53 protein-coding genes and 2 pseudogenes (2 of these 55 running past the window's edge) are annotated in these 57671 nt (G+C 40.0%); 33 read left to right on the forward strand and 22 right to left on the reverse strand.

The window, feature by feature from the left end:
• Positions 1-456, forward strand: partial view of an NAD(P)H-dependent flavin oxidoreductase gene (locus PR809_RS07395; protein ID WP_206276280.1) — the final stretch only. The gene continues 612 nt to the left of window position 1, outside the view; the window shows 456 of its 1068 coding nt (coding positions 613-1068); its start codon lies beyond the left edge, outside the window; it ends in the stop codon at positions 454-456.
• Between the two features lie 40 nt (positions 457-496).
• Here PR809_RS07395 and yhjD read toward each other — a convergent pair whose 3' ends face one another.
• A complete protein-coding gene (yhjD, locus tag PR809_RS07400; RefSeq protein ID WP_195698072.1) occupies positions 497-1489 on the reverse strand; it encodes an inner membrane protein YhjD in 993 nt (330 codons plus the stop codon).
• Between the two features lie 204 nt (positions 1490-1693).
• Entirely contained in the window at positions 1694-2098 is a 405-nt protein-coding gene (locus PR809_RS07405) for a DUF1090 domain-containing protein (protein WP_166266209.1), read from the reverse strand.
• A gap of 233 nt (positions 2099-2331) precedes the next feature.
• Between PR809_RS07405 and PR809_RS07410 the strand changes: the two genes are divergently transcribed.
• Together PR809_RS07410 and gorA are read left to right on the forward strand one after the other, a co-directional pair.
• Positions 2332-3174 carry a 23S rRNA (adenine(2030)-N(6))-methyltransferase RlmJ gene (locus PR809_RS07410; RefSeq protein WP_102138875.1) on the forward strand — a complete coding sequence of 281 codons (843 nt, stop codon included), beginning with the start codon at positions 2332-2334 and terminating at the stop codon, positions 3172-3174.
• 138 nt (positions 3175-3312) lie between these two features.
• Positions 3313-4665: a glutathione-disulfide reductase gene (gene gorA, locus PR809_RS07415; protein WP_102138925.1), complete on the forward strand. Its 1353-nt coding sequence runs from the start codon at positions 3313-3315 to the stop codon at positions 4663-4665.
• A gap of 55 nt (positions 4666-4720) precedes the next feature.
• Here gorA and PR809_RS07420 read toward each other — a convergent pair whose 3' ends face one another.
• From PR809_RS07420 to mobA, 8 genes are all read right to left on the reverse strand, one after another.
• A complete protein-coding gene (locus PR809_RS07420) occupies positions 4721-5320 on the reverse strand; it encodes a glutathione S-transferase family protein (RefSeq protein WP_206276281.1) in 600 nt (199 codons plus the stop codon).
• Positions 5321-5369: 49 nt separating this feature from the next.
• Positions 5370-6068: a helix-turn-helix transcriptional regulator gene (locus tag PR809_RS07425; protein ID WP_206276282.1), complete on the reverse strand. Its 699-nt coding sequence runs from the start codon at positions 6066-6068 to the stop codon at positions 5370-5372.
• A 155-nt stretch (positions 6069-6223) separates the two neighbouring features.
• A complete protein-coding gene (locus tag PR809_RS07430) occupies positions 6224-7528 on the reverse strand; it encodes a carbohydrate porin (protein WP_206276283.1) in 1305 nt (434 codons plus the stop codon).
• Between the two features lie 142 nt (positions 7529-7670).
• A complete protein-coding gene (gene ascB / locus PR809_RS07435; protein WP_206276284.1) occupies positions 7671-9062 on the reverse strand; it encodes a 6-phospho-beta-glucosidase in 1392 nt (463 codons plus the stop codon).
• 10 nt (positions 9063-9072) lie between these two features.
• The gene (gene bglF, locus PR809_RS07440; RefSeq protein ID WP_166265919.1) at positions 9073-10977 is read right to left on the reverse strand and encodes a PTS beta-glucoside transporter subunit IIABC; all 1905 of its coding nucleotides are present in this window, start codon (positions 10975-10977) and stop codon (positions 9073-9075) included.
• Positions 10978-11167: 190 nt separating this feature from the next.
• Positions 11168-12010 carry a BglG family transcription antiterminator LicT gene (gene licT / locus PR809_RS07445; RefSeq protein ID WP_102138881.1) on the reverse strand — a complete coding sequence of 281 codons (843 nt, stop codon included), beginning with the start codon at positions 12008-12010 and terminating at the stop codon, positions 11168-11170.
• A gap of 224 nt (positions 12011-12234) precedes the next feature.
• The gene (gene mobB, locus PR809_RS07450; RefSeq protein ID WP_206276285.1) at positions 12235-12771 is read right to left on the reverse strand and encodes a molybdopterin-guanine dinucleotide biosynthesis protein MobB; all 537 of its coding nucleotides are present in this window, start codon (positions 12769-12771) and stop codon (positions 12235-12237) included.
• The gene (gene mobA, locus PR809_RS07455; RefSeq protein ID WP_206276286.1) at positions 12768-13361 is read right to left on the reverse strand and encodes a molybdenum cofactor guanylyltransferase MobA; all 594 of its coding nucleotides are present in this window, start codon (positions 13359-13361) and stop codon (positions 12768-12770) included. The genes mobB and mobA overlap by 4 nt, the downstream gene beginning before the upstream one ends.
• Before the next feature lie 216 nt (positions 13362-13577).
• Between mobA and PR809_RS07460 the strand changes: the two genes are divergently transcribed.
• The 5 genes from PR809_RS07460 (at position 13578) to PR809_RS20120 (ending at position 19078) form a co-directional block, all read left to right on the forward strand.
• Positions 13578-13847: a YihD family protein gene (locus PR809_RS07460; RefSeq protein ID WP_004262581.1), complete on the forward strand. Its 270-nt coding sequence runs from the start codon at positions 13578-13580 to the stop codon at positions 13845-13847.
• A 6-nt stretch (positions 13848-13853) separates the two neighbouring features.
• On the forward strand, positions 13854-14849 hold the full coding sequence (locus PR809_RS07465; RefSeq protein ID WP_102138884.1) for a serine/threonine protein kinase: 996 nt from the start codon (positions 13854-13856) through the stop codon (positions 14847-14849).
• Positions 14850-14882: 33 nt separating this feature from the next.
• Positions 14883-15503, forward strand: coding sequence for a thiol:disulfide interchange protein DsbA (gene dsbA / locus PR809_RS07470; protein WP_102138885.1), 621 nt, complete (start codon positions 14883-14885; stop codon positions 15501-15503).
• A gap of 397 nt (positions 15504-15900) precedes the next feature.
• Complete coding sequence (gene polA / locus PR809_RS07475) at positions 15901-18693, forward strand: DNA polymerase I (RefSeq protein ID WP_206276287.1); 2793 nt, start codon at positions 15901-15903, stop codon at positions 18691-18693.
• 337 nt (positions 18694-19030) lie between these two features.
• On the forward strand, positions 19031-19078 hold the full coding sequence (locus PR809_RS20120) for a hypothetical protein (RefSeq protein WP_438361642.1): 48 nt from the start codon (positions 19031-19033) through the stop codon (positions 19076-19078).
• A gap of 114 nt (positions 19079-19192) precedes the next feature.
• Here the strand turns inward: PR809_RS20120 and yihA are convergent, their stop codons facing one another.
• Positions 19193-19804 carry a ribosome biogenesis GTP-binding protein YihA/YsxC gene (yihA, locus tag PR809_RS07480; RefSeq protein WP_102138887.1) on the reverse strand — a complete coding sequence of 204 codons (612 nt, stop codon included), beginning with the start codon at positions 19802-19804 and terminating at the stop codon, positions 19193-19195.
• A gap of 322 nt (positions 19805-20126) precedes the next feature.
• On the opposite strand from yihA, the gene ppiA reads away from it, so the two are divergent.
• The 3 genes from ppiA (at position 20127) to PR809_RS07495 (ending at position 23067) form a co-directional block, all read left to right on the forward strand.
• A complete protein-coding gene (ppiA, locus tag PR809_RS07485; RefSeq protein WP_102138888.1) occupies positions 20127-20699 on the forward strand; it encodes a peptidylprolyl isomerase A in 573 nt (190 codons plus the stop codon).
• Between the two features lie 448 nt (positions 20700-21147).
• Positions 21148-21723 (forward strand): aminodeoxychorismate synthase component II, encoded by a 576-nt coding sequence (locus PR809_RS07490; protein WP_102138889.1) that lies wholly within the window; start codon positions 21148-21150, stop codon positions 21721-21723.
• Positions 21724-21852: 129 nt separating this feature from the next.
• The gene (locus PR809_RS07495) at positions 21853-23067 is read left to right on the forward strand and encodes an aspartate aminotransferase family protein (RefSeq protein ID WP_206276288.1); all 1215 of its coding nucleotides are present in this window, start codon (positions 21853-21855) and stop codon (positions 23065-23067) included.
• Positions 23068-23116: 49 nt separating this feature from the next.
• Here PR809_RS07495 and PR809_RS07500 read toward each other — a convergent pair whose 3' ends face one another.
• Together PR809_RS07500 and crp are read right to left on the reverse strand one after the other, a co-directional pair.
• Complete coding sequence (locus PR809_RS07500; protein WP_272524499.1) at positions 23117-24883, reverse strand: hypothetical protein; 1767 nt, start codon at positions 24881-24883, stop codon at positions 23117-23119.
• Between the two features lie 191 nt (positions 24884-25074).
• The gene (gene crp / locus PR809_RS07505) at positions 25075-25707 is read right to left on the reverse strand and encodes a cAMP-activated global transcriptional regulator CRP (RefSeq protein WP_006813718.1); all 633 of its coding nucleotides are present in this window, start codon (positions 25705-25707) and stop codon (positions 25075-25077) included.
• A gap of 355 nt (positions 25708-26062) precedes the next feature.
• Here crp and PR809_RS07510 point away from each other — a divergent pair, with 355 nt between their 5' ends.
• On the forward strand, positions 26063-26464 hold the full coding sequence (locus PR809_RS07510) for an OsmC family protein (RefSeq protein WP_166265904.1): 402 nt from the start codon (positions 26063-26065) through the stop codon (positions 26462-26464).
• A gap of 90 nt (positions 26465-26554) precedes the next feature.
• Here the strand turns inward: PR809_RS07510 and PR809_RS07515 are convergent, their stop codons facing one another.
• From PR809_RS07515 to PR809_RS07525, 3 genes are all read right to left on the reverse strand, one after another.
• Complete coding sequence (locus tag PR809_RS07515; protein WP_004265947.1) at positions 26555-27424, reverse strand: phosphoribulokinase; 870 nt, start codon at positions 27422-27424, stop codon at positions 26555-26557.
• Between the two features lie 178 nt (positions 27425-27602).
• Positions 27603-27821, reverse strand: coding sequence for a YheU family protein (locus PR809_RS07520; RefSeq protein WP_102138893.1), 219 nt, complete (start codon positions 27819-27821; stop codon positions 27603-27605).
• Positions 27818-28801, reverse strand: coding sequence for a hydrolase (locus PR809_RS07525; RefSeq protein ID WP_102138894.1), 984 nt, complete (start codon positions 28799-28801; stop codon positions 27818-27820). The genes PR809_RS07520 and PR809_RS07525 overlap by 4 nt, the downstream gene beginning before the upstream one ends.
• 101 nt (positions 28802-28902) lie before the next feature.
• Between PR809_RS07525 and PR809_RS07530 the strand changes: the two genes are divergently transcribed.
• Positions 28903-29508 carry a LysE family translocator gene (locus PR809_RS07530; RefSeq protein ID WP_102138895.1) on the forward strand — a complete coding sequence of 202 codons (606 nt, stop codon included), beginning with the start codon at positions 28903-28905 and terminating at the stop codon, positions 29506-29508.
• A gap of 44 nt (positions 29509-29552) precedes the next feature.
• Here PR809_RS07530 and PR809_RS07535 read toward each other — a convergent pair whose 3' ends face one another.
• From PR809_RS07535 to murQ, 4 genes and pseudogenes are all read right to left on the reverse strand, one after another.
• Positions 29553-29852, reverse strand: a complete 300-nt coding sequence (locus PR809_RS07535; RefSeq protein ID WP_102138896.1) for a helix-turn-helix domain-containing protein — start codon at positions 29850-29852, stop codon at positions 29553-29555.
• A pseudogene (locus PR809_RS07540) lies at positions 29836-30191 on the reverse strand (type II toxin-antitoxin system RelE/ParE family toxin). The gene PR809_RS07535 and the pseudogene PR809_RS07540 overlap by 17 nt, the downstream one beginning before the upstream one ends.
• A 114-nt stretch (positions 30192-30305) precedes the next feature.
• On the reverse strand, positions 30306-31769 hold the full coding sequence (gene murP, locus PR809_RS07545; RefSeq protein WP_206276974.1) for a PTS N-acetylmuramic acid transporter subunit IIBC: 1464 nt from the start codon (positions 31767-31769) through the stop codon (positions 30306-30308).
• Positions 31770-31795: 26 nt separating this feature from the next.
• On the reverse strand, positions 31796-32707 hold the full coding sequence (murQ, locus tag PR809_RS07550; protein WP_206276975.1) for an N-acetylmuramic acid 6-phosphate etherase: 912 nt from the start codon (positions 32705-32707) through the stop codon (positions 31796-31798).
• A 255-nt stretch (positions 32708-32962) separates the two neighbouring features.
• On the opposite strand from murQ, the gene PR809_RS07555 reads away from it, so the two are divergent.
• From PR809_RS07555 to PR809_RS07590, 8 genes are all read left to right on the forward strand, one after another.
• Positions 32963-33823 carry a MurR/RpiR family transcriptional regulator gene (locus tag PR809_RS07555; RefSeq protein WP_206276976.1) on the forward strand — a complete coding sequence of 287 codons (861 nt, stop codon included), beginning with the start codon at positions 32963-32965 and terminating at the stop codon, positions 33821-33823.
• A 104-nt stretch (positions 33824-33927) separates the two neighbouring features.
• Positions 33928-36201: an arginine decarboxylase gene (gene adiA, locus PR809_RS07560; RefSeq protein ID WP_206276977.1), complete on the forward strand. Its 2274-nt coding sequence runs from the start codon at positions 33928-33930 to the stop codon at positions 36199-36201.
• A gap of 945 nt (positions 36202-37146) precedes the next feature.
• Positions 37147-37656, forward strand: coding sequence for a cell envelope biogenesis protein OmpA (locus tag PR809_RS07565; RefSeq protein WP_206277111.1), 510 nt, complete (start codon positions 37147-37149; stop codon positions 37654-37656).
• Between the two features lie 63 nt (positions 37657-37719).
• Positions 37720-38112: a hypothetical protein gene (locus PR809_RS07570; protein WP_241098823.1), complete on the forward strand. Its 393-nt coding sequence runs from the start codon at positions 37720-37722 to the stop codon at positions 38110-38112.
• Between the two features lie 50 nt (positions 38113-38162).
• A complete protein-coding gene (locus PR809_RS07575) occupies positions 38163-40640 on the forward strand; it encodes an Ig-like domain-containing protein (protein ID WP_272524500.1) in 2478 nt (825 codons plus the stop codon).
• Positions 40641-40830: 190 nt separating this feature from the next.
• The gene (locus tag PR809_RS07580) at positions 40831-42075 is read left to right on the forward strand and encodes a TolC family protein (protein WP_206276872.1); all 1245 of its coding nucleotides are present in this window, start codon (positions 40831-40833) and stop codon (positions 42073-42075) included.
• A 14-nt stretch (positions 42076-42089) separates the two neighbouring features.
• Entirely contained in the window at positions 42090-44327 is a 2238-nt protein-coding gene (locus PR809_RS07585) for a type I secretion system permease/ATPase (RefSeq protein ID WP_206276873.1), read from the forward strand.
• Positions 44314-45555: an HlyD family efflux transporter periplasmic adaptor subunit gene (locus tag PR809_RS07590; RefSeq protein ID WP_166265877.1), complete on the forward strand. Its 1242-nt coding sequence runs from the start codon at positions 44314-44316 to the stop codon at positions 45553-45555. Before PR809_RS07585 ends, PR809_RS07590 begins: the two co-directional genes overlap by 14 nt.
• Before the next feature lie 176 nt (positions 45556-45731).
• On the opposite strand, the gene PR809_RS07595 is transcribed toward PR809_RS07590, so the two are convergent.
• On the reverse strand, positions 45732-47657 hold the full coding sequence (locus PR809_RS07595) for an ABC transporter ATP-binding protein (RefSeq protein WP_206276871.1): 1926 nt from the start codon (positions 47655-47657) through the stop codon (positions 45732-45734).
• 222 nt (positions 47658-47879) lie between these two features.
• Between PR809_RS07595 and kefG the strand changes: the two genes are divergently transcribed.
• The 4 genes and pseudogenes from kefG to slyD all read left to right on the forward strand — a co-directional run bounded on the left by kefG (position 47880) and on the right by slyD (position 51146).
• Positions 47880-48434 (forward strand): glutathione-regulated potassium-efflux system ancillary protein KefG, encoded by a 555-nt coding sequence (gene kefG, locus PR809_RS07600; protein ID WP_102138904.1) that lies wholly within the window; start codon positions 47880-47882, stop codon positions 48432-48434.
• Positions 48434-50241 (forward strand): annotated as a pseudogene (gene kefB, locus PR809_RS07605) (glutathione-regulated potassium-efflux system protein KefB). Before kefG ends, kefB begins: the two are co-directional and overlap by 1 nt.
• A 9-nt stretch (positions 50242-50250) precedes the next feature.
• A complete protein-coding gene (locus tag PR809_RS07610; protein ID WP_102138906.1) occupies positions 50251-50454 on the forward strand; it encodes a YheV family putative zinc ribbon protein in 204 nt (67 codons plus the stop codon).
• 86 nt (positions 50455-50540) lie between these two features.
• A complete protein-coding gene (gene slyD, locus PR809_RS07615; protein WP_004262508.1) occupies positions 50541-51146 on the forward strand; it encodes a peptidylprolyl isomerase in 606 nt (201 codons plus the stop codon).
• A gap of 80 nt (positions 51147-51226) precedes the next feature.
• On the opposite strand, the gene PR809_RS07620 is transcribed toward slyD, so the two are convergent.
• Entirely contained in the window at positions 51227-51448 is a 222-nt protein-coding gene (locus tag PR809_RS07620; protein WP_004262507.1) for a SlyX family protein, read from the reverse strand.
• A 244-nt stretch (positions 51449-51692) separates the two neighbouring features.
• Here PR809_RS07620 and fkpA point away from each other — a divergent pair, with 244 nt between their 5' ends.
• The 8 genes from fkpA to fusA form a co-directional block, all read left to right on the forward strand.
• Entirely contained in the window at positions 51693-52436 is a 744-nt protein-coding gene (gene fkpA, locus PR809_RS07625; protein WP_102138909.1) for an FKBP-type peptidyl-prolyl cis-trans isomerase, read from the forward strand.
• Positions 52437-52733: 297 nt separating this feature from the next.
• Positions 52734-53438: a helix-turn-helix transcriptional regulator gene (locus tag PR809_RS07630; RefSeq protein WP_102138910.1), complete on the forward strand. Its 705-nt coding sequence runs from the start codon at positions 52734-52736 to the stop codon at positions 53436-53438.
• A complete protein-coding gene (gene tusD, locus PR809_RS07635; RefSeq protein WP_166265865.1) occupies positions 53435-53839 on the forward strand; it encodes a sulfurtransferase complex subunit TusD in 405 nt (134 codons plus the stop codon). The genes PR809_RS07630 and tusD overlap by 4 nt, the downstream gene beginning before the upstream one ends.
• 54 nt (positions 53840-53893) lie before the next feature.
• A complete protein-coding gene (tusC, locus tag PR809_RS07640) occupies positions 53894-54223 on the forward strand; it encodes a sulfurtransferase complex subunit TusC (RefSeq protein WP_241098780.1) in 330 nt (109 codons plus the stop codon).
• A 57-nt stretch (positions 54224-54280) separates the two neighbouring features.
• Positions 54281-54568: a sulfurtransferase complex subunit TusB gene (gene tusB, locus PR809_RS07645; protein WP_102138913.1), complete on the forward strand. Its 288-nt coding sequence runs from the start codon at positions 54281-54283 to the stop codon at positions 54566-54568.
• Between the two features lie 136 nt (positions 54569-54704).
• Positions 54705-55079, forward strand: a complete 375-nt coding sequence (gene rpsL, locus PR809_RS07650; protein ID WP_004265905.1) for a 30S ribosomal protein S12 — start codon at positions 54705-54707, stop codon at positions 55077-55079.
• Positions 55080-55176: 97 nt separating this feature from the next.
• The gene (gene rpsG, locus PR809_RS07655) at positions 55177-55647 is read left to right on the forward strand and encodes a 30S ribosomal protein S7 (protein WP_004262486.1); all 471 of its coding nucleotides are present in this window, start codon (positions 55177-55179) and stop codon (positions 55645-55647) included.
• An 89-nt stretch (positions 55648-55736) separates the two neighbouring features.
• Positions 55737-57671, forward strand: the 5' portion of a protein-coding gene (gene fusA / locus PR809_RS07660; protein WP_102138914.1) for an elongation factor G. Its footprint extends 192 nt past the window's final position; only the first 1935 of its 2127 coding nucleotides appear in the window; it begins with the start codon at positions 55737-55739; the stop codon falls past the right edge of the window.

Here is a 57671-nt window from a genome sequence, read left to right on the forward strand (position 1 = left end):
ACGTTAATATCTCAACATATTGATTTACCAGTGATTGCAGCTGGTGGCATGATGGATGGGCAAGGTATTAATATGGCTTTAGACTGCGGTGCTGCTGCCGCTCAATTGGGCACTGCATTTTTGCTTTGCCCTGAATCTGCCGCGAATACAGGCTATCGGGCTAAGGTCAAGCAGCAAACAGCGGATCACACTCAACTAACGTCTGCAATTTCAGGGCGCCCAGCGAGAGGGATTATTAATCAATTTATTCGAGCAGGTAACGGCTATGAGACAAGTCAATTACCTGATTATCCATTGGTTTATGATATTGGTAAGCAGCTCAATGCAGCGGCAATAAAGTCAGGTAGCGATGAGTTTGCGGCGTATTGGGCGGGGCAGAATGTGGCGAAAGCTCGCGAGATGTCAGCGTCTTTATTGGTTAGAACGTTGGCCGAAGAAATGAAACGCTCGCTTTAAACGGTGGTAGGGCGGTTTGTCTTACCGCCCCAACAAGTTGTTATTTAATCATTTCGTTATCCAATGAACCTTTTGGTTCATCAGTCGCTATCCAAGCTGCACAAAATAAGGTTAAACGCGCAAAGAAGTAGAAGAATGCCATTAGCCCAAGCACTGAACCAAATGCGGCTCCAGAAGGCGATGAAGCAAGGTTAGGCAAAATCCAGGTCATGATGGATTTAATGATTTCAAACCCAATGGCAGCCAGCAATGTTCCTTTAAAGAGTGACCTACGGCGATGTTGCATGCGCGGTAGGATCCAAAAAATCCATAAAAATAACAGGAAATTAGCTGTAATTGATATTGTTAAGCCAATCAGTGTCCAAGCAGGTTTAAGCCATTCTATACCATCTAACCCAAGTGTACTGACAATCGTCGCTTGTGCAGAGCCAGCAACAGAGGTAAGCGTAATTGTCACAATTAAGGCAATAAGTAGGCCAATTAAAGCAAAGAAGTCGCGAATATAGCGGAAGATAATATTTTCATGTTCATCTTCATTGCGCTCCCACACAGGGCGTGATTGCGCCAAAATAGCCAAACGTAAGTTATTAACCCAATTAACCCCTGAGTATACCGCTAAAGCTAACCCTGTCAGCCCCACTGTCGTACGTTGACGTATTGCTGTATCTATTGTTCTTTCTAATGTATTTGCGAGCGTAGGGTCAGTAATATTTGCAGAAATTCCACGAACTAATTTTTCAAGTAATTCAGGATTACTGGCTAATACAAAACCGGCAGCGGCGAATGAAAACATTAAAACAGGAATTAAAGAGAGAAAGGAGAAATAGGTAATTGCAGCCCCAAACTGGTTCCCCATTCGGTCGTTAAAGCGTTGCACGGTACGAATGATATGAGCAATAAAAGGAATTGCACAAATAAAGTCCACAACTCGCATTGAGAAGGTCACTGCTTTTTTACTGCCATCAATGCTTCTATTCAGTGTCGCTTTCAGTTTATTGGTATCTTTTTGTTCTTCTTCCTGCGTATTCGACATTTAATCCCCTTTTCCCGCAACTAAAAATTGTCTGACTTTTCGACCTATTTAATGCCTATAAATGAATGATATGCATAATACTATAGCTTAAATTGGCCAGTAACTTCATCCCAATGACTATTTTAAGAGATGAATAGTCATTGGAACGTTTGTTTAAAGTCAAAGCAACTGGTTAATTAATCAGAGAAAAAGGGACGTTAGAAATTAAAGCGCATCTTTATAAACTTGCAGTTCAGCTTGGGCTTCTTTTAATTCAGCTTGAGCTTCTGCGAGTTTTCTTTCACGTTTTTTAATTTTGTCGCTGTCATCACCTTTTAATTTTTCTTCCTGTAGCTCAGCCTCTCGCTCTTGCACTTTTTCTGTCTTTTCATCCACCGCTTTTTGGCTATCACGGTATAAAGATTCTGGTGTGCAATAACGATTCACATTATCTAGTGCTTCTTCTAATCCTCTAACTCGATGTTGATTTCCATGTTGTTTAGCGTAATTAATTTGCTCTTCAATGCGTTGTTTTTTTATTTCGCAGCCATTTTGTGTTTTTGCTGCCATTACTGATGCACTAGTAAAAAAAGCAATACAAATACTAGTTGTAAGGAGTAGTTTATTCATCATTTACCTCTGTTTGTTTTGGTATTTGTGTTTAGGATAGCGTTTTGTTTCTTTTCAGTCATGTGAATTTTAGCGTGACTATGGTTATGACATTTGTAGCCAAATTTAGCTATAATGGGGCGGAAGAATAAATCCGGTCTATTTTTTGTTCAAAAAGGCTATCTTTAAAGAATCTATTTAATAATAGTCATCCTAGTGGCTAATATTGAATTTCCTCAGGAAATAAACGTTACATGTTAAGTTATCGTCACAGCTTTCACGCAGGCAACCATGCTGATGTGTTAAAACACACAGTACAGAGCTTGATCATTGAATCTCTGAAAGAGAAAGAAAAACCGTTTCTGTATATAGATACGCACTCAGGTGCTGGCCGTTATCAATTAACGGGGGAGCATGCAGAAAAAACAGGTGAATATCTTGAAGGGATTGCGCGTATTTGGGAGCAACCTGATTTGCCTGAGGAATTATTGCCGTACATGAATATTGTGCGCCAATTGAATGATAATGGGCGTTTACGCTATTACCCAGGTTCACCATTATTAGCAAAATATCTATTACGTGAACACGATAAACTGGTATTAACTGAATTACATTCGAGCGATTATCCATTATTGCGCACCGAATTTTCACGGGATAACCGCGCACAAGTTTTCAAGGAAGATGGATATCAACAACTGAAATCGAAATTACCCCCACAGAGCCGACGTGGCTTTGCACTGATGGATCCTCCTTATGAAATGAAGACGGATTATGAAGCGGTCGTGAAAGGGGTGGTAGAAGGCTATAAACGCTTCGCAACAGGAACTTATGCAATTTGGTATCCTGTTGTATTACGTCAACAAATTAAGCGTATGGTCAATCAATTAGAAGCAACGGGTATTCGTAGAATACTGCAAATTGAATTGGCGGTACGCCCTGATAGCGACCAACGTGGAATGACAGCGTCTGGTATGATAGTGATCAACCCACCTTGGAAACTTGAGCAGCAAATGAAGAATGTGCTGCCGTGGTTACATAAAACACTCGTCCCAGAAGGCACTGGACATACGTTAGTTGACTGGATTGTGCCAGAGTAACCTATATTTTTGATAGATAACGCCAATTAAATTAACAGGTGTTATCTATCGTAAAGCGCTATTTATGCCATGACAATCAATAGCATGATGCGAGAAAATGCATTCATAAATCATTCAATCAATGGGAATAACCAAATTATGAGCAAACATTACGACTATATCGCAATTGGTGGCGGAAGCGGTGGTATTGCGTCGATGAACCGTGCAGCAATGTATGGGCAAAAATGTGCCTTAATTGAGGCGAAAGCATTAGGTGGGACTTGTGTTAACGTGGGTTGCGTACCGAAAAAGGTGATGTGGCATGCGGCACAAATTTCTGAAGCTATTCGCAATTATGGCCCTGATTATGGTTTTGATGCGACAATTAATCGTTTTGACTGGAAAACATTGATTGATAGCCGTACTGCTTACATTGACCGCATTCACCAATCTTATGACCGTGTCTTAGGTAATAATAAAGTTGATGTTATCAATGGGTTTGCGCGTTTTATTGATGCGCATACTGTTGAAGTGAATGGTGAAACCTATACGGCCGACCATATTTTGATTGCGACAGGTGGTCGCCCGGTGATCCCTGCTATCCCAGGGGCGGAATACGGGATGACTTCTGACGGTTTCTTTGAACTTGAAGCCTTGCCAAAACGTGTTGCGGTTGTGGGAGCCGGTTATATTGCCGTTGAACTCGCTGGTGTATTAAATGGTTTAGGTGCAGAGGCGCATTTATTCGTGCGTAAACATGCCCCGTTACGTTCATTTGACCCACTTATTGTTGAAACATTAGTGGAAGTCATGAATACGGAAGGTCCAAAACTGCACACAGAATCAATTCCAAAAGAAGTCGTGAAAAATTCAGATGGTTCACTGACATTAAAATTGGAAAATGGCCAAGAACAAACAGTAGATGCATTAATTTGGGCAATTGGCCGTGAACCAATGACTGATAACCTGAATATTGAAGCCACAGGTGTCGCACTGAATGAAAAAGGCTATATCAAGGTTGATAAATACCAGAACACCAATGTACCGGGTGTCTACGCGGTGGGTGATAACACTGGAGCGGTTGAATTAACCCCAGTTGCGGTTGCGGCTGGTCGTCGTTTATCTGAGCGTTTATTTAATAATAAACCGGATGAGCACTTAGATTACAGTAATATTCCAACGGTGGTGTTCTCACACCCACCAATTGGCACTGTTGGTTTAACTGAACCAGAAGCGATTGAAAAATATGGTGCTGATAAAGTTAAATGCTATAAGTCATCTTTTACAGCCATGTACACCGCGGTTACTTCGCATCGTCAGCCTTGCCGCATGAAGCTAGTTTGTGTTGGTGACGATGAAAAAATCGTCGGTATCCATGGTATTGGTTTTGGTATGGATGAAATGTTACAAGGCTTCGCGGTTGCATTAAAAATGGGCGCAACCAAAAAAGACTTTGATAATACTGTTGCTATTCACCCAACAGCGGCAGAAGAATTTGTGACCATGCGCTAAGCCTTTGTTATTTAAATTAAAAGCTAAGTTCATTTGAACTTAGCTTTTTTTTGCATTATTTCGCCAACAGTTCTGTGATCGCGGGGATGGTCGCTAGGCTATCAAGGTATTTTTGCATCGCAGGCGTTGTTTCTACGGGGGTATATTTTACTAAAAACATCACAAATGCGCCAACATACACATCGACAGCAGTAAATTGTTCACCACAAATAAACGGTTTCGCGCTGTTTAAACCCACTTCTAAGCAAGCCATTGTGCGTTCGATAGAACCAAAACCAGAAGACTTTTGTTGTTCTTCGTCTAATTGAATGCCTAAATTATTGATGGTAAAGGCAGATTCAATTGGGCCAGCAGTAAATAAGAACCAACGGTAGTAATCTGCACGTTTAGGGTCATTCAAAGCTGGTGCTAAACCTTTTTCAATAAACTTATCTGCTAAATACAAACAAATTGCAGCGGTTTCAGTGACGACGGCATCACCATCAACAAGCGCAGGGACTTTTGCCATGGGATTAATTGCAAGATATTCAGCTGTGTGCATATCTGCGCCATAACCTAATTCAATACGTTTGTATGGAACGTCTAAAATTTTTAAAAGTAGGTCGACAGTATTGCCACGTGACATTGAATTAGTAAACAGAACCAGTTCGCTCATGGTGATTTCCTTATATGAAGTTGAGTGCTTACTATAAGGGAGCAGAGTGTCAGAAATTGTCAGGAGAGACGCACAGTACTTCTTTTTGCCAGCGCTCTAGTAGGTAATTTTTGGGATAAGGTAGTTTATCTGAAAGAGCATGATAAGACTGAATGCGGTCTAAACGAAAATGGCGGTAACTTTCACGTAATTCACACCAAGCGGCCAACACTTGTGAATCTTTCATATAACCAATCGCAATTGGCCAAATAATACGTTCGCTAGGTTGGTTTTGGCCATCTAGGTAAGTCATTTGAGCTTTGCATTCTTCGCGCAAGCTTAAACGCAAATCTTTAGCTATTGTGTCATTAATTTCATAGAAATGAGTGGTTGGGGCAAATAAGGTATTTTGATTTAAGATTTTTTGTGAATGACCTGCCACCACCGCATTAATCTTACTTATCGCTCGTATTGCCGAGTTTTTAAGTTCTGTATCTGTGTTACTTTTTACCCAACGCAAGCCTAATATTAAGGCTTCGAGCTCATTTTCATCAAAAGTTAAAGGTGGTAACAACAGACCTGTTTTTAATTGGTAGCCAATACCGGCTTCACCAATAATTTCCGCACCTTGGTCACGTAATGACTCTATATCCCGATAGATCGAACGCACGCTGACCTGCAGTTGTGATGAAAGTGCTTCTGCCGTAATAGGATAGCGATTCTCTTTGAGTATCTGCAATAATGTGAGTAGGCGCTGCGTGCGGGTCATGAAGTTGTCTGCTTAATATTATAGAGTGAGAAAAACAGCAAAGATAATTTGTCTATCTATAGTAAAAAAATAATAAGCGGAATGCTAATTTATTGGTGATAAAGGGAGTGGGGAGCTCCCTTTATCGATAGAGATAAAATAAACGGTAATATCATTTAAAACGTTAAAACAGTTTTCAGCCCCAAGACCCATGCATCTGATGTTCTTTTGACACCGCCCGGTTGATGCCAATATTGCATACTTGGTTGGAGTTCTAACCAATGAACAGGCTTAAAGCGATAATAGAGTTCTGCATTTAATGCGTTTGAAGTAATAGGATGATATAACGGGTCATTATAATCGGTGATCCCTAGCTGCTCATTTTGTATTTTTTGGTTTTTTGCAAAGTGGTCACTGAGCTCAATATAGGAAACTCCGAGGCCAATCCAATCTTCAGGTCTGGCATCAAAAGCCCCGCGGTAGCGAAGGGAGCTTGAGACAACATAATTCATGAAATTACTGCGCTCATCATGGTAACTACCACTAACAGATAGACTTAAACCTCGATTTTCATCGTCTTGGTGGCGAGTTAATTGTTGGTTCATTCCGCCATAGGCAAACCATGTGTTGTTGTAGCTTTTATCTTTATACAGATCATGCTGTTTGGCATTGGTATATAATAATCCCAGGTTATAAGCACCAGGCAACCCATTGACGAAAGTACGGTTTTCAATTTCTAAAGGTAATAAAATGCCTTTACTGCCTTTGGTTGACCAACTCCATGCATGGCTTCTATCTGTCGCTTGAGGATTTTGCTCCATAACCCCTGTTTTGATGGTGATTCCGGGGGTGATTTTATAGCTAACAGTTGTTCCCCAAGTATGAATATTCCAGTTACTCCATGTCAGGGCGTTAGCTGATTTTCCACCACATTGGCTGAGTAATTGGAAATCACAAGGAATAATTTGGTCGAACTCTTGTACTTTGTTCATCATACCAATACGCCAGGTTAATCGTCGGTCATCAAAGCTACGAGCGAAAGTAAGCCATCCTAATCGTGTTATGGAACCGCCCCCATAGCTTTCTTGTGCAAGGTCGTTATTCGGTACCCGAGGGTCTTGCAGGCGTTTAACGGTCAGGTTGTCTTCATGGTTTCGATTGACAATATTTCCTTCAATACGGGCATCAGGAATACCTGTCCAACGTTCAAGGTCTTGTGTGAATGTAAAAGCAAATTGGTCGATATAAGCAGTATGTTTATCATTATTGTAGCCACCCCCTGCATTATAGGCGATTTGGCTCAAATAATTGCTGTGAAATGAAAAACCGTGGTCGGATAATATAGGACGTATTCCTAACATATCGCCAAATATTCCTTTAGGGGCGGGTTCAAAGCCTAAAACAGTTCCATTCCATTGTTGCTCATTCGCGATAGCTGGTAACGTTAAAAATAACAAAGAGAATAATAATTTTTTATTCATGTCGGAAATAACCTATTAGCAATAGTTTGCCTTAACCCAATAGTAAATAATGGGTTTATGCAGTTGTTTTTTTAATCTAAGGGCTCTCGAGATAAATAAATTATCCCGAGATGGTTTTTATTATATTGAGGTGTTTATTTTATTAGCGTAATAACTCTCCTTGGCTCTTAATAATACTTTGATACCAATAAAAGCTTTTTTTACGTTTTCTTTCGAGAGAGCCATTGCCTTGGTTGTCACGGTCAACATAAATAAAACCATAGCGTTTTGACATTTCAGCTTTGGATGCGCTAACAATATCGATTGGCCCCCAGCTGGTATAGCCCATAATGTCTACACCATCTTGGATGGCTTCGTGTATCTGAACTAAATGGTTGTTTATATATTGAATACGATAATCATCAATAATTTCTCCCTCAGGCGTTATTTCATCAATAGCGCCTAATCCATTTTCAACAATAAATAATGGTTTTTGGTATCTATCCCATAATAAATTTAAAAGTGTTCTAATCCCTTTGGGATCTATTTGCCATCCCCACTCTGAACTTTCTAAATGAGGATTTGGAACCATGCTGAGAATATTTCCGCGTTTTTTCTCATGTTCATCTTTATCTGCAGTCACACAGCCCGTCATATAATAACTGAATGAGATAAAATCCACGGTATGCTGTAAATCACGCTTATCTTCTTCTGTTATCGTAATATTAATTTGCTGGTCTTTAAAATAACGCAGCATATAGCCTGGGTATTGCCCTCTACACTGTACATCACCAAAAAACAGCCATTTACGATTTTCCGTCAGGGTTTCCCACACATCATCAGGTTTACAGGTTAATGGATAAACAAGCCCCCCTAATAACATATTACCGATTTTGGCATCAGGAATAATGTCATGGCAGGCTTTCGTGACTCTTGCACTGGCAACGAGCTGGTGGTGAATTGCTTGGTAAACCGCTGAAGGAGAACTATTTTCAGGCAGGCCTACGCCAGTCATTGGTGCATGTAAAGACATATTGATTTCATTGAATGTCAGCCACAGTTTGACTTTATCTTTATAGCGCTCAAAGACTGTACGCGCATAACGTTCGAAAAATTCAATTGTTTTACGGTTTCCCCAACCGCCATATTGTGTCACTAGGTGGTAGGGCATTTCATAGTGGGATAAAGTAATAACAGGTTGAATGTTATATTTCGCCATTTCATCAAATAAACTATCATAAAAAGCGAGGCCTTCTTCATTAGCTGTTAATTCGTCACCAAGTGGAAATATACGGCTCCATGCAATAGAGGTGCGTAAGCAGGTAAAACCCATTTCAGCGAAAAGTGCGATGTCGGTTTTATATTGATGATAAAAATCGATGGCAATATCTTTAATAAAACTCTCATTTGGCGTTCTTTCAATTAATGAGCCAAATATGCCATGAGGCAGAACATCAGATGTGCTGAGTCCTTTACCCGCAGTTAAATAAGCACCTTCAGCTTGATTGGCTGCAATTGCGCCACCCCATAAAAATGAATTTGGAAATTTAACCATGCCTAGCTCCTTATTTGTGGTTGACGGTGATAAATTTTTGACCGCGTTGAATTGATTTATTGAGTTCAACAAACTCGATTGACGCATAATCATCACTGTTGCTAACAATGACAGGGGTTGTTAAGTCATATCCTGCCTCGAGAATTTTTTCTCGGTCAAATGTCAGCAATAAATCACCTGCTTTGAATACATCACCTTGTTTAATTTGAGGTGAAAAATGAAGCCCATCTAGTTTTACGGTATCGATCCCCACATGAATGAGCAGTTCAATGCCGCTTTGACTTAACAGCCCTAATGCATGGCCAGTTTTAAATAATGAGCTCACTTCACCATCGAATGGCGCATAGACTTCCCCTGTACTTGGAATAATGGCGGCACCTTGCCCAAGTAAACCACTTGCAAAAGTTTCATCTGGGGTATCTTTTAATGGGATAGCTGCACCGCTCAGGGGGGCAAGAACTTCATTAGGTGCTTCATGAGGTGTAGAGGCAATATCCGCTTTAATGGGTGTTTCAGGAGATATTGCTTCTTTTTTAATACCAAAAAAACGGGTTGCGGTAGCAGCAAATAAGAAAGAGAGTGCTGTACCAATAATGGCTCCCCAAACGGTATTATCAATACCGTGTTCAGGGATGATCTGTGCAAAAGTGAAAATATTAACCAAGCCAAATGAGAATGTCAGTGTTTGGCTATAGCCGACAATTGCACCGCCAACACCACCGCCAATACAGCCAAAAATAAAAGGTCGGCGAAGAGGAAGGGTAACACCATAAACGGCAGGTTCCGTGATACCAAATAAGCCAGCCGTGACTGAAGAGCCCGCCATGATTTTCATTTTTGCATTTTTTGTGGCTAACAAAACACCTAAAGTGGCGCCAATTTGCCCTGCTACAGCGGGAAGTAGTAGAGGGAACAGCGCATCGTGGCCTAGGGCGCTTAAGTTATTAATACCAATTGGGACAATTCCCCAATGTAAGCCGAAAATAACGCATATTTGCCAAACTGCACCCATGAAGGCACCAGCGATAACAGGGGCAAAGTTATAAATAGCTTGGAAGCTTTCCGCAATTAACATGCTTACCCATGTTGCTAAAGGCCCAACAACAAGGAAAGTAAGCGGGACAATAATGAGTAAGCACAGGAAAGGCGTAATGAAATTCTTCATTGTTGAAGGTAAAACTTGGTTTAGTCGCTTCTCAAGCAGGCAGCTTAACCAAGCAGCGAAAATGATCGGAATAACAGAAGCCGCATAATTAATAAAAGTGACTGGGATACCTAAAAAATATTCAGGTGGAGTGCCAGCAATGAGGCTTTGTTGAAAAGCACTCATCATCATTGGGTGAATGAGTGCCCCACCAATCGTCATCGTAACAAATGGGCTTCCACCAAATTTTTTTCCTGCGGTATAGCCGAGCACGAGTGGGAAAAAATAGAATAAAGCGTCACTTGCCGCAAACCAGATTTGATAAGTACCACTGCTTGAGGATAACCAACCTAATGCTTCTGATAATGATAGCAACCCTTTTAAAATACCCGAAGCGGCCATAATGCCTAAAATAGGGGTAAAGATGCTAGAAACGATATCGATAAAGTAACTAAATAGGTTTTCTTTATCTTTTTTTACTGCGTTTTCATCTGTTTTTGGGCGCTGATTGATTGAATTTGGCGTTGTATCGAGTAATTGGTTAACGGCTTGGAAAACTTCGTTAACGTGATTGCCTATTACAACTTGAAACTGACCACCACTTTCGACCACGGTAATAATCTCAGGGCTTTGCTTTAATTGCTCTGCATTGGATTTTTGGCTTTCTTTTAGTTTAAAGCGTAGGCGTGTTGCACAATGTATTAAATCAACAACGTTGTCTTTTCCTCCAACGTTTTCGATAATTTGTTCCGCTAAGGCTTGGTATTTCATAATTAATTCCTTTATTACCTCAATAATGAAAGCCACATTACTATTGATAAATAAGCAAAAAAAAACCTGACTTACCACCAATACGAATAAGATTAGTGGTATAAATCAGGTTTTGCCTGCCGGAAGGCAGTAACAATCCATCTGGTTTTTATTAGTTTGTATTAATAAATAGTTTTAGGCTTACTTCCTGTCATTTATGTGACGACTTTTCTTTCCTAATACGCTCTATATGAATGGTGAGATACATTCGTTCTTCATCTGTTAAGTCGCGTTGATATTTCTTGGCTAAAAAAGTACTGACTTTTTCGGCACATTTCCAAGAAATTGAATAATTTTCTTTGATGACAAGATGCATTGCAATATCGTCATTAGGAACAGGTTCATTGCTCATCATTCGATGGGTGAAAAATTTCAAATGAGTCACAAACCGCTGGTAACTTAGCGTGTCCTCGTGATATTCAATTTGTAGGTGATATTTTACGATATTCATGATTTCATTCATGATTTCCATCGTTTCCATGACAATTGGCATTTCACCCGTCAATTGTGCATTAACGAAATGTAACGCGATAAACCCAGCTTCATCGATGGGTAATTCAATCTCTAAATCTTGCTTAATTAAGGCCAGTGACGCTAATCCCAACTGGTACTCTTTGGGATAAAGTCGCTGAATTTCCCATAACATGGTATTAGTGATAGCGAGGCCTTTTTGTTGCCTTTCAATTGCATAATTACAGTGATCAGTTAAAACGATATATAAGCTTTCATGTAGGCTGCCAAGTTTACTTTTCGCATTTTCAATTATCTTGTCACAGACTTTCATGACAGAAATCGGTATTTGGCTCAACAATTCACTTAATCGGTTTGTTAATTCATGGCTACGTAACTCAAAGATTTTTTCTATTTTTTTAGGATCGATAAAGTCATTAACCTTCATTTGAAAGGCGAGTCCACGCCCCATGATGACAATTTCTTGCTGTTGTTCATTTAGGGCAACGACCACATTGTTGTTTAAAATTTTTGCGATCTGCATTTTGTTTCCCCTGAAACGAAAAAAACCTGATAGCACAATGACAATTCATTGACTAATCAGGTTTTGCCTGCGTGATAAGTGCAGTAACAATCCAATAACTTAATTTTTAAATACTGTAATTAAACTTTTTGGGTTATTCAAACAGCAAAGTATGAAAATGTGAACTCACACGCTCAATTCAGCCAATCTCTTTTTTGCATGGCTAATGACGGTATCGTGCTTATTTAATTGTTTTTTGCTGCCAAGACACTTTTTTGCCACCAAGACACAATGTAATCAGCAATTTGTTCTGGGCTATTGATATCTAACTGCGGCACGTGAGTATCAATGATTTCATTACTGGCAACAGCAACCACATAGTCATCTATTAAGCTGTTTAACGGTTTACCCACCTCAGAACGGAATAAGGCAATTTTGTCGATCGTCTCATGTTTGAATCCTTCAACGAGGATCAGATCTAATGAAGCGGGATCGAAACGGCTGGCTAAATAGCGTAGATCCATGTCATTCGCGTCGGGGGTTTCAGTCATCAGTGCCCAGCGTTTTTCACTGGCAACAAGCGTTTGGTCAGCGCCAGCTTTGCGTAATTCAAAGCTGTCTTTGCCTGGTTTATCCACTTCCATGTCATGGTGAGTGTGTTTAATTAAACCAACGCGTACGTTACGCTGCTTGAGCAGAGGAATAACTTTTTTTAATAGGGTTGTTTTTCCTGTGCCGCTGTAAGCGGTAATTCCAAGTAGGGGTAGAGTATTTTGCTTCATGATTCTTTTTGTTGTAGCTCCCAGTTACGGCTATCTTCCAGTGTATTAAGATTCGCAAATGAACCAGACTCAGGTGAGAAAATAACGCCTTTTGCATTAACTTCATGCATAAATAGCATTAATTTACGGTCACCTCTTGCAAGGTAATCATCGAGTTGAGTTTTTAGTGAACGGTGTAATAAAGCAAATGTAGGGTGTTCTCGTTCTGCATCACAAGCGTAGCAGGCTAAATGTTTTTCTTTCTCATTAAACATTTTCTCCACTAAATTGAGAGGAAAAGTGGGAACATCGCAAGGCACAAACAGTAACCAGTCAGTTGTCGCGTGGTGCAAAGCAGATTGCATTCCTGCTAATGGGCCAGAAAAATGGTTATTTAAGTCAGAAATGACGGTCAATAGGCTTTCGCTGTAACGTGCCTGATTACGGTTTGCATTGATGAGTACTTCGCCAACTTGGGGTTGTAAGCGTGCTAAAATATGTTGATAGAGCGGTTTTCCCGATAAAAGTACCAACCCTTTATCTTGCCCCCCCATTCGAGTGCCTCGGCCACCAGCGAGTATCACACCGGTTATTGACTGACGAAATGACATGTTCAATATCCCTGAATATCTTCAAGAAAATGTTTCAACATTCCTATAAAACACTTTCGAGTATAGTAATTACTAAAATTTATTCTATTTTGCTATAAAATCAATGAATATTCGTGCGTATTGCCGTTAAACTTTACGTAGATTGACAACAGTTCGCTTTTTCTCTTGTATGATTATTGGTAACTTGTATCAAATATTCGTGATAAAGGAATAAACATGAAATGCCATCGCTTAAATGAAGTTATTGAGCTTCTGCATCCTGTCTGGAAAGATAATTCAGATTTAAACTTGGTAGAATTATTGCAAAAATTAGCTGATGAAGCTGGCTTTAAAGGTAGTTTATCTGAGTTAACAGACGATGTGCTGATTTATCATTTAAAAATGCGTGGCTCGGACAGCAATGAAGCGATCCCGGGTTTAAAAAAAGATTATGAAGATGACTTTAAAACCGCTATTTTGCGTGCCCGTGGCATCATTAAAGACTAAAGCGCGATGGATGAAATAGAACATTCGAATTTCCATTTTAGTGGAATTTCCCCTGACTTAATTTTAGATGCCTTAATGGAAGTTGGGGTTTACCCCGAATCAGGGCTACTTGAATTAAATAGCTACGAAAATCGTGTTTATCAGTTCCAAGACGAAAATCGGCAACGTTATGTGGTTAAATTTTACCGTCCTGAACGTTGGAACCGCTCACAAATTCAAGAAGAGCACGATTTTACTTTAGAACTGCGAGACGAAGGGTTATCTGTAGCCGCACCTCTTGAGTTTGCAGGGCAAACGGTATTGGAATTTGGTGGGTTTATATTTGCAATTTTTCCGAGTATTGGTGGCCGGCAATATGAAACCGACAATTTGTTTCAATTAGAAAGTGTAGGCCACTTACTAGGGCGTATACACCAAATTGGTCAGCGTAAAAACTTTGCATTTCGTCCGACAATAGGTCTCGATGAATATTTGGCACAACCCCGCCAAGTGATGGCATCAAGCCCTTTGATTGCAGAACGGTATAAAGCCCAATTTATGGCGTCTTTAGATGCATTGATTGCACAAGTAAAATTACAATGGCCTGATTCACATTCATCTATTCGCCTACAAGGTGATTGCCATCCAGGCAATATTCTATGGCGTGATGAAGCTTGGATGGTGGATTTTGATGATGCCCGAAACGGGCCTGCAATCCAAGACCTCTGGATGCTGCTTAATGGTTCTCGTCAAGATCAAGTCATTCAATTGGATACGTTATTAGAAACGTATAATGAGTTTTGTGATTTTGATGTAAAACAGCTGAAGCTTATTGAACCTCTTAGAGCAATGCGCATGGTACATTACCTCGGGTGGGTTATCCGCCGTTGGCAAGACCCTGCGTTCCCTCGAGCATTTTCATGGCTACAAGCTGATGATTTTTGGCAAAAACAATCGCTCGAATTTAATCAACAAATTGAACGGTTGCAAGACGCCCCTTTGCAGTTAACCCCTCAGTTTTAACTTTTAAGTTTTTGTTTTTGGAGAATGTAGTCTATGAAAAAAATTATGTTGGCTTTGCTTGGTATTGCCATGTCTTTTAGTGCTGCAGCGGCAAACTACACGGAAGGTAAAGAGTATACTGATGTTAAAGCTGTACCAAATTTACCTCAAGTTCTGGAGTTCTTCTCATTTTATTGCCCACACTGTTATCAATTTGAGAGTGTGTATAAAGTGCCTCAAACAGTAGAGAAAAACTTGCCAGAAGGCGTGAAAATGGAACGCTATCACGTTGACTTTCTTGGTCCTTTAGGCGCTGATTTAACTCAAGCTTGGGCGGTTGCGATTGTCCTGAAAGCAGAAGACAAAGTCACACCTATCCTGTTTGAAGGTATCCAAAAAACGCAAACTATTAACAGTAAAGCCGATATCCGTAATGCCTTTATCAAAGCAGGTATTTCTGGTGAAGAGTATGATGCAGCGTTAAATAGCTTCGTTGTGAAATCTATCGTTGCGAAACAGCAAAATGCAGCGCAAGACTTAAAACTGCGTGGTGTTCCTGCACTATTTGTTGATGGTAAATACCAAATTCGCAATAACGGTATCTCAGTTGATAACGCAGCTGACTACGGTAAAGAGTTCTCTAATGTTGTGAACTTCTTAGTAAATAAAAAATAATCGTAAATAGACGGTGGTATACTCGCCATCGTCTCTTTTTTCTATTAATATCCACAATTCAAAGACTTTCTCTCACCTGTATTAAACCCATTCAATTTTGCGCTAACCCTTTGATTTTACTTTTCTGTTTATATTGTCAATAGTCATATTACTTATTGAATTTACTGAGTAACACAAATTTACACACAAGCTTATCCACAGGATGTTAGTCAGATACTTAGTTAATCGGCGTGATTAATTTTAATTAACTGTAATCAATGGGGTACTTATAATAGTGGATGATTTGGTGTGTTTTTAATTATCTAACTAAGCAGAATATAAAACTTGGGATGTATCTGAGGCCACATTATGGCATCCTATTAGTATTCGTTCCTGACTAAAAAGATGATGACAGATTATGGCTCAGATTGCAGAAAACCCCCTTATTTTGGTTGATGGTTCTTCTTACCTATACCGTGCTTATCATGCATTCCCTCCACTGACCAATAGTGCTGGTGAGCCTACTGGGGCAATGTATGGCGTGCTTAATATGCTACGCAGTTTAGTTATGCAGTATAAACCTAGCCATGTAGCGGTTGTCTTTGATGCGAAGGGAAAAACATTTCGTGATGAATTGTTTGAAAGCTATAAGTCTCATCGCCCACCCATGCCTGATGATTTACGCGCTCAAATCGCCCCATTACATGAGATGGTTGAAGCGATGGGGTTGCCTTTACTTGTAGTTTCAGGCGTAGAGGCTGATGACGTTATCGGGACATTAGCCTGTGAAGCAAGCCGAAAAGGTATGCCTGTGTTAATCAGTACGGGCGATAAAGATATGGCGCAATTAGTTGAGCCTAATATTACGCTAATCAATACCATGAATAACACTATTCTAGGGCCTGATGAAGTTAAAGAAAAATACGGAGTTCCCCCTGAACTTATCATCGACTTTTTAGCATTAATGGGAGATTCATCAGACAACATTCCAGGCGTGCCTGGTGTTGGTGAAAAAACAGCACTCGCCTTGCTCCAAGGCATTGGTAGCTTAGAAGCAATTTATCGTGATCTTGACGCGATTGCCCCATTAGGCTTTAGAGGTTCTAAAACGTTAGCCCCTAAAATGGCGGAAAACCGTGAATTGGCTTTTTTATCCTATCAACTCGCGACGATCAAAACCGATGTGGAACTTGATAAAGCTTGTGAAGAGCTGCAAGTTGCTCAGCCTGATGTGGATAAACTGCATCAATTATTCAGCCGTTATGAATTTAAACGTTGGTTAACTGATGTTGAGAATGGGACTTGGATGGAGGGGAAAGGAGCAAGTACAAAAGCAAGCCCAACACCAGCAGCGTCACCGGTGAAGTCATCAAGCTCAGCAGTCCCAACATTGAGTGCTGAAAATTACCAAACGATTTTGGAAAAAGCCGATTTAGAGCAGTGGGTTGAAAAGTTGAGCAAAGCACCATTATTTGCTTTTGATACTGAGACGGACAGCTTAGATACTCAGGAAGCCCGTTTAGTGGGGATGTCATTTGCAATTGAGCCGGGGCATGCCGCTTATTTGCCATTAGGTCACGACTATTTGGATGCGCCAGTACAACTTCCTCTGGAAGAAGTTTTGGAAGTTATGAAGCCTTTACTTGAGAGTGAAAAAATCCTCAAAATTGGCCAAAATTTGAAATATGACGCAGAAGTTCTTGAAAATTATGGCATTGAATTAAAAGGCATTGGTTATGACACAATGCTGGAGTCATATGTGTTAAACAGTGTTGCGGGGATGGGACGCCATGATATGGACAGCTTGGCCGACCGCCATCTGAACCATAAAACCGTGAGCTTTGAAGAAATCGCGGGTAAGGGCAAAAAACAGCTGACATTTAACCAAATTGCTTTAGAGCAAGCCGCTAATTATGCGGCGGAAGATGCAGATGTCACGTTATTACTGCATCAAGCGTTATATCCACAACTAGAGGCTGAACCAAAGCTTAATCATATTTTCCAAAATATTGAAATGCCACTTGTGCCTGTGTTAGTGCGTATGGAGCGTAAAGGTGTTTTAATTGATGCAAACGTACTTGCAGCGCAGTCGAAAGTGATTACTGCCCGTTTAGCTGAATTGGAAAAAGAGGCTTTTGAACTTGCAGGGGAAGAGTTTAACCTCGCTTCACCAAAGCAATTGCAAACGATTTTATTCGAAAAATTACAACTGCCAGTGATAAAGAAAACGCCAAGTGGGGCTGCATCGACGAATGAGGAAGTGCTTGAAGAATTAGCGCTGAACCATGCATTGCCAAAATTGTTACTCGAGCACCGTAGTTTAGCCAAATTAAAATCCACGTATACGGATAAACTCCCTCTAATGATTAGCCCGCGGACTCAGCGTGTTCATACTTCTTATCACCAAGCTGTCACAGCAACAGGGCGTTTGTCTTCTCGGGATCCTAACCTACAAAACATTCCAGTGAGAACTGAAGAAGGGCGTCGTATCCGCCAAGCCTTTATTGCGCGTGAAGGCTACAAAGTGATGGCAGCGGACTATTCACAAATTGAATTACGTATTATGGCGCATTTATCCCAAGATAAGGGCCTATTAACCGCGTTTGCTGAAGGGAAAGATATCCATAAGGCGACGGCCGCTGAAGTCTTTGGTGTGCCACTGGAACAAGTTACTAGCGATCAACGTCGAAGTGCCAAGGCGATTAACTTTGGGCTTATCTATGGCATGAGCGCATTTGGTTTAGCACGCCAATTGGGGATCCCTCGTGGTGAAGCTCAGCGCTATATGGATCTCTACTTTGAACGCTACCCAGGTGTATTGCGTTATATGGAAAACACACGCTTACAGGCTTCCGAACAAGGCTATGTTGAAACACTTGAAGGCCGTCGCTTATATTTAGCGGATATTAAGTCAAGTAATGGGATGCGTCGTAAGGCAGCAGAACGCGAAGCAATCAACGCACCAATGCAAGGAACCGCAGCGGACATCATTAAAAAAGCCATGATTGCCGTTGATAATTGGTTGCAAACGGAAAAACCACATGCAGACATGCTAATGCAAGTTCACGATGAATTAGTCTTTGAGGTCAAAGAGTCAGAATTAGAGCGTGTCCAAGCTCAAGTTCAGTCATTAATGGAACAAAGTATGAAACTCGATGTACCATTAAAAGTGGATGTGGGAATTGGTGATAACTGGGATGAAGCTCATTAATTTTTAACCATATTGAATATACAAACCTCCAAGACGTCATTGGAGGTTTTTTTATGTTCAGCAAAGGCATAACAGATAATTATGCATTTGAAATTATTTACTAGAAATTTAATCTAACTCTGCAATAAATCAATTATTTTTGTGATGACAGTCAAGAAAATGATTAACATTTTTATGCGACATACATCTCATAAATATGTAATTAAAATCCGTTTTTTGGCTCATCCTATTCATATTTCAGTGCTGAATCGTAGAAAGCTTTGAAAAAAAATTACAAAAAGGCTTTTTTTCGAGCGAAAAATAAAGTACATTAATAGGCGTAGGGTACAGAGGTAAGATGTTCTATCTTTCAGACCTTTTACTTCACGTAATCGGATTTAGCTGAATATTAGCTGCTCCAGTCAAAGTTTTTTTGACTGGAGCATTTTTTTATCTAAAATTCAGAGAATTAGAAGATATAAGGCTGTAATGAGCCATTTCTGGCTCACAATAAGAGAAATCAAGCAGGTGTGTTATACCAGCTATCTAGCTTAATGCGGAGTTTATCAACACCAATCTTTTTCAGCGCTGAAAAGTATTCCACTTCAATATCCCCTTCAAGTGGAGCAAGTGCTTGGCGAACTTCCGTTAACTGTTTCTTTCTTGCACCAGAGGCAAGTTTGTCTGCTTTAGTGAGCAAAACTAAAACGGGTACATTCATTGCAACAGACCATTCAATCATTTGCATATCGAGGTCTTTTAATGGATGGCGAATATCCATTAATACAACAAGCCCCTTAATACATTCTCTCTTTTGGAGATATTCCCCGAGTGCTTGTTGCCATTTACGTTTCATTTCTTCAGGAACTTCGGCATAACCATATCCCGGAAGGTCAACAAGGCGAACGCCTTCCTCAACTTCAAATAGGTTGATTAGCTGAGTTCTTCCTGGTGTTTTACTGGTACGTGCTAAGCTTTTTTGCTGTGTTAATGCATTCAATGCACTGGATTTCCCCGCATTAGAGCGGCCAGCAAAAGCCACCTCAATTCCGGTATCTTTAGGTAGATGACGGATATCGGGTGCACTGATGACAAATTTTGCCATCTGGTAGTTATGATTTTTAATTGCCATTTGTCGTTCTCCCTGAGTTAGCCTCAAAAGGCTCGGGGATTATAGCTTTGCTTAGCGCTTCACGACAACTCGAAATATCCTCTCAGCCACTTTTCCTTTTGAGGACGGTCTTATTTTTATGTGTTGTGTGCGATGAAATGGCAATAATAGAGAAATAGCCATTATTCATGACGTCTTTTACTGAAATTGGTCTAGAATTTAGCGTATTTAGTGTGTTTCTATTTTTTGGCGTAAATATAGGTAAATCTTCAGCATTCTTGTTGGCTTCACTCTAGAATTGCTAGATTGCAGTTGTAATGAGCTATAACGAAAGGGATCTTACATGTTAAAACGAATTTTTGTGCCACTTTTGGCCGTCTGCGCAATGAGCGCATCTTCTCTTGCATTATCTGCGGGTGAGACTTATATCAAATTAGTCACGTCAGCGGGTGATATCGAATTAGAACTGAATAGCAAAAAAGCCCCTGTTACGACAGAAAACTTCGTTCAGTATGTTAATGAAGGTTATTACAACGGAACCACTTTCCACCGTGTTATTCCTGGATTTATGATCCAAGGCGGTGCGTTTGATAAAGATTTACAACAAAAACAAACCCGTGCACCGATTAAAAACGAAGCGGATAACGGCTTACGTAACTTGCGCGGTACTATCTCAATGGCGCGTACAGCGAATAAAGACAGTGCGACGAGCCAATTTTTCATCAATGTTGCAGATAATGCTTTCTTAGATCACGGCCAACGTGATTTTGGTTACGCTGTATTTGGTAAAGTGGTGAAAGGGATGGATGTTGCAGATAAAATCTCTAAAGTAAAAACGGAAAACGTGGGGCCATATCAGAATGTCCCGGTTGACCCTATTACAATCATTTCTGCTGAAGTGATTAAAAAGCCATAGTGATCAAAATGGTAGCGATCAAAAACGGTAGTGATTAAAAACTATCGTGTCGAATACAGTGGGTAGGTTGCTTTAACGTGCCCACTTTTATAAAAAACAACGTTTTCACCCCCCCTTTGAGTTTCCCTTCATTGACTGCCTTAACTAAAATGTGTCAGCTTCTACTCATTTTTAATAACCTTTTATTTCGTTGTATTTAAAGTAAATCTTAATCAAAATACGGGTTTGTTATAGGGATGTAAATATAATTCCATGATTTTTATATGGAAACTTATCTCCGATAAAAAACAATCATTGACTTAAATAGGCTATTTTCCTGCTTTGGCTGTGCTATGATAGCCGCCCTTATTATTTTTATGGTGTTTTAATCATCGTTCTGATTGCCAACACGATAAAAATATGCATAAGAATTAATACATAATGATAAAAATCAGTCGGATAGGCTAATATGCTTCTACTTATTGATAATTACGATTCATTTACTTACAACTTATACCAATACTTTTGTGAGTTAGGGACTGAAGTTGTTGTAAAACGTAATGATGAAATTACCATCGAAGAAATTGAACAGCTTTCGCCTACACATCTTGTGATTTCACCTGGGCCATGTACACCGGATGAGGCTGGCATCTCCCTTGAGGCGATCAAATACTTTGCAGGTAAACTACCTATTTTAGGCATTTGCTTAGGGCATCAAGCGATTGGGCAAGCTTTTGGTGCATCAGTCGTTAAAGCACGAGAAGTTATGCACGGTAAAACCTCTGCTATCCACCATAACCATCAAGGTGTATTCAAGGGCTTGAACCGCCCCTTGACAGTGACACGCTACCATTCTCTGGTGATTGCGGCAGAGACGCTTCCTGTTTCTTTTGATGTATCAGCGTGGTCACTGAATAATGGTGATGTTGATGAAATCATGGGAATACGGCACAAAACCTTGCCTATAGAGGGCGTTCAGTTCCATCCTGAAAGCATTCTGAGTGAACAAGGTCATGAATTACTCAATAATTTTCTGAAATATTAATTTAGAAATATCGTTCAGAATAAATTAATTATGCATATTATGCCCTTTGCTATTGCTCTTTTTTGATTTTTTATTCATATTTAATGCTTATGTTTTCATTTTCGCATTAAATAAGAGCAGGTGAGGGGTATGTCAGAGCAACCAGTAGTAAATCGGCAGACTTTTGATCAAGTTATGTTGCCTATTTTTTCGCCGGCGGAATTTATTCCAGTTAAAGGCGAAGGGAGCCGCGTTTGGGATCAGCAAGGTAAAGAATATATTGATTTTGCCGGTGGGATCGCTGTTCTTGCTTTGGGGCATTGCCACCCTAGTTTGGTGTCGGCTGTGCGTGAACAAAGCGAAAAGCTATGGCATGTCAGTAATATTTTCACTAACGAGCAGGCGCTGAAGTTAGCACAAAAGCTCACGAATGCGACATTTGCTGACCGTGCATTTTTTGTGAATTCCGGCTCAGAAGCTAACGAAGCCGCGTTTAAATTAGCGCGTCGCTACGCCATTACTAAATATAACCCATATAAAACGAAGATTATTGCTTTTAAACAAGCTTTTCATGGGCGCACATTATTTACCGTTTCGGTTGGTGGGCAAGCGAAATATGCAGATGGCTTTGGGCCAAAACCCGCGGATATTATTCATGTGCCTTTTAATGACCTTGATGCAGTCAAAGCGGTGATTGATGAAAATACCTGTGCAGTGGTGTTAGAGCCCGTACAAGGGGAAGGTGGTGTAACCGCAGCAACATCAGAATTTCTGCAAGGAGTTCGTAAGCTGTGTGACGACAATAACGCATTGTTGATTTTTGATGAAGTACAAAGCGGTATGGGGCGTACAGGCAAACTATTTTCTTATATGCATTTCAACGTTGTGCCTGATATTTTAACCACGGCAAAAGCATTGGGTGGCGGTTTTCCTATCAGTGCAATGATCACCACTGAAGAAGTGGCAAAAACCATGGAAGTGGGGTCGCACGGTACGACTTATGGTGGCAATCCATTAGCTTGTGCGGTGGGGAATGCGGCATTTGATATTATTAATACTGAAGAAGTGTTAAGTGGTGTCGAAAAGCGTCGTGAATTATTTGTTGCTCATTTAAATAAACTTAACGATAAATACCACATCTTTTCTGAGATCAGAGGAATGGGGTTATTAATCGGCGCGGAGTTAGACGGAAAACTATTAAACCGTTCTAAAGATATTTTGCAAGCCAGTGCGGTAGAAGGCTTAATGATGTTAAATGCAGGCACTAACGTATTGCGTTTTACGCCCTCACTGATTATTTCTGAGGAAGAAATTAATAGTGGGATGGCGAAATTAGATGCGGCGATCGGGAAATTGCTGAGTTAACCATGAGATAAGATTGCAGAAAATATTTTCTGCAATCTATTTTTTAATGTTATTTAATTTTTTTTATTGAATTTAATTTTGAAATAGTATTTTTTTGAAACTGTATTTCTTTCTGCATCTTGCTACTAAGTTGCTTTAATTCATTAGACGTTTTTTCTATTTCTTTTTCTATTTTACTCAATTTTATTGGGGTTATTGAGGTTGCTTTATGAATTTGGGAAGTTTTATTAATAGGCAGACGTTGTCTTAGTCTAGATGATTGCGTTTGTTTAATTATTAAGGAGCTAGCATTATTTGCTTTTAGGTGTTCAGGTAAATTAACGATTGCTTTCTCTCCTTTGTGGAGTCGATTGGTAGAATCACTGTGTCCATAGGTAATTTTGTCGGCCTTTCTAATTTTTCCTGGTTCTGGAATTTGATAAAGCGTTTTTTTTAAGCTTGTTTTTCGTAAATAGTTGTCCATTATTGCAGTAGGTATTTCTGTTTTATTCGTCGTTGATGGTCTATTAGCTTTAATTAACTGAGGAATATGGCTTTTTTTTGATTTAATTGGGTGCTCTATTTTTTTAACCTGTGAAAAATCGTACATTTTGATTCGTTTAGGTATTAGGCTTTTTTGTTTTTCTTTATAATTACTTATATCATCAGAATGATAGCCAGATGAGCTTAAACTTACATTACTTGATGAGTGGGTGAGTTCAAAAGAAGATATTTTATCTGTATTTTTGATTTTATCATCTTTATTTTTTTCTTCTTTTTCAATTACTTGTTTAAAATTATTGTATTCATCTTCCAGCATTTCGATGGTTGCTCTCATTTTATTGAAGATAACATTAATATCACGAACTTTACCATTTGGTGATATTGGGAAATCTATAATATCGATGATATTTAATTTTTCGAACTGCTTATGATTTTGATACAGGGGGTGGATTTCCTCTTCAGGTTTTGACTCTCCGCTTATCAGTTTATTAATTTTCGATTCAACTCGGATCATTTCATCGAGTAGGATTTTATAGTTATTATATAAATCTGATTTTTCTTGCTGTATTGTATAAATGATATCACTCGTAGCCTTGGCATGATTAGTTTTTTCATGTTGTTTCATTAAGTTTTTTCTGGCTATAGTAGCCTCATCAGTAATTTTAGCCTTCCCATTTTCAAACTTAACGCATAGTTCTTCATTATTGTTTTTTTTTAATTTATTTTCTAAATAACGAGTGCTTTTCTCATGAATGGATTTTATTTTATATTTAAAATTAGATAGCATACCTGCGGAACGGTTTAAATGAAAATCTACAAACGTTGAGGTTTCAACGCTGTTTTTTTTACTTGTTTGCATTGGTAAGTCTTCCTGAGTTTTATGGGTAATTGAATGGTCTTCTACTGGGGTAAAATTTTTTTCTATTTTTCTCGAATTTTTAAATATGAGGGGATAGCGAGAAACTAAGCTCTGATCTTGAGAACTAGGCATATTTTTAAAAAAATCAAGGCTAGTCTTGAAATCGATAGAGCGGATGTCAATATTTTTATTTTTTTGAGTTTCAAAAATAGTTTTATGCTTAGGATAAAATGTCTTATGAGTTGGCTGGGTATTAGGTAGCAAACTTCCTATATTTAATGAAGATACAAAGTTTTCACGTGGTGTCTTTTTTATCTGTTCTGTAGGTTGTTTCACTAATGTGGGGGAATTTACAGATGCTTGATTTGCATATTGTAAGTTTTCAAAAAAGGTTTTATTCTTAATAAAATCTTTTTTGTTATTTTCTAATTGTGGCGAAATAACTTGGTTTTTTGTGCTAGTAATAGTGCGCATATATAAAATCTCGGATGATTAATTATTAATTATTTTATATAAGTATATTTTAATTAATATCAAAAAACGCGAGTGTGCTAGAAAGTCAATAAAGGGGCCATAAGCAAAGAAATGAAAAACAGCGCTATATCATTGATATACCGCTGTTTACAATAATAGCCCAGCCAAAGGTGGCCAGGCTGAAAGGTTAATTAACGTGTGCCGTAAACCACAATTGTTTTACCATGTGCAGAGATCAGGTTTTGGTCTTCTAACATTTTTAAAATACGACCAACTGTTTCACGGGAACAACCCACGATTTGGCCTATTTCCTGACGAGTGATTTTGATTTGCATACCGTCTGGATGTGTCATCGCATCAGGTTGTTTGGCTAAATTTAATAGAGTTTGAGCAATACGGCCTGTAACGTCTAAGAATGCGAGGTTACCGACTTTCTCAGATGTTGTTTGTAGGCGACTAGCCATTTGCGCAGAAAGGCGCATTAAAATATCAGGGTTTACCTGAATCAATTGACGGAATTTTTTATATGAAATTTCAGCAACTTCGCAGGCGACTTTTGCTCTAACCCACGCAGTGCGTTCTTGCCCTTCTTCAAATAACCCAAGCTCACCAATGAAATCCCCTTGATTCAGGTAAGAGAGGATCATTTCTTTGCCTTCTTCATCTTTAATTAAAACAGCCACCGAACCTTTAACGATATAGTAAAGGGTTTCTGCTTTCTCACCCTGATGGATAAGAGTGCTCTTGGATGGATATTTATGAATATGGCAGTGTGACAAAAACCATTCAAGAGTAGGGTCTGTTTGTGGCTTGCCGAGAACCATTAGCGTTATCCTCTGTATGTTATTGCAGCCATTCGGAAAAACGTCTAGAAAGGCTGGCTTTAAAGTCACTAGCTTAGCATATTAATTTGCCTTATATACCTTTAAATAATCAAGAGGCTGATTACTTCAGCGCTTTTGATTGCTTTTGGTAACGCAAATTGATATCAACACTATAATATGATCAATTAAACCGTTGAGTTTTGATCTTAATCCTATCAACTAAGTATTGTTTGTAGCATATCCAATACAGAAAGTCTCCCCTGTATCGCTTCAGCCAAATAAAGTTGATATAACATTCATTGTATCTATGGAACAATGTAGCCTTTAAATCGATTTCATTTCAAGGGGAAATACAATGGAAGCAAGAGTAAAGTGGGTTGAAGGACTTTCTTTTTTAGGGGAGTCAGCGTCTGGGCACCAAGTGATGATGGATGGCAATGCGGGCGATAAAGCGCCAAGTCCAATGGAAATGGTGCTAATGGCGGCCGGCGGCTGTAGCGCGATTGATGTCGTTTCGATTTTACAAAAGGGCCGTTACGATGTTACTGATTGTGAAGTTAAATTAACCTCACTGCGCCGTGAAGAAGCCCCGCGTTATTTTGTGAAAATCCATTTGCATTTTATTGTAACTGGGAATGAATTAACGGAAAAAGCGGTCGAACGTGCTGTTCAACTTTCTGCTGAAAAATATTGCTCAGTGGCATTGATGTTAGAGAAAACCGTTGAAGTCACACACAGCTTTGAAATAAAAAACTAAAAATAAATTTAATTTTTACTAATATATTTGAATTGAAAGATGCTTATCTTAATTAATGATAAGCATCTTGTTTATTAATCAAAAAATAATTTAATTGTTGTTCTTTTGATTAATTAATTTTTCGACTATTGGTGCCATAATTAATTCCATTGCTAACCCCAATTTCCCTCCTGGAACGACAATTGTATTCATTGCGGAAATAAATGAGCCAGATATCATTGATAGCAAATAGGGGAAATCAATTTGTTCTAGCCCACGAAAACGGATCACAATAAAGCTTTCGTCTTGTGACGGAATTGCTTTTGCTGAGAATGGGTTAGATGTGTCTACCGTTGGAACACGTTGGAAATTGATGTGAGTGCGAGAAAATTGTGGCGTGATGTAATTAATATAGTCCCCCATAGAACGCACAACCGAGTCCATGACTGCTTCGCGAGAGTGCCCTCGCTCTGTGGTATCGCGGATCAATTTTTGGATCCATTCTAAGTTGACAATAGGGACTACACCGACAAGCAAATCAACATGTTGTGCAACATTATGTTCTGGAGTAACAACACCCCCATGCAGCCCCTCATAAAATAAAATATCTGTTTTGTCTGGCAGCGGTTCCCAAGGGGTGAATGTCCCAGGTTGCAAGCCATAAGGTACCGCTTCATCATAAGTATGTAGATATTTACGGGACTGCCCACAGCCGGTTTTTGCGTAGTCGACTAAGGTTTGTTCAAGCAAAGCAAAATCATTCGCTTCGGGGCCAAAATAACTGATGTGCCGCCCTTGTTCTCTGGCTTTACGGATAGCCATATCCATTTCAGGACGTGTATAGCGGTGAAAGCTATCCCCTTCCAGTGTTGCCGGTTGGATATTTAATTGGTGAAAAACTTTACGAAATGCTTGGCTAGTTGAGGTTGTGCCAGCACCGCTTGAACCGGTGATGGCTATGATTGGGTGCTTTTTGGACATCGCAGACTCCCTGTGTTGCGCTAATAAGCACTATTTTAATCAACAGTGCATGAAGCGGATTAACGGGTGTTAGGGTTATGAGCCTTATTTGATAGTTTTACAACATGGTTGCGTTAGAAAACACCCAACTTAATTTATGGTAGATGATGACGTCAAAATGAACCACGGAATAAAAATATCATAAAGAAAAACTTCCCTTAGGCATGAAATTAACCGATTCATGCAATTCAGACCAGACTAGCACAATTTCACCAGAAACTAACTGCCGTTTCACATCGTTAACCTTATCTTGCAAGCTTTTTTCATGGGAGCCATAGTCTGTCCCTTCTCGTAAAACATAGCTTTCAATCAGATTTTCCAATGTTTCAGGGGCAAGTTCTTGCCATGGAACAATCACATTATTTCCTTATTTAAATAAGGCATTAACCATTGGGGAATGCGGGTTTCTAACCACATTTGCGGTTTTCTCAAGGTACCGCTCACAAAGCCTACGTGTCCGCCATGTTCCGTCATTTGGTATTCCACATTGTGGGGTAAAAATGATAAATCAGGCACAACTTCAGGTGCCATAAATGGATCATCTTTGGCGTGAATAATTAACGTTGGTTTAGTGATATAAGCTAATTTGGGCAATGCACTGCATTTTTGATAATAATCGGTAGCATCATCAAACCCATGAATACGCGCAGTAATCACATCATCAAACTCACGGATCCGCTTAAGCTGCTTCAATTGCAGTAGGTTTAAAGGGAGTGATCCCGGGTAGCGCACTAATTTACGCGTTGCATTACGTTTTAAGCCATTTAGTAAATAGCGTTGATAGAATTGAGATATCCCTTTTTCCATTCGCAAAGAACAGGCTTCCAACATCAAAGGGGCAGAAACAACAACACCCGCATCGATATCTGCATTTTGCCCACTTTCAGCGAGATAGCAGGCTAACATATTGCCCCCAAGAGAATAACCAACAGCTGCGGTTGGTGCATCCCCAAAGGTCTTTTTTAGCCAACGGAGGAAATAGCGGGCGTCATTTGTTTCGCCTGAATGGTAAATTCGCTGCTGGCGATTTGGCTCACCGCTACAACCTCTAAAGTGCATCACCACACCCAACCAACCGTTATTTTGGGCAGCTTCTAGCATCCCGTGGGCATAAGGGCTCTTAAAATTCCCTTCTAGGCCATGGAATATCACTAAACGTGGCTTGTGCGCCGCTAGCTCAGGTTTTTCGCTCCAAGCGAGATCGATAAAATCGCCATCTGGCAATTCAAGGCGCTGCCATATCGGTTTGATTTTCGGTGTTCTACGGAAAATCCTTGGCAGTAATGTTTGGAGGTGTGGATTTTTAGCCCAACTTATTGGACGAAAGTTTTCTGACATAGCCTTATTTTTATTTAATGGAGACTCTTGTGAGTCACATAACATACTGTTATTTTTTTGTGATGCAAGTAAACAAATTTGAGTTTGAGGCTAAATTATAAATGACATTGGGGCTGGTTTTTTCTCTTTTTACGTTTTTATTCATTGCTGCAGTCACTCCCGGCCCTAACAATATGTTGCTAACGTCAAGTGCAGCAAACTACGGTTTTCGCCATACGATAACATTATGCTTTGGTATTATGTTAGGCATGCAATCCATACTTTATCTTTCTGCATTCGGTATTGCTGCACTTTTACTGCTTTATCCCGCCATTCATATCGCATTAAAAATTGCTGGGAGCTTGTATTTACTTTGGCTCGCATGGAAAACCGCCACCGCTAATTATGCACCACTTAAGACCAATAGCGAAGTCGCGAAAAGTGTGACTTGGTATCAAGGGGGCTTATTGCAATTTTTAAACCCAAAAGCGTGGATGATGGGTTTAGGTGCTGTAGGGGGATTTAGCCTCCCCGGTGAGTTATTTACTCAATCAATTTTAATAATGAGTGTTGCCTTTGTGATCGTGAATTTGCTGGCTGGCCTGATTTGGATGGGGTTTGGTTCTTTAATTAGCTTATTTTTACGCAGCCGCCGTGCTTGGTTTATTTTTAACTGGGTAATGGGCTTATTAACTGCACTGTGTGTGCCGTTAATTTGGTTGGAATGATCAGCTTTACCAAGAAGCGAGTATAATTGAGCTTCTTGGTGAATCTAGATATGAAAGACTCGGCTATTACCTGTCGGTAATTCAATCGTAAGGCTGAGTTTACCTCCAATTGCTTCAACATAGCGTTTTAATGTTGCCAGTTTAAGATCATTGCCTCGTTGTTCAATTTGAGTAATAGCTGGTTGAGAAATACCAAGGCGGCTGGCTAGCATCTTTTGCGAAATATTAAGTTCCTCTCGCATTAACTGAAGCCCCGTTGCAAGTATCATTTCATCCGCTAACTCGTTAATTCTTGCTTGGCTTTCTGGGCAGCGTTCAGCAATTACATCATGTAGGGTCTTCATTTTTTTTCTCCATCAATTTTAGATATGCAGTAAACTCATCATCCGCGATTCGTACCATAGTTTGATAAAAAAGTTTGTCATTACTTTTATCACCACCACATAAAACAATCGCTTGCCGCTGAATATCAAATACAAAAAATGCGCGGAGGGCTTTGCCTGCATGTTGAACCCTGAGTTCTTTCATGCTGCTGTACTTAGAGCCTTTTATTGTATCGGCATAGGGGCGAGGCAATCTTGGGCCAAAACTTCTAAATTTCTGAGTGCAGCTAAAATTTTTTCTTGAGTGCGCCCATTTTGTTTGTTTAGCCAGGTTTCAAAACGAGGTGTTAATATGACTATCCACACGATGCATCCTTGCATAAGCTATGACGTATACAGAAAGTATAAGCTGTGGCTTATGATGTCAAGAACAAAAAAGCAGCCAACTAGCTGCTTTTTTGTTTGATCGAGTTATTAGTCTAAATCGACATTTTTTGTCCCAAAGAAGTAAGTAAAAATAAAACCGAATAAGTAGGATGTGAATAACCCGCCTACATAAACTAACATTCCTGGGAACACGCCATCAGCAGAGGTCATCATTGGGATAGCGACTAAGCCGGATGGGCCAAAGACGGTATTTAAACCAACCGGTAACCCCATCCAAGCCACTAATCCAACAAAGAAACCTCCCGCAGCACCACCTAAACATGCTGTGACAAACGGCTTCATCCGCGGAAGAGTGACACCGTAGATCAGCGGCTCACCGACGCCTAAGAAACCTGGAATGATGGCCCCACGAATTTGGTTACGTAATATCGAATCTTTCGCGGCTTTAACATACAACGCCATTGCGGCACCAACTTGCCCACCACCTGCCATCGCTAGGATAGGGAAAAGTGAGTTAAAGCCTTGAGTTTCAACCAATGCCATATATACCGGAACAAAACCTTGGTGCACGCCAAACATTACTGCAATCAAGAACAGCCCTGCTAGTATTGCCGTTCCGAATGGGTTGCTGCTTAAATGCACAAAAAGCCATGACATGCCAGAGAATAACCAACTGCCAATTGGCATGATGAAGATAAACACCGCAGCACCAACAATTAACAGGGTAATTGTTGAAGTTAAAATCATATCAAGGTTAGCTGGGATGATTTTACGTACCTGTTTTTCGACCCATGCGCCAAAAATACATGCAATCAAGACCCCAATAATGTTACCTCTTGGGTCGATAGCTAACCCGAAGAAGCTATTCATGTCAGAATAGAACCCTTTGGCTATTTCTGGGTTGTATCCAAGAACAAACAGTGAAGCGATGATGGCGCCATTTACTGCGCTACCGCCAAAGGCTTTTTGAGTGTTATAACCAATAAGAATACTTAGAAAGCTAAACAGCCCTTTGCTAAATACTGACATATATAAAATAGTATGTACGAGTAGGGTCTGCTCTTCAGGCTTTGTCGGGAGACCCGCAGGAAAATAGCTCTGTTTTGCCAGTGTTGCAAAACCTAATAATAAGCCAGCAGCAATAAAACCCGGAATTAATGGTGTAAATATCGTGGCAAATTTTGATAAAAATCGGTGAACGGCACTGGTTTGTTTCTTTTTCAGTTGCTGCTTGTTTGCGGATGCAATATCTTTCAGGTCTTGAGGGGAAGATGGCTCCTGATGGTCGTCATCTTCACTTTCTAGCAATTGATTCATTAAATCCGCAGCAGTTTGTGCTTTGCCGGGGCCCACGATGATTTGCAGTTGTTCATCACTTTCAATAACACCAAGGACTCCTGCGATTTGTTTAAGTGCGGCTTTGTCGACCAACTGATCGTTATTGAGCGTCAAGCGTAGGCGTGTCATACAGTTGCCTGCTAACTTAATGTTGCGACGACCACCAACGTGTTGCAGAACTTGCTGCATCATTTCTATTGTTATTTTAGCCATGCTATTTATCTCATAAAATCCGCAGGTTAGGCGGAGGTAGCGATATTGAGTGCTGTGCGAATAAAGCCATTATTATTAGAGAGTAACTGGCGTGCTTCATCGGCATTCAAGCCAGATAACACCATTAAAATGGCGGTTTTACAGTGCCTATCACATTGTTGAAGCGCAGACTCTGCGGTGTTTCTATCGCATTGTGTCGCTTCCATCACAATTTTTGTTTGTCTTTCAATAAGTTTGGCATTTGTTGCTTCGACATCGACCATTAAATTACCAAACACTTTTCCGATACGGATCATTGCCCCTGTGGTTATCATATTTAGTACCAATTTTTGGGCTGTTCCCGCTTTCATACGGGAAGAACCCGTAACGACCTCTGGGCCAACAACGGGTGTGATGGCGATATCAGCACTATTAGCCACAGGGCTATTAGGGTTACAGCTGATAGCCGCGGTGGTGGCACCAATTTGGCGTGCGTAAGCGAGCGCGCCTAACACATAGGGAGTACGCCCACTGGCCGCGATGCCGACGAGTACATCATTTTTATTGAATTGAATATCTTTGAGGTCTTGTTCACCCAGCTCAGGCTTATCCTCTGCATTTTCTACGGCACGGAAGATAGCTTGGTGACCACCGGCAATTAAACCGACAACTTGTTCATGGGGCGTTCCATAAGTTGGTGGGCACTCACTGGCATCAAGGATCCCTAAACGGCCAGAGGTTCCTGCACCCGAGTAAATCAAACGACCCCCTTTTAAAAAGGCTTCTGCAACTTTATCAACCAGTTGGGCAATTTCAGGGAGCACTTTTTCAACCGCTAACGGAACGAGCTTGTCCTCATCATTAATGACCTTCAGCATTTCAGCCGTTGAGAGTTGGTCGATATTGGTACTGGCCTCATTACGGCTTTCAGTTACCATTTTGCTTAAGTCGATAGTCATAAAAATTGCTCCTAAATCAGTTATTGAACTAATATTAAGGAATTATTTATTCCTTTGGTGTGATTAAAATCACGGTGTTACCTATTCTAATTTGCGAATATAAAAGAATATTTTGTTACTTAGTTTAGATTGAATGTCTATTATTGATTGAATTTAAACAATTATTTTCAAGTCATCGGTCAAATAAAATAGGAATAATTTATTATTAATTTATTCTGTAAAACGAAAAAAGAACGCTAATCTCGAGAGGGTGTCATGACACTATTAGATATCATTACTTGCTCATTACCGCGATTAGCGGAAAACCAACGCAAAATTGCACAATTTATCCTTGAAAATCCCGAAAATGTACTGAATCTGTCATCTCAGCAATTAGCGGAAATTTTAGATGTCAGCCAGTCTGCTATCGTTAAGTTTAGTCAGAAAGTTGGGGTAAAGGGGTATCCCGCTTTGAAACTCGCACTTAGTGAGATTATTGGGCGCCAGCAACTTAAGGAAGGAGCGCCTCATTCTGCTCTACATAATCGTATTGCGCCTGATGACAACTTGATGGTTGTTGCTCAGAAATTGGCAATGGAAAAAAATCATTCAATCACAGAAACAACAAAACTAATTGATTTCAATCAATTTGAAAGAATTGTTGAACGAATAGACCAATCACAGAGAGTTCAAATTGTCGGTATTGGTGGGTCAGGATTAACAGCGAAAGATTTAAGTTACAAATTACAAAAAATTGGTATTACAACACTCGTGGAGTCAGACCATCATGTGCAAATAGCGGCTGCGCTCACGCTTAATACCCATGATGTACAAATCGTCATTTCTTTTACAGGAAGGCGTAAAGACATGCTAACAGCAGCGAACATTGCACGTAAACAAGGGGCGTGCGTTATCGCGATTACTCGTGATGGTGATTCACCATTGGGGCAAATTGCTGATTATGTTCTTGAAAGTATCGCAGAGGAAGATGAATGGCGTAGTTCGTCAATTTCATCAAGAACTGCACAAAACACACTGACTGATTTGATCTTTATGGCGTTATTGCAACGAAGGGAAGCGAAAGCGAAGTCATTGGTTATGAATGCAAGAGTAGTGATTAATAAATTAGATGAATGATTGATGGCTTAGATCCTCATCGATAACTTTGCAATCAAGCCTTATTTGCGTTAAGACTAATATCATAAGTATTTTGATTTTAAAACGTTAAAAGGGAGTTATTGATGAGAGCACTCATAGTTTATACGGAATTAACCGATGACGACTCCGTTATTAGCCATGCCGTAGCAAGACTCGCCAGTGAACTTAAAGATGAGCACGTAGAAACCGTGATCATTCGTAATTTTGAAGATGGGATGGCATACATTCGGTCAAATACTAGTATTGACTGTTTGTTATATGGTCGTGATATGTCAGACACGCAGGAACAAACGCAAGCACATCAGTTAATTACCCAACTTCACCGCAGGCAAGAAGATGTCCCTGTCTTTTTATTAAGTGATCGTGAAGAAGCCTTGACAGCATTTGACCGTAAGATGATGGAACAAGTCGATGAATTTGCGTGGATTTTAGAAGATTCCGCAGATTTTATTGCAGGCCGTGTCCTTGCCGCGATTATCCGTTACCGTGCTAATTTATTACCCCCGTTGATGAAAAGCTTGATTAAATACAGTGATGTACATGAATATTCATGGGCAGCACCGGGGCATCAAGGTGGTGTTGGGTTCACCAAAACCCCCGCAGGTCGCATCTATCATGATTTCTTTGGGGAGAACTTATTTCGTACGGATATTGGTATAGAGCGGGTTGCTGTGGGTTCACTGTTAGACCACACTGGCGCATTTGGTGAATGTGAAAGGAATGCCGCACGCATTTTTGGGGCTGATCAATCTTATTCCGTGGTCGTAGGAACATCAGGTTCGAATCGAACGATCATGCAAGCTTGCATGACGGATGACGATGTTGTTGTAATTGACCGCAACTGCCACAAATCTATTGAGCAAGGTTTGATTTTAACCGGAGCAAAACCGGTTTATATGACACCAAGCCGCAATCGTTATGGCATCATTGGCCCGATTTACCCTCAAGAAATGACACCGGAAGCAATTGTTGAGAAAATCGCTAAAAACCCATTAACTTCGGATAAAATAGGCAAACGACCTGCATATAGCGTCGTAACCAACTGTACTTACGATGGCGTATGTTATCACGCACGTAAAGTACAGGATTTGCTGGATAAATCATTAGATAGAATCCATTTCGACGAGGCATGGTACGGCTACGCACGTTTTAACCCTATCTACCATGACCACTTTGCGATGCGTGATGATCCTAGAAAAGACGATGAGCCAACTATTTTTGCGACTCACTCTACGCACAAATTATTGAATGCGCTTTCGCAAGCTTCATTTATCCACGTTCGAAATGGCCGCAATTCGATTGATTTCAATCGTTTTAACCAAGCCTATCATATGCATGCGACCACTTCGCCGCTATATGCAATCTGTGCCTCAAATGATATTGCCGCAGACATGATGGACGGTAACAGTGGGCGCTCACTTACTGATGAAGTGATCCGTGAAGCCATAGACTTCCGTCAATCACTGGGCTATCTATACAAAGAATTTATCAATGACGATGAGTGGTTCTTCAAACCATGGAATCAAGAAATGGTAAAAGACCCAGCAACAGGTAAACGCTATGCTTTTGAAGACGCCCCTGTTGAGCTGTTGATGAAAGAACAAAGCTGTTGGGTGATGAACCCCGAAGATAAATGGCATGGTTTTAAAGATATCCCTGAAAATTGGGCAATGCTGGACCCGATTAAAGTGAGTATCTTGTCACCGGGAATGGGAGATGACGGTAAATTACTGGGTAGCGGCGTCCCCGCAGCGTTAGTCACGGCATGGTTAAATCACTATGGTATTGTGCCGACCCGTACGACTGATTTCCAAATTATGTTCTTGTTTTCGATGGGAATTACAAAAGGGAAATGGGGAACGCTGGTCAATGCGCTGCTGTCGTTTAAGCGCCATTATGACAACAATACGGCACTGAAAAAGGTATTACCTGAAGTCGTTGAAGCGGCTCCTGAGATCTATGGTGAGATGGGGCTCCGTGATCTAGGCAATAAAATGTTTGTGTATCTGCAAAAAAATAACCCTGGAGGGCAGTTAAATCAGGCTTATGAGCAACTTCCTGCCGTGATGATGAGCCCACGCGATGCTTATCAAGAAATTGTCGCTAACCGCGTTGAGGCGGTTCCTTTAGATAATCTTGCCGGACGTATTGCGGCTAACTCGATTATTCCTTATCCACCGGGTATCCCTATGTTGTTATCGGGTGAAAGCTTTGGCGATAAAAACAGCCCGCATATCGGCTACTTGCATAGTCTTCAAGCATGGGACAGCGAGTTTCCGGGTTTTGAGCATGAAACCGAAGGCACTGAAATTATTGATGGCCAGTATTATGTGATGTGTGTACGGGAAATTAACTAATCTTTTTTAGTAAAACATTAAGAAAGAGAAATAATCATAGGGTAAGTATATTTAACTATTAAGCTATCAGGAATTATTAAGTCATTAGAAATATTTAATGACTTAATAATTAAATATCTTTAAAAGTTATTCTAATATTATGTTTTACGTGAAAGAGGGTATTAACCCAATTATTTATATGGGTATTATGTGATAGTTCTATTCATCTAAATAAGAATACTTTGATAACGTTCAACTAGGAATAATCATGCTAAAAAAGAGAATAATAATTCCTGAATAAAGTCTAGATTTCCTAATTTATAATTGTTTCGATAAAGAACGTATTTAATTTTTATATGTGAATATTCACATCATGCTTTAATAACCCTATATATAATAGGAATATTACGCTATGAAAATATCTGTTTTTCTGCTTACTCATGGCTAAATTATACGCAAATTAAACAAATAAAAAACAAATTGGCAACATATTAAAGAGAGGATTGAAAATATTTAAAACACTTACAAAGGTGATATTTTCAAATTAATATATTTATTTTAATTGTTTTTTAATCTTTTGCTCTTTACTCCTTAAGAGTTATAAAAAAATATTTTAAACTTTAAACAATTTTTTTGTGTTATAAAACAGCAAGTTAAAGTCAATCGAAAAAATAACGGCCAATATTGATATCTATTCATTCGATTGATATAGCTATTGGTTATTTATTTGACGTATATCAATTGCAAACTATATAATGCCAAAAGTTTCAACATGTAACTAAATATTTTACCTTGCGAGGGGAAATTATAAGGTTAGAACAATAGAGTACAAATCATATATTTTTGCTATTGGGTTCTAATTAAATCCAATTTCTAGATGTCACCAATTCAATATTAATTTCCTTATTTAAATAAGGGAATAGCTTCCGTTTTAAATAAAAATTGACTGTATCAAAAAGGGTTGTTATGAGAAAAGTATATGGGGTTGCAATAATACTGTGTGTAATTGCACTCTCTGGCTGCATGAAGAATAATGGACTGCATGGTTATAATAAAGAGTCATGGAACAATAAGAACACTCTTAAAGAATATAATGTGGTCAATGATAATAAAGCATTGGTTTTATTTTATCGCCTAGACAATCAAGTCAAAGGGAAAACAATTAATATATTTGTGAATAATGAATATTTAACTTCGCTAGAAAGTAATTCCGTTAAGGGCATTGAGCTGTGTGCTGGAAGAAACAATTTAACAGCTCATAAGACAGACGTAAAAGAACGCTATAATACTAAATTAAATTCTTCCGATTTTTTCCAATTAGACGCTGGAAAAAAGCATCTATTTTTGATTGTTGAAGTTGATGGGAAAACTAAACTAAGAGCGATGGATGAGAGGGAACTGAATGATATTAAAGGAAATATAAGTGTTCAGTCTCATACCTTATCGCGTGTTGACATGCTCAAAGATTGTCAATAACTGAAAATACTCCAATAAATTTAAAACAATGAATAATTGTCTTCAATGAGGCAATGGATAACTATGTCTATAAAAAAAATATCAATTAAGATTAATAATAGCGAAAAAACAATTGAGCAACATTCTATTATTGCCGGGCAACAGGGTATAGGCCAACAAAATCAGCCATTACATATTAATGCAAAAAAAAATGTTAATTATCTTTTAATTGATGAAGAAACTAATTTTGCACCAGAAAATATCGCAGTTAAACGAGTTGATAAAAATTTATTTATTGCTTTTGAAGGTAGTGATATCGAGCAACCAGATATTATTATCGAAAATTATTTTGCAGATAATGGTGAAATTGGCTATCACGAGGGAAGCTCTAATCTAATTATTGGTCAACATGAAAATGGCCAGTATTTCCCATACATTCCAGAAAGTGCCGAAAAAGTGATGCAATTAGTCAATTAGCGGATGGTCAAGCGACAGGGCAAGCCATTGGCGGTGATGCATTAGCACCAGTGTGGGCATTTAACCCATGGTGGTTAGCTGCGCTTATTCCTATTGCTGGTGTTATTGCTTCAAGTTCAGGTGGCGGAAGTAGTAGCTCTAAACCAGTAGAGCATGCCCCCGAAGCAAAAGATGACCGTGGTGTGACCAAAGACGGCGTGCCAGTAACAATGGATGTGTTGAGAAATGACACTGACTTGGATGGCGATATCGACCCAAGCACCGTCACCATTGTGACTAACGGTACCAAAGGCACGGCAACATTCGACGCCGATGGCAAATTGGTTTACACCCCAAATCGTGGGGAAGTGGGCACTGACACCATCACCTACCAAGTGACCGATAAAAACGGCAACGTGTCCAACACGGCCACGGTCACTGTCACTATCGATGCGGCGCCAGTAGCGAACGACGACGATGGTGTGACCAAAGACGGCGTGCCAGTAACAATGGATGTGTTGAAAAATGACACTGACTTGGATGGTGACATTGACCCAAGCACTGCGGTGATCGTGACTAACGGCACCAAAGGCACGGCAACATTCGACGCCGATGGCAAACTGGTTTACACCCCAAATCGCGGGGAAGTGGGCACTGACACCATCACTTACACCGTCAAAGACAAAAACGGCAACGTGTCCAACATAGCTGAAGTAACGATTGAAATTACACCATCATTACCATCAGTTGTGGATGTTTATGAAAAAGGGCTCAGAACAGATGGAACTGCGGATAGTGCTTTAGCCGTGACAACAGGGACAATAATATTAGCAAACCCTAATGATAAGCCGACTACAGAGCAGGATCTCAAAATCACAGAGCCTACAACGACTCTGACATCAGGCGGTAAACCTGTTATATGGGAAGTAACAAGTGATGGCTTTGTAGGCAAAACCTCAGAAGGCAAAGACGTTATTTCTGTTACCGTCACAGATATCAAGAATGAAAATGGCCAAACTAGTGTTGATTATCATATTGATTTGAAAGGCCTTGTTGATCATCCTGCAGGTACAGATTCACTCAAAATTGATTTTGGATTAAGTAATGGCATAGATATTGTTGATACTGAAATTATTATTCATGATGATAAGCCATTCTCTGATAATGTTGAAGTCGTGGTGCAAGCCCCAACTAATAATACATTCTATGCGAATGTAATTATTTCATTAGACTTATCTAGCAGCATGGGGAAAAGGGATAGCGGAATTTCAGATGAAAGTTCGAGAACAGCGATAAAAACACGCTATGATGCCGCGCTAGATTCAATCGAGAGTTTATTAAATAGCTATGAAGAGCGCTTAAATAGTGCTGATTCAGGTGATGTTCGTGTAAGTTTGAATGGTTTTGCGGATGAAGCATCGGTTATCAATCCATCATTACAAACAACGCATGGTACTTCACATTGGTTTACTTTGGATGAAGCTAAAGATTTGATCAATAGTCTAAAAGGTAATCAAGGTAAGATATCACATAGCTTAAATATTGGGGTTAATACTAACTATGACGCGGCATTACAGCAAATCGTAGATAGTTATAATAATCTTCCAGCAAGTGGTACAGGTCCTGTGACGGAGCAATCTGTTGATAATACCTTCTTCTTTATTAGTGATGGAACACCTAATATGGGGAATAATGTTTATGATCCAGGAATAAGTGAGCAGTCACCTCAAGATTATGTTCCAGGAAGTGCTTATACCGATATTGGTGAAGATAAGTGGACTGAATTTTTGGTAGATAATGGAATTCGTTCTGTTGCAATCGGAATTGGTCAAGACATGGTGACTGTCAATAATGGAAAAACTGGTTCAGATTATCTGAAACCCGTTGCTTTCGATGGTAAACATGGCACTGATAATGACCAGAGTGACGTGATTGTGTTGAAAGACATGAGCTCTTTAGGCAATATTTTGAGTAAATATGTGCCAAATGAAAATGTCATTGAAAGTAGTTTTTCTAAAGGTAAAGATGCAACTTCATCTTTAACCTTTGGTGCAGATGGAATGAAATCAATTAGTGTTGAAGTCGATGGTATAACTTACAAATATGATCCATTAAATAAATCAGTGTCATTTGATGGAAATGATAAAAGTAATTGGGCTGATTTCGGTAACGGTGAAATTGCGATTAAAACCAATGCAGGTGGGCTCTTTTCAATTTCTTTAGGAGAGAAAAACTTCGGTGATTTCTCTTATCGACCAAGTACAACACGCCCAGTTGGTGTTGATAAAGAAGAGTTTACTTTAACTCTAACAGATAATGACGGTACGAGTTATCAACCTTCAATTACTGTGAATATAAGTGATCTTAAAGAGTCTACGAGTGTATCACCAATAACGAGTGACCTTTCATTACTGAAGCTATTTTCACAAGAAAATACTATGGAGCTGCATGAAATGGATGTTGATGGGAGTATTGCATCAACCAATTTGAGTGGTTTTATGAATTCATCGTTAGATGCGTTACAAGAAAACCAAGCTGCAATAATCTAAAATTATAATTATGGGGGGTATTAAAAATAATGCCCCCAACATTTTAATATATTTATATGAATGGAAATGTTAATGAGTAATAAGGCTGGTTAACCCTGCCTCTTTATTTTATTAATATTAATATTAACATTCCTAATATTAATAGGTTGAAATGTATTTACATCCTTCTTTATAGACATATATTTAAAATATGAAATTAAGAGCTTTTAATATTCTGGCTATATTCTTATTGAGTGTGTTCTCTGTGAATACAGTGGCTGATGTTATTGAACTGAGAAATTTACTTAAAGATTCTTTATATAATACGCCTGAAGTTCAAGAAGCTCATGCGAATTACCAAGCTGCACAAAGTAATGTGAAAATGGCAAACTCCGGGCACTATCCAGTGGTAAGTGTGATGGGGACACAGCCAGTTGCTCAACATCATAAATATGAAAGTAATTCTATGGAATCAGGGTTTCATCCAGGAGTGAAAACAACAATGAATGTTTATGCTTGGGGAGGAATAGAGGCTGGTGTTGATAGAGAAAAATTCAAACAAGAATACTATGAGAATCAATATGTTCTTTCACAAGAAGATATAAGCGTTCGAATTAGTCAGCTTTATTTACTTATTTTAAGAAATAAAGAAACACTTGTTGTCATTGATGAAAACTTAGCTCGTCATCAACATATATTAGAGAAATTAAATACGATAATTCAGTATGACCCTGGTCGTTCAAGTGAATTAACGCAAGTTAAAGCACGTACTTTGAAAGTTGAGATGAACCGAGCTGAAGTAGAGCGGAATTTAAATTTAGCGTTAAGTCAGCTATCGATATTAACGCAAAGAAAATTATTAGCAGATCAATTTCTTGACCCGTTTCGAAATACTGATAGCACTGAAATTTTACGGAACTTTCAAGAGAGTAATCTGGAAAATAACCCAAGTTATAAAGCACAGGTTGCCGATGCAAAAAGCCTTGATGCAGATGTTAAAGTCGCAAGTGCAATGAGAAAACCTGCACTAAACTTAGAAATAAATGCAACTCCTGATAATAAAGAGGTTTTTTTACGTGTTTCTTGGAATATCTTTGACCAAGCTAGTTATTATAGTGAAGCACAAAAAGAGTATGCATTATTAGCATCCAATGAGCGAATTAAAATAACATTTCGTGAAATTGAAGAAATGAGCCAATCCGCAGCTATAAATATGATGAAAAGTGAAGAACAAGAAGCTATAGCTAAAAATTATATTTTGGAACAAAAAAAAGTTGTCAGCAATTATGAAAAACAATTTACGATTAACCGTCGTTCATTGATTGATTTATTAGATGCTTATAATGAGTTAGCAAATATACAGACAAGTGCAGTCACTTTGAAAAATGATTTTAGAGACGCGACACTTAGTTATCTTAGTGTGCAGGCAAAAATGTCTGCATGGATGAATCAATAAGTGCTAAAAATAACATGAATATTATTAATAATATATCCCTAGTTACTGCGCGGTTAGGGTATGCGATCCTGCCAGAGGTATTACTATCTCAAACAAAAAGAAAGGCTGATAAATCAATAGATTACTCCTCTCTTGTTAACGTGTTAAATTCACATCAATTCGATAACCAGTTGATTGAGATTGATTTAAAAACTATCCCGACTATTGCTGTTCCTTTTATTATATTACTTGAAAATAATGAGTCTATTGTTATTAATAAAATAGAAGAAAACAATAATGAACGTTATTTTGAAATCTTAACGAAAGAAGGAATTTGTCAGTCAATTAGCATTGAAATGCTATCAAAAAATTATTCAGGGTATAGTTGGTTTATAAAACGAAATATAAAATCTGAGAGCCGTTCTGAAATTGAAAAATACGAAAAAAATCATTTTTGGAAAATAATTTGGCAGTTTAAAAAGTATTATTATCAAGTTATCGTAGCTTCATTCGTAATTAATGTTTTGGCGTTAATTAGCTCCCTATATGTCATGAATGTCTATGATAGAGTGATCCCAAATCAAGCGTATGAAACATTATGGGTATTATCGATAGGTGTTCTGCTAGCAATATGCTTTGAATTTTTAGCAAAAATGCTGAGGGGTTACCTTCTTGATATTGCTGGGAAAAAAGCTGATATCATAATAAGCGCTATGTTATTTCACCGAGTAATGGGGATTCGCTTAGATAAAAAACCATCTTCATCTGGCTCTTATGCAAATAATTTACGTGATTTTGAATCCATCCGAGAATTTATGACGAGTGCTAGCTTGATAGCGCTTGTTGACCTACCTTTCATTCTGTTGTTCATTGGCGTGATCAGTATGATTGGCGGTTATCTCGCATTAGTTCCATTGACTATTATTCCTATCGTTATTATCGCTGGTATTTTGATTCAAAAACCTTTAGCTGAGGGCATTAATGCATCAATGAAAGAAACCTCTCAGAGACAGGGTTTAGCCGTTGAAGCTATCGAAGGTATTGAAACGTTAAAGTTGAACAATGCAGTCAATTGGGCTCAACAGCGGTGGGAAATATTAACAGAGAAAACGGCATTCGCATCCATAAAGGTCCGTAATTTAACCAACTTTATGTTGAATTTCAGTGCGGGAATGCAACAAATCAATACTGTTGCATTAGTTTTTGTTGGTACCTATTTGATCCATGCTAGTGATGTAGACTCACGCATTACTATGGGGGGATTGATTGCTAGTGTAATACTGTCTGGGCGAGCATTAGCACCTTTAGGACAAATTGCAGGCTTAGCAACGCGTTTTCAATCTGCTCGGACAGCGTTAAATGGTGTTAAAAATATTTTTGAACGTCCAATTGAGCGCGAAGATCATAAAAAATATATTTCACCAACCTCCGTTAGAGGTGCGTTGACGTTATCTAATGTCAGCTATCGTTATAATAAAGATAGCCAACCAGCCTTGGAAGATATTAATTTAAATATTGCTGCTGGAGAAAAAGTGGCCATTTTAGGCAAAATCGGCGGTGGAAAAAGCACCCTTTTAAAATTATTAACTGGGCTATATGAGCAGCAAGAAGGCAATATATTTTTAGATGATATAGATATTCGCCAAATAGACCCTATTTACTTAAGAAGTAAATTGGCGATGTTAACACAGAAACCACGGTTATTTTTTGGTTCATTGCGTGAAAATCTAGACCTTGCCCGCCTTGACGGTTATTCCTCTGATGACGACTTAATTCATGCGTTGCAGCGTTTTCATTTAGATAAAATTATTCGCCAACATCCGGCTGGCTTAGATATGCCACTAGGTGAAGATGGCTTAGGTCTTTCTGGCGGCCAAAAGCAAATTGTCTCTTTAGTACAACTGACATTGCATAATCCACAAGTTGTTTTATTAGATGAGCCAACTACAGGAATTGATGTTGAAACGGAAAAAGACGTACTAGCGGCTATTGGTGAATGGACAAAAAATAAAACACTTATTGTTGTGACACATAAATTACCTATTTTGAGTTTAGTCGATCGTATTATTGTTGTTGATAATGGCCGAATTGTACTAGATGGCCCTAAAGATTCGGTGCTTAAAACATTAGAAAAGAAAGATGATATAGAAAAAGCAGTGAACACAGATAAACCGAGAGTTCAGCGCCCAGCTGTGCCACAAGTTCGTATTGTTTCACAGGTTAGACACGCTATAAAACAACATGAAGGGAAGGTTGAACATGAACAAGCATAAGCAATCTTCCGAGAGGAGCAAAAACAGTTATCAATCTCATGATTTTTCACATGATTTACAATCAGTGATGAAAAAAGAGCGCCATACATTACTGTTTCTTCCGATCCTATTCTTAGCACTGTTATTGACTGTTTTTATTATTTGGGCTTATTTCAGTGATTTAGAAGAGATAATTCGAGGCCAGGGAACGATTATTCCTAGTAGTCGTGAACAAGTCATTCAAAGTATCGATCCCGGTAATATTGAAGAAATGTTTGTTAAAGAAGGTGATATCGTTGAAAAAGGGCAAATTCTTCTCAAGTTAGATGATGCAAGAAGTATGGCAGTCTTGCGGGAAAGCCAAGCGAAGGTACAAAATTTAGAAGCAATATATATCCGATTATATAGTGAATCACGTAATGAAGAACCTGACTTTTCGGCAGTCAATGACCAAAAGTTAGTGGAACGTGAAATGAATGCATTTAATGCAAAAAAAAGGCAAAGAGACGAAGCTATTGCGGGTTTAAGACAAAGTAAAAACTTATTAGATAGAGAAATTGCAATCACTCGACCTTTAGCCAAAGAAGGCTTGGTATCTCATGTGGAAGTGTTACGCATGGAAAGACAGTCTGTTGAGCTAGCAACACAAATTAATGAGCGTGAAAATAATTATATTGCAGAGGCGAATGAGGAATTAATTCGTGTTGGTTCTGAGCTTGCTCAAGCCAAAGAAAATATGGGCATGCGTGAAGATCATGTTATACGTTCAGAGATTCACGCACCTGTACGTGGTATCGTGAAAAATATTAAAATCACGACAGTGGGTGGCGTTGTTAATACCGGGCAAGATATCTTAGAAATTATACCATTAGATGACAAATTAATGGTTGAGGCTTATATTCGGCCACAAGATGTCGCTTTTTTAAGACCAGAGATGCCTGCAGTAGTAAAAATAACCGCTTATGACTATGCCATTTATGGTGGGTTAAAAGGGACTGTAAAATTGATCAGCCCTGATACTTTAAGTAATAACAATCAGCGTAATGATTTAAAATTAAATCAAGAAGAAACGTTTTATCGTATTATTGTTGAAACAGAAACGAATTACTTACTCGATAAAAATAACAATAAAATGGATATCATTCCTGGAATGATTGCTTCCGTTGATATTAAAACGGGTGAGAAAAGTGTTTTTGATTATCTTATTAAGCCGATCACACGAATGAAACAGGCATTAACCGAAAGATAAATTTCATACGTCAACGATATTATTTTTATAACAAAATAATAGTATTTTAGTTATATTTCCGTGCGTTGTGTTATATATGACTCAGCGGAACATGCGATAAGACAAGACAAGACAAGACAAGATGAGAGCATTATTAAGCTCTCATCTTACTCAAACTTAAATATCAGGGTAATGCTTCATGACTCACTGGTCATGGTTTCTAACTGTTCTTGCAAATCCATCCACTCCATTTCGACATCTTCAAGCGCGGCTTTATGTTCAGTTTGTTTTTTCAAACATTCCGTCAATTCAGCTTTCTTATCTTGTTCATAAATGGAAGCATCAGAAAGTTTTGCTTCTAGCTCACTCAGCGCGTTGGAGTGTTTATCCATCTGCTTTTCCAATTCCGTAATTTTTTTACGGATAGGCTGAGTTAACTGACGAAATTCAGCTTCACGACGTTTTTGATCTTTTCTATCTTGTGCTGTAACCGTTGCCGCGGCTGCTGGCTTGTCTTTCTCTTGTTGATCACGAACTTGCTGTAATTCGAGCTTATTTTGCTCAGCTAGCCATTGTTGGTAATCTTCTAAATCACCGTCAAATTGCTCGACAGAACCGCCATGGACTAAATACAGTTCATCGGTGGTGGTGCGCAGTAAATGCCTATCATGGGAAACGACAACTAAAGCCCCTTCGAAGGCCATTAAGGCTTCGGTAAGTGCTTGGCGCATATCTAAGTCCAAGTGGTTAGTTGGCTCATCGAGTAGCAGTAAATTTGGGCGTTGCCAGACGATTAAAGCGAGTACTAAGCGGGCCTTTTCACCGCCAGAGAAACGGCCGCTTGGGTCAGTAACTTGGTCACCTTTAAAACCGAAACCACCTAAATAGTCACGTAACTGCTGCTCAGTTTGCTCTGGTGCAAGGCGGGCAAGATGCTGCAAAGGTGACTCTTCAGGGTGTAAATACTCTAATTGGTGCTGAGCGAAATAACCGAGTTTAATCCCTTTTGCGAGGGCGATTTCTCCCTGCAATGGTGGTAAATCACCTGCTAACATTTTGATTAAAGTTGATTTACCCGCGCCATTGCGCCCCAATAGGCCAATGCGTGAACCCGGTACTAAGTTCAGTTTGATGGATTGCAAAATGACTTTTTCACCATAGCCAGCGCTGACTTTTTCCATTTTTAATAATGGATTCGGTAAGCTTTCTGGTTTACGGAATGAAAAATGGAATGGGTTATCCACATGAGCCGGAGCGACCATTTCCATTCTTTCAAGCATCTTAATACGGCTTTGTGCTTGTTTGGCTTTGGTGGCTTGCACTCTAAAGCGGTCAATATAACTTTGTAAATGCGCCGCTTTGGCTTGTTGGCTTTCATATAACGCTTGCTGTTGAGCGAGCTTTGTTGCGCGTTGGCGTTCAAATGACGAGTAGTTACCCGTGTATTCAAACATCGTTTCTTGTTCGATATGCAGGACTTTATCAATAATCGGGTCGAGGAAATCCCTATCATGGGAAATCAAAATCAGGGTGCCTTGGTAGCTTTTTAACCATTTTTCTAACCAAATTACTGCATCTAAATCAAGGTGGTTGGTCGGCTCATCGAGCAGCAACAAATCTGAGCGGCATAACAAAGCCTGCGCCAAGTTCAAACGCATTCGCCATCCACCGGAAAATGATTTTACTGGGGAATCTAGCTGTGCTTGGCTGAAGCCTAAACCATGTAGCAAACTGGATGCGCGAGAACGGATAGTCCATGCATCAATGGCATCAAGTTGCCCATGTACGGCAGCAATGGCATGGCCATCATTTTTTTCATTGGCTTGCTGAAGTTTTTGTTCTAGAGCGCGGAACTCGCGGTCTCCATCAATCACATACTCAAGCGCTGGCACATCGAGAGCTGGCGTTTCTTGGTTAACCCATGCCATAGACCAATTGCTTGGAAAGGTTGCAGAACCTGCTTCAGCTTGTAATTCGCCTTTTAATAACGCAAGAAGCGTCGATTTACCGCAGCCGTTTTTACCCACTAAACCAACTTTTTGGCCGGGGTTAATAGTCGCAGTGGCATTGTCCAGCAGGACACGAACACCTCGGCGAATTTGGAGTGAAGAGAAAACAATCATAGCAACCGTCTATTAAAAATATGTTAAATTATCAACGTATATACTCTAAATAATTCACGGTGCTGTTAGGCGACAAGCAAATGAGTCGCTAGGAGCCCACTTAAGCAGGTGACTAGTGCGAATGCGCGTAGTCAACAACACAGCAACGTGAAGTATGACGAGTATAGCAGGCTGCATGGTAACGGAAAATGTTCCGTCTGACACGCCTTTGAGGAGGGAAAGATGTCAAATACACCGAAAGTTCTAGTGGTCTATGCTCACCCGGACCCCGACGAATCTATGGCTAATAAGGCGTTACTGGGTGCTATACATGATTTTGACCATGTAACTGTGCACGATTTATACGCAATTTATCCAGATTATTTTATTGATGTTACCGCGGAACAAAAATTATTGTGCCAGCACGATATCATTGTTTTTCAGCATCCCCTTTATACTTATAGTTGCCCTGCATTGTTGAAAGAGTGGTTTGACCGCGTGTTAACTCGCCGTTTTGCTACCGACGTGGGGTATCAAAAATTAAAAGGCAAATACTGGCGCTCGGTGATCACCACCGGAGAGCCCATTCACGCTTACCAACATGATGGGTATAACCATTACCCACTCACGGAAATACTTCGACCATTTGAATTGACCGCATTAATGTGTGATATGCAGTGGCTGGAACCAACCATTATTTATGCAGCACGTCGGCAGCCGAAAGAACGCTTTGAACAGCTTATTGATGACTACCGCCAATGGATGCAACAACCGCTAGGCGCGGGAGGGTTATCCTAATGTCAGAACTGGGGCTATTTGAGTCCGTTATTATTTTCCTCTGTGCAGGGGTAATAATGGTGCCGATCGCACAAAAAATCCGTTTAGGTGCTGTGCTTGGGTATTTGCTTGCAGGGATCATGATTGGGCCATTTGTTTTCGGCTTTATTCGTAATGTTGATGATATTTTACACTTCTCCGAAATGGGGGTGGTGTTCCTGATGTTTCTCATTGGTTTAGAGCTCAAACCTTCTAAATTATGGGAACTTAGGCGCTCGATTTTTGGTGTTGGTACGCTTCAAGTGTTGTGACCGCTGCTATCATGGCGTCATTGTTATTTTTAGCCAAATTCTCTTGGCAAGCCGCCATTGTCGGTGGATTAGGAATGGCGATGTCTTCAACGGCAATGGCACTTCAGTTGATGAACGAAAAAGGGATGTCCAATAAAGAAAGCGGGCAACTTGGTTTCTCTGTTTTGTTATTTCAAGATATGGCCGTTATTCCTATTATGGCGCTGATCCCATTGTTAGCCGGGGACTCCGCAACCAGCGATTGGCAAAAAATTGGCTTGAAAATAGTAGCATTCGCAGGCTTATGGGTAGTTGGCCGCTATTTATTACGACCGATGTTCAGGCTTGCCGCTAAATCTGACGTTCATGAAATTTTTACGGCTGCAGCATTACTGGTGGTATTAGGCTCCGCACTTATTATGGAAAGCCTTGGGTTTTCTATGGCACTGGGCACCTTTATGGCAGGGGTCATGTTAGCGGAAACAGAGTTTCGCCATGAACTGGAAATTAATATCGAGCCATTTAAAGGGTTATTACTGGGGCTATTTTTTATTTCAGTAGGTATGTCATTAAATTTAGATGTGCTATGGGCCTATTTACCACAAGTATTGATTGCCGTTGCAGTATTAGTCGGAGTCAAAGCATTGGTACTTTACGGCCTGAGTTTAGCGGCTAGGCTTCGAAATGGCGCAAGAGCGCAATTTTCCGGGGTACTTAGCCAAGGCGGTGAGTTTGCTTTTGTGATCTATGGAACTGCTTTTGGAGCAAGTGTGATTAATGAATGGCAAATGGACTTACTGCTGGTGGTTGTCACACTTTCCATGATGACTACGCCACTTGTGATGCAGCTGATAGATGCCTATTTGAACTACCGTTATAATCAACAACCAGCCTCGAGTGAAAAACCGTTTGTGGAAGACAATGACCCGCATGTTATTTTGGTCGGTTTTGGCCGCATGGGGCAGGTGGTTGGCCGCTTATTGATGGCTAACAAGGTTAAAATCACCGTGCTAGAACAAGATGTTACAGCAATTGGTACCATGCGCCGCTACGGCTATACCGTATATTATGGTGATGCGCGTGAACTGCAGTTATTGCGTTCCGCAGGAGCAGATAAAGCGAAGTCAATTGTGATCACCAGTGATGTGCCAGAAGAAGTGATGGAAATTGTGCAAATTTGCCAAGAAAATTTCCCTAACTTGCATATTATTGCACGCGCTAAAGGTCGTCTTGAGGCACATGAGCTATTACAATGTGGGGTCACTGATTTCAGCCGTGAAACATTCTCAAGTGCGCTTGAATTAGGTAGTAAAGCTCTTGTTAGCACAGGAATGCATCCTCATAAAGCCTATCGTGCCAAACAGCATTTCCGCCGTTTAGACATGAAAATGCTCAGGGATATCTACCCTGAAAATGAAAATAGTGATAGCGGGCAAATTTCACGCATTAAAGAGGCGCGCCGTGAACTTAATGAGCTCTTTGAAAAAGAAATGCAACGAGAGCATCGCCAGCCTCATAGCTGGAATAATGAACAATAAGGGTTAGAAATGTCTTCAACACGTAAACGCTTTATTGCAGGGGCGACTTGCCCTAAATGCAAGTCACAAGACACTTTAATGATGTGGCGTGAAGATAAAATTGATGTTGTCGAGTGTGTCAATTGCGGTGACCAACAGCGCCAAGCGGGGGATGAAGCAACGGGGCATGTTAGACAAAAAGAGCAGGTTATTGGAATTTTTACACCTGAATAATAGAAATTTGTCAATTCTCAATACATCATCATAGTTTTTCGGTACAATTGGCAAAAATTTTTCCCTTACGGGTAGTAGGAGATGTCATGAAAGTAGCAAAAGACTTGGTGGTCAGCTTGGCTTATCAAGTAAGAACAGAAGACGGTGTTTTAGTTGATGAATCACCAGCAAGCGCACCAATGGACTATTTGCATGGTCGTGGGTCTTTAATTTCAGGTTTAGAAAAAGCATTAGAAGGCCGTTCTGTAGGCGAAAACTTCGATGTTGAAGTAGCTTCAGATGACGCATATGGTCAATACGATGACAACTTAGTTCAACGTGTTCCTAAAGATGTATTTATGGGCGTTGATGAGCTAGAAGTGGGCATGCGTTTCTTAGCTGACACTGACATGGGCCCTGTGCCTGTTGAAATCACAGGTATCGAAGGTGATGAAGTTATCGTTGACGGTAACCACATGTTAGCAGGCCAAAACCTGAAATTTAATGTTGAAATCATGGCTATCCGTGAAGCAACAGAAGAAGAAATTGCACATGGCCACGTCCATGGTGCAGGCGGTCACGACCATGACCACGACCACGAAGGTGGTTGCTGTGGTGGTGGCGGTCATAGCCACGGTTCAGAAGGCGGCTGCTGCGGTGGCGGTGAAGGCCACGGACATGGTCACAAACAAGGCGGTTGCGGCTGCCACTAATACGCGGTATTAGTGTTTGTAAAAAAAGGAAGCGAAAGCTTCCTTTTTTGCATTTAAAATCAATGGTTTTGCATTCTAAATTAATAATGTGGTGGCGGCGTTTCTTCTTCAGGTCTTGCTAAGTGAGAATCTTGGGATGATTTCAGTCTTTCAGCCACAATGCGCAAGTGTTCTTGAAGGCGGCTCATTTGCATTTGCTGGTCAGTAATAACCTGATTAAGTTGCTCAATAGCCAGTTCTTGAAAGGCAACTTTACTTTCTAAAAGTTCCAAACGTTGTTCAAATGTATCAGATGAGTCCATATTCGACTCTCCTTAAGCGTTTATATCGTAATTAAACCATCATAATAACCGAACATTACAAATCAACAGATAAGTTTTAGTTAAAGATATAGGCGATGAAACGACTTTTTGTTAATGTGGTCTCAGTAGTTCTTATATTTTTTAATACTCAATGGGATAACGGGTCTAAACTTAAAGAGCCCTATCCACAAAACGAATAGTTCGCTATTCGAATATAATCGAATAAAAGTTATCGGAGACTAGGATGAAATCACTGTTTAAGGCAAGCCTTTTAGCAACTACGCTAGCATTTACTTTTGCTGCTCCGCAAGTGATGGCAGCGGAAGCCAAAGCACAAAGCAGCGCATTCAAAAACGCAGAAGAGCGTAATGCGTATGCATTGGGTGCATCTTTAGGTCGCTACATGCAGAATTCTTTAGAAGAACAGAAAACAATCGGTATTAATTTGGACAAAGCTCAATTACTGGCAGGTGTTCAAGATGCATTTAACGGCAAAAGCAAAATGACCGATGCAGAAGTTGAAGAAACCCTGCGTCAATTTGAAGGCCAAGTCAAAGAAGCAGCTGACAAAAAAATGAAAGACGAATCAGCAGCGAATGAGAAAAAAGGTGCTGAGTATCGCGAGAAATACGCTAAAGAAAAAGGCGTAGTTAAAACCAAATCTGGCTTACTGTACAAAATTGAAAAAGACGGTACAGGTGCGAAACCTAAAGCAGATGAAACTGTCGTAGTTCACTATAAAGGTTCACTGATTGACGGTACTGAATTCGACAGCTCATATTCACGTAACGAGCCACTGACTATTCCATTAAACTCAGTCATTAAAGGCTGGACTGAAGGTTTAGTTAACCTGAAAAAAGGCGGGAAAATGCAGTTAGTGATCCCAGCTGAATTAGCTTATGGTGAAAATGGCGTGCCGGGTATCCCTGCAAATTCAACGTTAGTCTTTGATGTTGAATTATTAGATATCAAACCTGCCGCGAAATAAGCACTCACTAAGCATTAGCTAAGTGTATTTTTGAGCCCAATGCATTCATGCCTTGGGCTTTTTTGTCTTTCTCATCAAAAAAATTCTCAAATTGTTTAAAACTTGTGATAAAACAGACTGTCTTGCATTCATTCGCTTGACGGCAACGTCTTGGAGTTTTAACTTCAGAAGACTCTATTTTATTTTTTATCATCATAATTGTTGGCTACAAACAAAGTAATGAAGGCCAAATAGTCGAATAATGAACGCCTTTTTAGTCAACAGGATGAGTTTTTACATTAGAAGGATGATGTTGAAATGTCTGATTCTATACAATCACACGACCTCAGCGATATTAACATATTGGATAACCAACCCTTTTCTGAGACAGACCATGAAATTTTAAAATCATATGAAGCCGCGGTGGATGGTCTGGCAATGCTAATCGGTGGGCATTGTGAAATTGTTCTTCACTCTTTAGAAGACCTAAACTGCTCTGCAGTTAGAATCGCAAATGGCCAACACACTGGGCGTAAAATCGGCTCACCGATAACAGACCTTGCGTTGAGAATGCTGCATGATATGGCAGACGAAGAATCGAATGTATCGAAGGCTTATTTTACGAAAGCAAAAAGCGGTGATTTAATGAAATCCGTGACTATTGCAATTCGTAACCGCAAGCAACGTGTGATTGGCTTACTATGCATTAATATGAACCTAGATGTGCCGTTCTCTGAAATTATTCAATCGTTTGTTCCAGAAACCAAACAAGAAGTCACTTCAGATGTGAATTTTGCCTCTTCAGTTGATGATCTTGTCGCGCAAACATTGGAATATACGATCGAAGAAGTTGGCGCTGACCGTAATGTTTCGAATAATGCGAAAAACAAGCAAGTGGTCCTTAATTTATACGAAAAAGGTATTTTCGATATTAAAGATGCCATTAACCAAGTTGCAGACCGCCTGAATATTTCTAAACACACCGTTTACTTATACATTCGTCAATTCAAGAGTGGTGAATGAGTAATATAAATTCGTTAACTTACTGCTTAGTTGTGACAGGCCCTGCTTACGGTACACAACAAGCAGCAAGTGCGTATCAATTTGCCAAAGCCCTTCTTAAAGAAGGGCATATATTGAAAACACTCTTTTTTTATCGTGATGGTGTTTTCAATGCGAACCTGCTCACATCACCGGCAACAGATGAATTTAATTTAGTTCCAGCTTGGCAGGAACTCGCAAAACAATCTGGGTGTGAAATGCATATCTGTGTTTCCGCTGCACTGCGTCGAGGAGTGGTTGACCAAGAACAAGCGCAAAGTTTATCTCTTCCAACGGCTAACCTTGCTGAGGGCTTTATCATGAGCGGGTTAGGGAGCCTTGCTGAAGCGATGATAACCACAGACCGAACGATTCAATTCTAAGAACAGCTCAATACAAGGTATCGTGTGAAAAAAATAGCTTTTGTCTTTACAACCATGCCCCATGGAAATGCCAGTGGCCGAGAAGGGCTAGATGCATTATTAGCAACTTCAGCGCTGACAGAAGACATTCAGGTGTTTTTTCTCTCTGATGGTGTCTACCAGCTTCTAGCAAACCAACACCCTGCTGAAGTGCTTGCCCGAGATTACATCGTTACATTTAAAATATTGCCATTATATGACATTGAAAAAATTTATCTCTGCGGTGCTTCGCTACAAGAAAGAGGGTTGGGGGAGAATGGTGAATGGGTTGTGACTCCAACAATTCTCAACAAGAAAGAGATCAGAGCTAAAATAGCGGAATGTGATGTGGTGCTTAATTTTTAATCTATTGTGCGAATTTTGAGCTTGGGTTAGGTTTTGATCTATAGTAGGATCTTTTCTATGCTGTATACATTAGCAACATCTCCATTTAAATGTGATTTTTCTGCGATGCTAGGTTTTATTACGGCTGAAGACGTAGTTTTACTGATGCAGGATGGCGTGGTTGCGGCAGTCGCACAGTCGCCTTTTCTTGCTGCATTACAAAAAACAGGCGCGCAGCTGTACGCTTTGGATGTCGACATCAACGCTCGCGGGTTGCAAAATACCCTCTCAACCACAGTTTCTGTGATCACATATCAAGGTTTTGTGAAGCTAACAGAAGTCCAAAAACAACATTTTGCCATATAAAGGCATTAAAAGTTGTATATTTCTTGACACCTGAGCCAGTCAGCAATAAAATTTCGCGTCCTCGTGTATCGTCATGTTGGCGAACGAGGTCAAAATCCGTGTTTACGAAGCAATAAAACCAGGAGCTTTTTTAATAATGGCAACTATTAATCAGCTGGTACGCAAATCTCGTAGCTCGAAAGTTGTTAAAAGCAACGTTCCAGCACTGGAAGCTTGCCCGCAAAAACGTGGCGTATGTACTCGTGTATATACTACCACTCCTAAGAAACCAAACTCAGCATTACGTAAAGTATGCCGTGTTCGTTTAACTAACGGTTTCGAAGTTTCTTCCTACATCGGTGGTGAAGGCCACAACTTGCAGGAGCACTCCGTTATCCTTATCCGTGGTGGTCGTGTTAAAGACTTACCAGGTGTGCGTTATCACACCGTTCGCGGTGCACTGGACTGTTCTGGTGTTAAAGACCGTAAGCAAGCTCGTTCTAAATACGGCGCGAAGAAACCTAAGGCTTAATGGATTTCCGTTAAGTAAGGCCAAACATTTTAATCTTAATGTCAAAATACTCTCGTAGAGTTTTGGACAAACCTGAATTAACAACGGAGTCATATCCATGCCACGTCGTCGCGTAATAGGTCAACGTAAAATTCTTCCAGATCCTAAGTTCGGATCAGAATTACTGGCCAAATTTGTAAATATCCTGATGGTAGACGGGAAAAAATCTACTGCTGAAGCAATCGTATATAACGCACTTGAGACCCTTGCTCAGCGTTCTGGTAAAACTGAACTTGATGCATTCGAATTAGCACTGGATAACGTGCGTCCGACTGTGGAAGTTAAATCCCGCCGTGTTGGTGGTTCAACTTACCAAGTTCCAGTTGAAGTTCGCCCGGTTCGTCGTAATGCCCTGGCAATGCGTTGGATCGTTGATGCTGCTCGTAAACGCGGTGATAAATCTATGGCACTTCGCCTGGCAAATGAATTATCAGACGCTGCTGAGAACAAAGGTTCCGCTGTTAAGAAACGTGAAGACGTTCACCGTATGGCAGAAGCTAACAAGGCGTTCGCACACTATCGTTGGTAATTATTTCTTACCTACATTAGTGATGTATCTCAGGGTAGCCATTTGCTACCCTTTATATGAAGCATTGAACGCCCACGAGAGAGGAAAAAATGGCCCGTCAAACGCCCATAGCACGTTATCGTAATATCGGTATCAGTGCACACATCGACGCCGGTAAAACCACAACTTCTGAACGTATTCTGTTCTATACTGGTGTAAACCATAAAATTGGTGAAACTCACGAAGGTTCTGCAACAATGGACTGGATGGAGCAGGAGCAAGAGCGTGGTATTACTATCACATCTGCAGCGACTACTGCATTCTGGTCTGGTATGGCAAAACAGTATGAGCCACACCGTATCAACATCATCGACACCCCGGGACACGTTGACTTCACAATCGAAGTAGAACGTTCTATGCGTGTTCTTGATGGCGCAGTAATGGTTTACTGTGCAGTTGGTGGTGTTCAGCCACAGTCTGAAACTGTATGGCGTCAGGCTAACAAATATAAAGTTCCACGTATCGCGTTCGTTAACAAAATGGACCGTATGGGTGCGAACTTCTTACGTGTTGTTGAGCAATTAAAATCACGTTTAGCAGCTAACGCAGTTCCACTGCAATTACCAGTCGGCGCAGAAGAAGCGTTCACAGGTGTTGTTGACTTGCTGAAAATGAAAGCAATTAAGTGGAGCGATGAAGACCAGGGCGTTACCTTCGAATACGAAGATATCCCTGCGAGCATGCAAGAAGCAGCTGAAGAGTGGCACAACAACCTGATCGAAACCGCAGCAGAAGCATCAGAAGAACTGATGGAAAAATATCTGGGCGGTGAAGAACTGACTGAAGCAGAAATTAAAGCTGCATTACGTCAACGTGTTCTTGCAAGCGAAATTATCCTGGTTACCTGTGGTTCTGCATTTAAGAACAAAGGTGTTCAGGCGATGCTGGATGCGGTGGTTGATTACTTACCTGCGCCAACAGATGTACCTGCAATCAATGGTATTCTGGATGACGGTAAAGACACACCTGCAGAGCGTCACGCAAGTGATGATGAGCCATTCTCATCATTAGCATTTAAAATTGCAACTGACCCATTCGTTGGTAACTTAACGTTCTTCCGTGTTTACTCTGGTGTTGTTAACTCAGGTGACACAGTTCTGAACGCAGTGAAATCGAAAAAAGAACGTTTTGGCCGTATCGTTCAGATGCACGCTAACAAACGTGAAGAGATCAAAGAAGTTCGCGCTGGTGACATCGCGGCGGCAATCGGTCTGAAAGACGTAACTACAGGTGATACTTTATGTGCTGTTGATGCACCAATCATCCTGGAGCGTATGGAATTCCCAGAGCCAGTAATCTCTGTTGCAATTGAACCAAAAACTAAAGCTGACCAAGAAAAAATGGGTATCGCATTAGGCCGCTTGGCTCAAGAAGACCCATCATTCCGCGTATCAAGTGATGAAGAGACTAATCAGACTATCATCGCTGGTATGGGTGAATTGCACTTGGACGTTCTGGTTGACCGTATGCGTCGTGAATTTAAAGTTGAAGCGAACGTTGGTAAACCTCAAGTTGCTTACCGTGAAGCAATCACTATGAAAGTGACTGATATCGAAGGTAAACACGCGAAACAGTCTGGTGGTCGTGGTCAGTACGGTCATGTCGTTATCGATATGTTCCCACTGAACAAAAACGATAAAGACGGCGTTCAAATGGATTACGAATTTGCCAACGACATCAAAGGTGGTGTGATTCCAACTGAATACATCCCTGCAGTTGACAAAGGTATCCAAGAACAGCTGAAATCTGGTCCATTAGCTGGTTACCCGGTTGTTAACATGGGTGTTCGTTTACATTTCGGTTCTTACCATGATGTTGACTCCTCTGAATTGGCGTTTAAACTTGCGGCTTCAATCGCGTTTAAAGATGGCTTCAAAAAAGCTAAACCAGTTCTGCTTGAGCCAATCATGAAAGTTGAAGTGGAAACACCAGAAGACTACATGGGTGATGTTATTGGTGACCTGAACCGTCGTCGTGGTATGATT

This window comes from Providencia sp. PROV201, from assembly GCF_028479545.1.
Classification (GTDB): Bacteria; Pseudomonadota; Gammaproteobacteria; order Enterobacterales; family Enterobacteriaceae; genus Providencia; species Providencia huaxiensis.

What these genes read in the sequence shown, in the direction of transcription:
- yhjD (WP_195698072.1), bottom strand. Translation starts at nt 1,489, where the DNA reads ATGTCGAATACGCAGGAAGAAGAACAAAAAGATACCAATAAACTGAAA.
- PR809_RS07405 (WP_166266209.1), bottom strand. Translation starts at nt 2,098, where the DNA reads ATGAATAAACTACTCCTTACAACTAGTATTTGTATTGCTTTTTTTACT.
- PR809_RS07410 (WP_102138875.1), top strand. Translation starts at nt 2,332, where the DNA reads ATGTTAAGTTATCGTCACAGCTTTCACGCAGGCAACCATGCTGATGTG.
- gorA (WP_102138925.1), top strand. Translation starts at nt 3,313, where the DNA reads ATGAGCAAACATTACGACTATATCGCAATTGGTGGCGGAAGCGGTGGT.
- PR809_RS07420 (WP_206276281.1), bottom strand. Translation starts at nt 5,320, where the DNA reads ATGAGCGAACTGGTTCTGTTTACTAATTCAATGTCACGTGGCAATACT.
- PR809_RS07425 (WP_206276282.1), bottom strand. Translation starts at nt 6,068, where the DNA reads ATGACCCGCACGCAGCGCCTACTCACATTATTGCAGATACTCAAAGAG.
- PR809_RS07430 (WP_206276283.1), bottom strand. Translation starts at nt 7,528, where the DNA reads ATGAATAAAAAATTATTATTCTCTTTGTTATTTTTAACGTTACCAGCT.
- ascB (WP_206276284.1), bottom strand. Translation starts at nt 9,062, where the DNA reads ATGGTTAAATTTCCAAATTCATTTTTATGGGGTGGCGCAATTGCAGCC.
- bglF (WP_166265919.1), bottom strand. Translation starts at nt 10,977, where the DNA reads ATGAAATACCAAGCCTTAGCGGAACAAATTATCGAAAACGTTGGAGGA.
- licT (WP_102138881.1), bottom strand. Translation starts at nt 12,010, where the DNA reads ATGCAGATCGCAAAAATTTTAAACAACAATGTGGTCGTTGCCCTAAAT.
- mobB (WP_206276285.1), bottom strand. Translation starts at nt 12,771, where the DNA reads ATGAAGCAAAATACTCTACCCCTACTTGGAATTACCGCTTACAGCGGC.
- mobA (WP_206276286.1), bottom strand. Translation starts at nt 13,361, where the DNA reads ATGTCATTTCGTCAGTCAATAACCGGTGTGATACTCGCTGGTGGCCGA.
- PR809_RS07460 (WP_004262581.1), top strand. Translation starts at nt 13,578, where the DNA reads ATGAAATGCCATCGCTTAAATGAAGTTATTGAGCTTCTGCATCCTGTC.
- PR809_RS07465 (WP_102138884.1), top strand. Translation starts at nt 13,854, where the DNA reads ATGGATGAAATAGAACATTCGAATTTCCATTTTAGTGGAATTTCCCCT.
- dsbA (WP_102138885.1), top strand. Translation starts at nt 14,883, where the DNA reads ATGAAAAAAATTATGTTGGCTTTGCTTGGTATTGCCATGTCTTTTAGT.
- polA (WP_206276287.1), top strand. Translation starts at nt 15,901, where the DNA reads ATGGCTCAGATTGCAGAAAACCCCCTTATTTTGGTTGATGGTTCTTCT.
- yihA (WP_102138887.1), bottom strand. Translation starts at nt 19,804, where the DNA reads ATGGCAATTAAAAATCATAACTACCAGATGGCAAAATTTGTCATCAGT.
- ppiA (WP_102138888.1), top strand. Translation starts at nt 20,127, where the DNA reads ATGTTAAAACGAATTTTTGTGCCACTTTTGGCCGTCTGCGCAATGAGC.
- PR809_RS07490 (WP_102138889.1), top strand. Translation starts at nt 21,148, where the DNA reads ATGCTTCTACTTATTGATAATTACGATTCATTTACTTACAACTTATAC.
- PR809_RS07495 (WP_206276288.1), top strand. Translation starts at nt 21,853, where the DNA reads ATGTCAGAGCAACCAGTAGTAAATCGGCAGACTTTTGATCAAGTTATG.
- PR809_RS07500 (WP_272524499.1), bottom strand. Translation starts at nt 24,883, where the DNA reads ATGCGCACTATTACTAGCACAAAAAACCAAGTTATTTCGCCACAATTA.
- crp (WP_006813718.1), bottom strand. Translation starts at nt 25,707, where the DNA reads ATGGTTCTCGGCAAGCCACAAACAGACCCTACTCTTGAATGGTTTTTG.
- PR809_RS07510 (WP_166265904.1), top strand. Translation starts at nt 26,063, where the DNA reads ATGGAAGCAAGAGTAAAGTGGGTTGAAGGACTTTCTTTTTTAGGGGAG.
- PR809_RS07515 (WP_004265947.1), bottom strand. Translation starts at nt 27,424, where the DNA reads ATGTCCAAAAAGCACCCAATCATAGCCATCACCGGTTCAAGCGGTGCT.
- PR809_RS07525 (WP_102138894.1), bottom strand. Translation starts at nt 28,801, where the DNA reads ATGTCAGAAAACTTTCGTCCAATAAGTTGGGCTAAAAATCCACACCTC.
- PR809_RS07530 (WP_102138895.1), top strand. Translation starts at nt 28,903, where the DNA reads ATGACATTGGGGCTGGTTTTTTCTCTTTTTACGTTTTTATTCATTGCT.
- PR809_RS07535 (WP_102138896.1), bottom strand. Translation starts at nt 29,852, where the DNA reads ATGAAGACCCTACATGATGTAATTGCTGAACGCTGCCCAGAAAGCCAA.
- murP (WP_206276974.1), bottom strand. Translation starts at nt 31,769, where the DNA reads ATGGCTAAAATAACAATAGAAATGATGCAGCAAGTTCTGCAACACGTT.
- murQ (WP_206276975.1), bottom strand. Translation starts at nt 32,707, where the DNA reads ATGACTATCGACTTAAGCAAAATGGTAACTGAAAGCCGTAATGAGGCC.
- PR809_RS07555 (WP_206276976.1), top strand. Translation starts at nt 32,963, where the DNA reads ATGACACTATTAGATATCATTACTTGCTCATTACCGCGATTAGCGGAA.
- adiA (WP_206276977.1), top strand. Translation starts at nt 33,928, where the DNA reads ATGAGAGCACTCATAGTTTATACGGAATTAACCGATGACGACTCCGTT.
- PR809_RS07565 (WP_206277111.1), top strand. Translation starts at nt 37,147, where the DNA reads ATGAGAAAAGTATATGGGGTTGCAATAATACTGTGTGTAATTGCACTC.
- PR809_RS07570 (WP_241098823.1), top strand. Translation starts at nt 37,720, where the DNA reads ATGTCTATAAAAAAAATATCAATTAAGATTAATAATAGCGAAAAAACA.
- PR809_RS07580 (WP_206276872.1), top strand. Translation starts at nt 40,831, where the DNA reads ATGAAATTAAGAGCTTTTAATATTCTGGCTATATTCTTATTGAGTGTG.
- PR809_RS07585 (WP_206276873.1), top strand. Translation starts at nt 42,090, where the DNA reads ATGAATATTATTAATAATATATCCCTAGTTACTGCGCGGTTAGGGTAT.
- PR809_RS07590 (WP_166265877.1), top strand. Translation starts at nt 44,314, where the DNA reads ATGAACAAGCATAAGCAATCTTCCGAGAGGAGCAAAAACAGTTATCAA.
- PR809_RS07595 (WP_206276871.1), bottom strand. Translation starts at nt 47,657, where the DNA reads ATGATTGTTTTCTCTTCACTCCAAATTCGCCGAGGTGTTCGTGTCCTG.
- kefG (WP_102138904.1), top strand. Translation starts at nt 47,880, where the DNA reads ATGTCAAATACACCGAAAGTTCTAGTGGTCTATGCTCACCCGGACCCC.
- PR809_RS07610 (WP_102138906.1), top strand. Translation starts at nt 50,251, where the DNA reads ATGTCTTCAACACGTAAACGCTTTATTGCAGGGGCGACTTGCCCTAAA.
- slyD (WP_004262508.1), top strand. Translation starts at nt 50,541, where the DNA reads ATGAAAGTAGCAAAAGACTTGGTGGTCAGCTTGGCTTATCAAGTAAGA.
- PR809_RS07620 (WP_004262507.1), bottom strand. Translation starts at nt 51,448, where the DNA reads ATGGACTCATCTGATACATTTGAACAACGTTTGGAACTTTTAGAAAGT.
- fkpA (WP_102138909.1), top strand. Translation starts at nt 51,693, where the DNA reads ATGAAATCACTGTTTAAGGCAAGCCTTTTAGCAACTACGCTAGCATTT.
- PR809_RS07630 (WP_102138910.1), top strand. Translation starts at nt 52,734, where the DNA reads ATGTCTGATTCTATACAATCACACGACCTCAGCGATATTAACATATTG.
- tusD (WP_166265865.1), top strand. Translation starts at nt 53,435, where the DNA reads ATGAGTAATATAAATTCGTTAACTTACTGCTTAGTTGTGACAGGCCCT.
- tusC (WP_241098780.1), top strand. Translation starts at nt 53,894, where the DNA reads ATGCCCCATGGAAATGCCAGTGGCCGAGAAGGGCTAGATGCATTATTA.
- tusB (WP_102138913.1), top strand. Translation starts at nt 54,281, where the DNA reads ATGCTGTATACATTAGCAACATCTCCATTTAAATGTGATTTTTCTGCG.
- rpsL (WP_004265905.1), top strand. Translation starts at nt 54,705, where the DNA reads ATGGCAACTATTAATCAGCTGGTACGCAAATCTCGTAGCTCGAAAGTT.
- rpsG (WP_004262486.1), top strand. Translation starts at nt 55,177, where the DNA reads ATGCCACGTCGTCGCGTAATAGGTCAACGTAAAATTCTTCCAGATCCT.